We start from the raw sequence: 50,560 nt of genomic DNA on the forward strand, positions 1-50,560 counted from the left end.
CGACGGACCTCGGGACGCTCTTACACCACGTCTGCGCGCGCCACCAAAATTAGATGATGTAATTCCTCATAGGTCCAATAAAATAGGCTCTCTATCGATAATAAATATCGTTAGAGAGCCTATTTGACCTAAAATATATGTGACTATCTTGGCAACAGTACTCATATTTGGCATTTTTTGTCCACGGGGTATAGAACTAACCCCTCAAACAGCCCAAAACGCCTATTTCGATGCACGCTCGGCCGCTTCGATCACGTGTTTGGCGAGGATCGCCGTCGTCACAGCGCCCACGCCGCCCGGCACGGGCGTGATGGCGTTAACGACCGGCTCCGCAGCATCAGAATCGACGTCACCCACCAGCTTGCCAGCGGCCTCGTCCCAATTAATGCCAACATCGATGATCGTCTGGTCCTCGCGAACGGCATCCACGCCAATCGTACGCGCGCGTCCAACGGCGGCAACCACAATGTCGGCAGCACGGCACTCGGCAGCAAGGTCGCGCGTATGCGTATGGCACGTCGTCACAGTCGCATTGCGCGCCGTAAGCATAGCGGCTACGGGACGCCCGATCACCAGCGAGCGCCCGACCACAGCAACCTTAGCTCCATCCAGCTCAACGCCGTAATGATCCAGCAAAGCAAGCACGGCTTCGGCTGTGCAGGGGGCAAAACCCTCGCCGCGCCCCGAAAGCGTGGTGAGCAGCGAAGCCGGCGTCATGGAGTCAACGTCCTTGGCAGGATCGAGCGCTGCGGCAACCGCATCCTCATCAAGGCCGGCGGGCAGCGGGCGGAACATCAGGCAGCCATGAACAGCGGGGTCGGCATTGATGTCCTCGATGGCCGCCAACAGCTCGACCTGAGAAACATCGGCGGGAAGCAAAACGCGGCGAGCTTCAATGCCAACCTTCTCGCAGCGCTTGAGCGCACCGCGCTCGTAGGATAGGTCGTCCTCGCGTTCACCCACACGCACGATAGCCAACGTCGGAACAACGCCTCGCTCGCGCAGGGCTGCGCAGCGAGCAGCAAGTTCCTCAGTCAGCGCGCGGGCGACGGGAGCGCCCTTCAGCAGTTCAGCCATGGCTATCCCCTCTTCCTTGCAGCGTCGGCGGCGCGGCGCGCCAGCGCATCGGCGCGCGGCAACCACGTGTCCAGCAGCTCATCGCACGCGGTCTCGAGCTCCTCGGCGCGCGCCCGGTCCTTCATAGACGTGGTGTTGGCAAAGAGCGTCAAGCTCGCGCCCTGCATAGCGGAACGGCAGAACACGGCGCCGCACGCCACATCGGACAGCAGCTGACGCGAACCCTTGTCGGCCATGTCCTCGAGCAGCGCCAGCGCACGCCCGCAGGCATCCATAATGCGATACGGCGGCATAGCGGCCACATGCAGCGCATCCTGAATCGCGGTCGCTCGAGCCGGATCGTCACGCGGAATACCGTATGCCGCGGACACCTGCCCATAGGCACGAACGTCCTCGGCAACCAACTCGACAAGCTCCTGGGCCAGCTCATCAGCATGGGCAAACGCACGCGTCAGGTCATCCGCACGATCAGCAAGCGCGGGATTGGTCGCACCGTAGCGGGCAACCATTCCGCACAGCGAGGCGCCCAGCGCGCCCACAAAGGCGCTCGCGCTGCCACCGCCGGGAACCGGCTCGCGTGCGGCAAGTGCCTCGGCAAACTCTCGACAGGTTTTATCCATCATCTCTTGGATCATACGCACGCACCTTCAAGACATATACATCGGTCAGGCGGCAACCGCCGACCAACCGCATCGAACACGTAATGGTGCTAAGTCTAGCCCATAAGCACATGGGCGTCAGCACACCTGGCCATCGCGGATTTCTATGACGAACGATAGGCCATGCCAACGCAAACATGGGACACATGGCCCACGTTTCGAGACTCCCGGGCAGCGGCAACTAGGGCATACATATAGGTAAAGAGCCCCATGTTGGGGCAACGCTCATCACGGCACCGGACGACGAATGGAGGAATCACCGCACAGCAAACAAAGTCATCATGTGCACGCGCAACCGCCGCCCCAGCGATCCGCGGCACACGATGTCCCTGGCAGACAAGGAGGACGCCACCATGAAGAAAAAGACCCTATCGATCCTTTCCCTTTGCATCGCCCTCTTTGCCGCATTTGCCCTTGTCGGCTGCGGCGGGAGCGCATCGGGCGGCAGCAGCGCCTCCAAGAGCGAGAGCAAGGAAAAGACCCCCGTCGCCAAGAAGACCGACTTTATCTGGTTTAAGGTCGAGATGCCCGAGGGCGTCGGCGTAAGCGACTCCGCCGGCAAGAATGCCGGCAGGGTCCAGCTCACCTTCCCCGAAGACGAGAACGCCTCGGCCGATCGTTTTATCCCCGTTTGGAAAAAAGCGCTGACTGCCGAGGAATCCCACGCCGACCAGGCGGAAAAGAAGGGGGATACGTTCCAGTGGAAGGATGGCGGGTCCGTCGAGTATAACGGCAGGACGTGGCTCGTCGGAACGTACGAGGACAACAGTGGCATCACAACCCTCCTCTTTACCGACGTTGAGCCGGGAAGCGCCTACGTCCTCATCTCGAACTTCGACCAGCACAAGAAAGAAGCCGAGGCGCTCCTCAACTCCATCGAGTTCCCCGATGACATGGCAGAGGCAGTTTCCGAGGCACGCGAAGTCGAGATTTCGAGCATCGAGATCAAGTAACGGGACACCCGCACGCGCCTACGCGCACCAGCGCGCATGCGCCCATTAAAACAACGGGCGCCCAACCCGGGGGGGGGCCGACAGCATCGGCCCTCCCCTCTTTTGGACCCGCGCATATTGCCACTTGTCGGCGCAATTCCAGCCCTCAGAATGGGACACATGGCCCACCCTAGCGAGCCGTCCACGCGTACAGTAAAGGCAGGTAATCCATGGGCGGTTACAGATCGAGGAGGACACGACCATGAAAAAGAAGGCCTTTGCGATTCTCACCCTCTGCATCAGTCTCTTTGCCGCGGTTGCCCTGGTGGGCTGCGGTGGCAGCGGCGGCGCTACCGGCAGTGGCGGTGGCGGCGGAGCAGAAAAGCCAGCCGTGGATATGAGGACCGACTTCATTTGGTTTAAGGTCGAGGTCCCCGAGGGCGTCGAGATCACCGACGTCGCAGGCGACACTGCCGACAGGGCCCAGTTTAAGTTCACCGAGAGCGAGCACGCCAGCGATCGCTTCATCCCCGTCTTCGATCCTGACAAGAACGCCGACGAGCTGTTCGACTACGAGGCAAAGTGGAATGCCAGCTTTGAGTGGACCGAGAATGACCCCGTCAAGTACAACGGCAAGACTTGGCGCAACGCTTCCTATACACACTCGGGCGGCGTAACGACCGAATACTTCACCGACGTTGACGGCGGCAGTGTGTATGTGCGTATCGACAACGTCGAGGAGCACAAGGACGCCGTCGAGACCATGATGAAGTCTCTGGAATTTGCCGACGACATCGCCGAGGCCAAGACCGAGGCCATGGACGTCAAGCTCGACGATATCGAGATCAAGCGCTAAGCGACTGGCGAGCGCAACGGGAAACACGGTCGCAGTGCAAACAAGCGACGGTACCCCAGCGCTTCGTACCCAGGGAGGGCCGGTAAACCGACCCTCCCTTTCTTATGCCTGTAGCCGACGAACGCGAGGATGCCGGACGCCGGAACCGCCCCAAATGTGGCAACAGTACGAAAACGACAAACACCCCAACACGTCCGCCCACCGATTTATTGCGCCGCGCAGACAATTAAACCAGCATCTTTAAACATCTGGGCAGTATAGTGACCAAAACTATCGCATAACCGCACCCTGCGAATGGAGGAGTCATGGCCGAACATCATGCCATCAGTCGCCGAGCGTTTACGCTGGGCTTAGGTCTTGCGGCACTGTCGCCGCTTGCAAGCCTGCCAGAAACCGCGGCACCGGGCATTCCCCTGCGAGCGGCATTTGCAGACGACACGCCCAAACCGGCGGAGCACCTCGGTAATTTCGTCATTCGCCTTCGCCCCGCGGGCTTTTTTCGCACCGCGAGCGTCAACCAAGACGGCAACGTTCGCGGCAACGTCTGCCACCTGTTTAACGACGGCACGTCCAGCAAGCTCATCCTTGAGAACGTAACGACCAAGAATGACGATACAAACTGGTATGCTATCCGCACCTTGCTCAATTTCGAAGAGCATAAAAAGACGGGCTACAGCATTTGGTCGGTCGACGACGACTCTGACAAAGATGGAAAGGTCATCCACGTATGGGGCGGCGAGTATGACAACAAGCCCAGCCGCGCTTTTGCGTTCGAGCGTCAATCAAACGGAACCTATATCATCCGAGACCGCACGGTCGAGAAAGAAACCGAGAAAAAAGACATTAAGTACCTGGCAATAGAATCGAACGGCGAAGACCAGGACAACAATAAGATCTGCCATAAGAGTAAGAGCATTCCGTGGGAGCTCGAACTTATCGGTTACGACATGAAAAAGAACGATGCCACGGTTAGCAGCCTCGACTGGATCACGTACAGCAGCTACGTCGATGGGCCATGTTGGATGAAATACGTCGACGACAACAAGTTCCTCGACGAGCTGAGCATCCCGGGTACGCACGATTCGGGCACCCGCAGCGTGGACAACGACACTGAGCCCCAATCCTCGCAAGTAAAATGCCAGCAGGATTACATTCCCACGCAGTTGCTCGAAGGCATTCGCTATTTTGATATCCGGCTCGGAAAGGGCGACGACCCCGGTATCGACCACGGGGATTACTACCTGCTCAAAAAAGACGCGTACTTTATGCATCTTTCCGATGTCATAGGCTACTTCAAAACGTTTTTGAACGAAAACCCGACAGAAGCGCTCATCATGCTTGTATCACGAGGCAACGACGAGGCTACCGACGAAAGTGTTACGACGGCTTTCGCCAAGGTTTTGGACGACAACCCCAAACTGTTCTATACGTCGAGCCGAATCCCCACGCTACACGAGGTGCGCGGAAAGATCGTTCTGCTGCGTCGATTTAGGCTCGCCGGCAACAGTGTAAGCGGCCACACGTGGGGCCTCGACCTTACCGAATGGGATGACAAGATCAAGGCTCACTCCGACAGCGCCACTATGTGTCTCGTCCAAGACGCGCGGGGCTTTGAAGCCGCGGGGGAAACAGGCGACAAAGAGCCCTATTGCACCAAGGTATACGCCCAGGACAAGTACAAACTCACGGGAACCGACAAGCTCAGCTGGGTCGATAATGCGCTGAAGGAAACGACCGGGCGCACGCGCAACAAGGTGGACGTCGTGGACGATGACGGGGCCAAGGTGCAAGTCCAGGAGCGTTGCTGGTCTATCAACTACACCAGCTGCACGGGCTTGTCGCACGGAGGCAATCCTTTTACCTCGGCACGAGTAGTCAACGAGCATCTGTACAAGAGCCCGTACATCAACCCCAGCGACAACGAGGAAACAAAGTCAGATTACCTCAAGCACATTGGCATCATCGCATCCGACTTTGTTGATGCGGCGCTGGCCCGGAGCATCTACCAGCGCAATTACGATTACGATACACAGCACAAGCAGACAGCTTCGTACTACCTCCCGAGCCGCATGCGCATGACGTACGGCGACTCGCTGAGCGATGCCTCGCTCCAGGATGGCAAGACCGTTGGCGAGGGCCATTTCCGCCTTGTCGACAGCAGCAACGTACTCAACGTGGCGGCTTCGGGCCATGCGTTTGCCATCGAATATGTGGATGTCGACGCCTTGGGCAACGAGACCGTTACGGAGCTGCGGGGCTCCGTGCCCATCGATATCGATCCACGCGCGCTGACACCCCACTTTGAGGGGCTCGAAGGCCTTAAGGCCGGCGAGGACGTGCGCGCCAAGATCACGGCGCTGCTCGACGGCAAGCTCGAAACCGATGCCTGCACGGCCCAGCTCGAGTTTGTGCACGACGCGAACGGCGCTCCGGGCACGGCAATGGCCGAGGGCGAAACATTTGCCGCAGGGACGTACTGGGTGCGCGCGAAAGGCCTTTTGGGCGACGCAGCACAGAACTACACGCTCGCCAGCGATGGAGCAGCAAGCTTTACCGTAGCGGCCTCGAGCAGTGCAGGCGGCACCGGCAGCGGCACGGGTTCCAACGCAGGCGGCGCCGACAAGAACGGCGGCGGCAACAAGAGCGACCAGGGCAAGAGCTCGGGCGGAAAGCTCGCCGACACGGGCGACAGCTCTGGCGTTGCCGCCGGGCTCGCTGCCGCCGCCGTGGCGACAACGGTCGCCGGCACAGCACTGCTTGCCAATGACCGCGACAATACCGAGGACGTTAACGAATAGGCAAGCCAGTTTTTTGGGCGCATCAACTCAATCGGGGCGCAGAATACCGTTCTGTGCCCCCGATTTTTACCTTGGCCCAAACGCCGCCATAGGCTACATCACCATGTTCAGCGCGTTAACAAACTCCTGGGCCTTCGCACGGCTGCTCAGGCTAAAGACGCAAGCAGTCAACAGCCTGTTACGCAGAAAAACATCGCGGCCTTTGATTCTATTGACGCCCGTAATGTCCTTAAGATAGACAATTTCGGTGTGCTTGCCACCAAAAGCGCCCTTCTTGAGCACCTCAATACGGTTGGGGTAGACCTTAACGTCTTTAAACCTACCCGAACTTTTGTCCTGGAACAGCAAAGTGTTGTTATCCATGCGTGTCACTCCCGCGGGGTTCGCTAAAACTGCCTCTATGGCCACATTTTAGTCACCGCAAGGCTCCCATGCGAAGGTGCCAGACAGCACAGCAATTCGTGTCCGCGCGAGGCTTTAAACTAGATGAGATAAAGATGCATTCCACAAGAGGAAAGTGGGGCGACAGTGATGGGCGAACTGGTAAACCGTGGAGAATCGGCAATCGTGCCCGAAGGTTTTTACAAGCAGGTTTCCTCGATTCTCAACGCCGCTCGCGACAAGGCCTATACCGCCGTTAACTTTGCGATGGTTGAGGCGTATTGGGAGATCGGCAAGAGCATAGTTGATGAGCAGGGCGGAGAGGAGCGCGCCAAGTATGGAGAGGCGCTGCTCAAGGCCCTCGCAATCAGACTTACCAAGGATTTTGGTAAAGGTTTTGAAGCAAGAGAGCTGCGCAAAATGCGTCAGTTCTATCTTGCATTTCCAATTCGGGACTCACTGCGTCCCGAATTGAGCTGGACACATTACCGCAGGTTAATACGCATTCCTGACCCCGAAGCTCGCACCTGGTACATGAACGAATGCGCCGACTCTCGCTGGAGCACGCGCCAGCTCGAACGCCAGATCAACACCATGTTCCGCGAGCACCTACTTGCCAGCAAAGACAAGGAGGCTGTCACCCAAGAAATCCAAAAGAGCGCCCCAGCTCGTCGCCCCGAGGATATCATCCGCGATCCATATGTACTGGAGTTTTTAGGTTTCTCGGACGATACTGCGTTTCGCGAGAGCGATCTAGAGCAGGCGCTCATCACACATCTTCAGAAGTTCCTGCTGGAGCCTGGCCGTGGCTTCGCTTTCGAGGCGCGCCAAAAGCGCATCACCTTTGATGGGCGCCATTTCTATATTGACCTTGTTTTTTACAACTATCTGATGCGCTGCTTCGTGCTCATCGACCTTAAGACCGATGACCTTACGCATCAGGACCTGGGCCAGATGCAAATGTATGTGAACTACTACACGCGTGAGCTCATGAACGAAGGCGACAATCCGCCCATAGGCATCGTGCTCTGCGCGGACAAAAGCGATTCGATCGTTGAGTACACGCTGCCCGAAGACAACGACCAAGTGTTTGCCGCCAAATACCTGCCGTATCTTCCAAGCAAGGAAGAGCTGGCGCGCGAGCTGAGTGCCGAGTACCGCGCCATCAACGAAGCGACTAATGGCGAAGTGCAAGGATAGCAGCACGTTGCGACCGATACCCCCGACGGCGCTCCACATCACCCGGGAAAAGAGGAGCTTTCCATGACACACAGACCGAAAACAACACTGCGCGACTGCATCTATGGGCTTGCCGTCGGTGACGCGCTGGGCGTTCCCTACGAGTTCAGACCTCGTGGCACGTTCGAATGCACCGACATGATCGGCTACGGCACGCACGAGCAGCCCGCCGGCACCTGGAGCGACGACACATCTATGACGCTCGCCACCCGCGACTCCATCAGAGAGCTCGGCCGCATTGACACCGAGGACATGCGCGACAAATTCGTGAGCTGGATTGCCCGTGGCGAGTATACGATCGACGGCGTTTTCGACTACGGCGGCACAACCGCCCGCGCCTTGCACACCGGCAAAGGAGGCTCCGGCGAACGCGACAACGGCAACGGATCGCTCATGCGCATCGCTCCCCTGGCGTTCACCGATGCGACAGACGAAGAGGTCAGCAAAGTCTCGGCGATTACGCACGCCCACAGAACGTCGACCGACGCATGCATCATATTTGTTGAGCTGATGAGGGACGTGATGAACGGCGCGCTCCCCTCGTGGGCGCTGCAGCTAAAAAGCGCGCCCGAGCACGAAATCAGTTCCGGCGGCTTCGTGCGTGACACGCTTAAAGCCGCTACCTGGTGCTTTGTGAACACCAACAGCTACGAAGCCTGCGTGCTTGCCGCCGTCAACCTGGGCGACGACACCGACACCACCGCAGCCGTCGCCGGCGCCCTCGCCGGCACGGTATACGGTATCGAGGGCATCCCGCAGGAGTGGGTCGACACCTTGCGCGGTAAAGAGTTGATTGAGAGCTGCCTGTTTTAGGGCGCCATTCAAGAAATAAGGCAGGAGGCATCATGGAGAGGAAGGTCGCAAATATAGACGAGTTCCAAGTGGACGAAAACGGGATTCCGCTATTTCCAGTAGGACTGAAGGAAGAAGCTAGCCTCTATATCCTCCCCGACGGGCGTTACCTCCCCTGCGGGGTCTACAGGACCGCGGACGGCGGTTCGATCATTTATGAGCCATCCGAACTAAGCTTCTTCGGGCAGATGCTTGCTCAATTCAAAGAGTACTAGAGGTTTGATCGCCCGTTAGATCGACACTGCTCAAAACCAGGGGGCAGGCTATCCTCCACCGCGGCCCGTGAGGTAGAATTATGCCTGCCGCGGAATCCGCCTGCGGGCAACGCTCTAATCTCTGATTGGGGTGAAGCCTATGAACTTGTTTCTTGAAATCCTGCGCCTCTCGATGTATGTAACCGGCATCGTCCGGAACCTCTACTCGATCTGGCGGGAATATAAGCAGTAACGGATAGCGAAGGGAGTCATAGAAAAGGGCCGGTTGCAGCCGACCCTTTAAGACGATAGCACCTGCGTTGCCCGCGTCTCCGAAGTTTGAGTAGCTGAGGAGCGGGTTCCGCGGCACATCCTGATTTTACCCAGTGGCAAGGCTCTTTTACAGCCGTTCCACCGTTTATTTACATCTGCCATCACGGGCGGGATGTTGCGCACTCTCGCGAGCCAACCGGCACCACTCCCCTACTTACCAAAGATCGCAGCGAACAAGCCCTTGCGTTTGGGCTTTTCTTCTCGATAAGAACCCTCGGCGACCGCTGCCACCTGATGCTGCTGCTCGCCGCCTCCACGGCGTACGATCTGGTATAGAAACGGCGATTTAACGTATTTGACCTCGACGGGCGTGGCGTGAACGGTGCTTTCGCCGGACAGATGCAGGCTCGGATTGAGCGGCGCCACAATATGCGTCTCGCGCTTGTCGCTAAACACCACCGCCGCCGCACGGCCCGTCTGGCCGTTCACGGCAATGCGCACCTGCTCGCCATTACGTCCATCCGACGCGGGACGATCGACAAAGTAGACCGGCACCATAACCAGGCCGTCCTTGTGCTTGCGGGCCTTGCGCGCCCAGGTGCGGATGCTCTTTTTATTGAGCCCCAGGAAAGTCTCGGCATCGTTGCCAACAATGTCGAGCGCCAGCTTGTCAATGACCACCTGGTCCTTGGTGGACGCATCGACGGAGACAACGCGGAAGTCGCCTTCCTGCATGGCCGGGTCGAACGACCCAACCTTGGCAAAGTCCCATGGCTCCAGAATGCCCATAAGGCGAACGTCCAGGTAGTTTGCCCTGGGATATGCCCAGTCGAGCACCTCGTAGTACACCAGGGTCTCCTTGCTCAGGCCCTTGCCCGGGAAGGACGCCATCATGCGCAGGTCCGCGAGCGCCATGGGGAAGTAGAAGAGCATCATGTCGTTTTGAATCGCGTCTTCCACATCGTGACCGGCAAAGGCGTCTGGATATCGGCGCACCAGCTCAAGCGCATTGGCGCGCGCCTGCTGCGGCGTTATCTCGCAGGGAATACCCTGCTCGGGCACATATTCCGCACCAACGCCCATGGTCAGGCGCTTGCTAAACGTCCCCGGCTTGAGCAGGTCGGCGACACCGATCTTATTGCCGCAGGACGGGCACTCAAACACGCGCTGGGTCGACTCGCCCTCAAAGGACGCTCCGCAGAAGGGACAGGGGATGCTCACGTGCGTGGCCTCTTGGAACTCCTGGGCCGTGCCGCGGTCTTCCCACAGCAGATGCTCCAGAACCGACTGATTGCGCCAGTGCTCATTAAAGAAATACCAGTCGGGGTCCACCGGGCGCTCGAGCTGCGACACATGCGTGAGCTTAAGCAGCCCATCGACAACCGTCAGTGGCGTATGGCGAATGCCCAGGGCGCTCTTGGGCTCCCCCGCATCGGCCTGCCACGGAACGACCGTGCCGCAATAGGCGCACTCAAAGCTGCGTTTAGCCTGGTGTGAGTACATAGGGCCGCCGCAGTTTTGGCATTTAATGGCAAACATCTCGTCCATGAATACGTCCTCCTTTGCACTGGGGCTGTCGACATTAAGTATGTCGGGCAGGTAAGCACGTGCCCATACCCATGTGGCCCAAAATCGAGCACCCAGGCAGACGAGAAGGCTCGCTCGTTAGCACCGGCAGACTATTGCTGCATTTTCTGAGCATCGGTGCACGGCGCCCCCGCGCGAGCTACACTATCCCCTTAAACATGATTGTGAGGACGACCGCTATGCTATTTGTAAATCGGCTGGTACATACGCTTGTTCCCGGCAGCGAGGGCGAGCCGGTCGATACCTCCCGCCGCACCAACGCGGGCTTCGCCGCAAGCCTCATCTGCATTGGCCTCAACATCACCTTGTGCCTGGCCAAGGGCATCGCGGGCCTGCTCGCTGGCTCCGTCTCCCTCATCGCCGACGCTTTCAACAACCTCTCCGATGCCTCGAGCAACATCGTGAGCCTGCTCGGGTTCCGCCTCGCCAGCCGCCCGGCAGACGAAGGCCACCCCTATGGCCACGGCCGCTACGAGTACCTCGCCGGCTTGTTCGTCGCCGTCCTGGTTTGCGCCGTCGGCATCAACCTGATCCTCGAGTCGGTCACCAAGATCATCAAGCCTTCCCCCACCGCTTACACGCTCGTTTCCCTTGCGGCACTGGCTACATCCATGCTCGTTAAGCTCTGGATGGCCGCATTCAACCGCGCGCTGGGCAACCGTATCGATTCCGAAACACTCATTGCCACAGCACAGGACTCCAAAAACGACGTCATCACCTCGGGCTCGGTCTTGGTGGCGGCGCTTATTTCGCAGACGACCGGCTTTGACCTCGATGGCTGGGCAGGCCTGGGTGTGGGCATCTTCATCTGCATCAGCGGCATGGGCCTAGTGCGCGACGCCATCAGCCCGTTGCTGGGGCAAGCGCCCGACCCCAAGCTCGTCCAGGCAATCCGCGACAAGATCATGTCCTATCCGCAGGTCTTGGGCACACACGACCTGATGGTGCACGACTACGGCCCCGGTCGTCAGTTTGCCAGCGCTCACGTGGAGATGCCCGGCGAGGGCGACGCATTTGAGCACCACGAGATCCTGGACACCATCGAGCACGACATCAAGCGCCAGATGGGCATTGGCATCACGCTGCACTGCGACCCCATCGCGACAACCGGCGATGATTTGCGCGGCTGGGTCAAGCGCGGCGTTATGCAGATCGACCCCGCGCTCTCCATCCACGACCTGCACGAGCACGACGGGTTCGTTTCGTTTGACCTGGTGCGCCCCGACGGCTTTGACATATCCGACGAGGAGCTGCTGGAGCTCGTCACGCGCATCGTGCACGAGCGCCGACCCAATGCCTCATGCGTCGTTACGTTTGACTCGGGCTTTAGCTCGCCCGACCGTCCGGCTGAACAGCTGTAGCCCGCTTAACAGCTAGTTTCCCTGCGCGCCCGAGATGCCGTTTTGCAGTGCATTCCAGGCACCCGTCGCCATGTCGCCCAAGTTCTGCGCGGTGTCGCCCAGGTTTTGTGCCGTATCGCCCAGCTCTTGCGCCTTGTCTCCCAACTCCTGTGCCTTGTTGCTCAAGTCCTCCAGCGTATTGGAACTCGAGCTGTCGGTACCGCTTTGGCCGTCGGGCGAGTTGCCCGAGCTATTCTTGTGCGTGAGTTGAATTTCGAGGTTGCCGCTGTCGTTATAGTAAGCAGAAGTAACGACCCAGTTGGCATCGATGACGGGCGTTGAGCCATCATCAGTCAGGACCACGGCATTCGAAAGATTGGCGCCGCGCGACTTGAGAAGTTTCTTGGCGTTGGACCAGTACTGCCCCGGGATATCGCTCAGATCGACGGTGCTAGACGAGGCGGACTCGGTTTGCTCGGCAGCGGTATCAGCCGTTGAACTCCCTCGCTTGTTGAGCATGCCCGACACAATGGCAAACACAACCGACAGCGCAAAGAAGATCGCCAGCACGATGAGGATCTTCTTGATCACGCTCGACGAACGCGACGGCTTCTTCTCCTCGTCCTCGCCATATTGCGGAATCGACTTGGGGTACTCGCGATACGGCTCGCGCGACTCGTAGCGAGACTGCGCCGTGCGAGGCATATACGTCGTCTGCTGAGGCTGCGGAATGGGATTTTGCGGCAGGTCATCATAGGGATTCGGCGTCGAGGCGGCATAAGAATCCTGCGGCGCGTAATCAAACGGGTCCGGAGCTGCGTTGCCATAGGGGCCTTGCGAAGATACGGCATAAGAATCCCGCGCTGTGTCGCCATAGCCCATAACCCGGGTTGGCTCGGCAGAAGGCTGCGTCGCGGCGGGGTCGGTATAACCGGGGTTGGGAACAACGCGGGTCGCATCGGCGCTATCGCCAGCCTGCGCGGAACCGTAGCCGCCCATCACGGTTGTCTTGTCCTGATCCATGCAACGATTCCTTTCCGTCGCCCGTAAGCATCAAGTTATCCATGCATTCTACCCGCGCAAAAGCCCGTGACGGACAGAGCCCGTCCATATCTACAAGACAAGCGCGGCTAGAAAACAAAAGCCCCGCCGGGCCTTGGTAGGCGCGACGGGGCGGGCAAGCAGCTATGGGCAACAAGCTTAGAACAGGCCGGTGATGTTGCCGTCGTTGTCGACGTCGATGTTCTCAGCCGCGGGGACCTTGGGCAGGCCCGGCATGGTCAGAACACTGCCGGTCAGTGCGACCACAAAGTGGGCACCGGCGGAAACCTTGAGCTCACGCACCGTGATGCGGAAGTTCTCGGGAGCGCCCAGGGCCTTGGCGTTGTCGCTAAAGCTGTACTGCGTCTTGGCCACGCACACCGGCAGGTTGCCAAAGCCGTTCTCGCGCAGCTCGGCGAGCTGGCGCTTGGCGGCCGGCGTAAAGTCAACGCCATCGGCGCGGTAGACCTTGGTGGCAATGGCCTCAAGAGCGTCGGCGACATCGGCGCCGTCCTCATAGGCAAACTTGAGCTCGCTCGGCTGCTCAATCAGACGCATGACCTCATCGGCAAGCTCGAGCGCGCCCTCGCCGCCCTTGGCCCAGACCTCGGAAAGCTTAACGTTGACGCCGAGCTTCTGGCACTCGGACTCGATGAGCGCAAGCTCAGCCTCGGTGTCCGTCGGGAAGCGGTTGATGGCGACCACACAGGGCAGACCATAAACGTTCTGGATGTTGTCGACGTGACGCAGCAGGTTGGGCATGCCGGCCTTGAGTGCCTCGAGGTTCTCCTCGTTGAGGTCGGCCTTGGCGACGCCACCGTTGTACTTCAGCGCACGAGCGGTCGCGACGATCACGACGGCGCTGGGGCGAACGCCCGTCATGCGGCACTTGATGTCGAGGAACTTCTCGGCACCCAGATCGGCACCGAAGCCGGCCTCGGTAATGGCGACATCGCCAAAGCGCATCGCCATACGCGTGGCCATGATGGAGTTGCAGCCGTGGGCAATATTGGCGAAGGGACCGCCGTGGACAAACGCGGGCGTACCCTCGAGCGTCTGCACCAGATTGGGCTTGAGCGCATCCTTGAGCAGGGCCGCCATGGCACCCTGAGCCTTAAGGTCACGGGCGCGAACGGGCTCGCCGGCATAGCTGTAGCCGACAACAATCTCGCCCAGGCGCTCCTTGAGGCCATTGATGCTCGTGGACAGGCACAGGATTGCCATGACCTCGGAGGCAACGGTGATATCGAAGCCGTCCTCGCGCGGCACGCCCTGGGCCTTGCCGCCAATACCGTCGATGACATGGCGCAGCTGACGGTCGTTCATATCGACGACGCGCTTCCAAGTGATGCGTTTAACGTCGATGCCAAGCTGGTTGCCCTGCTGGATGTGGTTATCAAGCATGGCGGCCAGCAGGTTGTTGGCAGCACCGATGGCATGGAAGTCGCCGGTAAAGTGCAGGTTGATATCCTCCATGGGGATCACCTGAGCCCAGCCGCCGCCGGCAGCACCGCCCTTAACACCAAAGACGGGGCCGAGCGAAGGCTCGCGCAGGGCCACGGCACTCTTGACGCCGCGACGACGCAGGCCATCGGCCAGACCGATGGTCGTGGTGGTCTTGCCCTCGCCCGCAGGCGTTGGGTTGATAGCGGTCACGAGGACGAGCTTGGCCTGGTGATCGGTCGGCTCGTTGAGCAGCGAATAGTCGACCTTAGCCTTGTCGAAGCCGTACGGAATAAGGTGCTTAACGTCGACGCCGGCGTTCTTGGCCACCTCGGTAATAGGCAGCGGCGTGACAGAACGTGCGATTTCGATGTCAGTAGGCATGGGCGGTCCTTTCGTTACCGAATGAGAAAAAGACCAATTCAGCATAGCACGGGCGCGCAATAGTAAAACACCCATAACCGATGAACGGCGATATGTTTACCCGATGCCCAGCGATAGCCCAACAGCCCGCCAAAACAAAGCGCCCTAAACGGTAGGTTCAATCCCCAGGTGCTCAAAGGTGCGAAGGGTTGCCTGACGGCCCTGCGGCGTACGAATCATCAACCCGCACTGCAGCAGATACGGCTCATAGACATCCTCGAGCGTGCCCGGGTCCTCGCCCACCGCGCTGGCAAGGGTCGTAAGTCCCACGGCACGACCGGAGAACGTCTTAGCGAGCGTCTCCAAAATGCGAATATCCATCCAGTCCAGACCGAGCTCATCGATCTCGAAGAACTCGAGCGCCTGGCGACAGATATCGAGCTCGATGGGGCCGTTGCCGCGCACCTGTGCGTAATCGCGCACGCGCTTGAGCAGGCGGTTGGCAAGACGTGGCGTGCCGCGCGAACGCGAGCCGATCTCGAGTGCACTGGGATGGTCGATCGTCACGCCCAGGATAGTCGCCGAGCGCGTAACAATCTGCGCGAGTTCCTCGACCGTGTAGTAATCCAGGCGATATGAAATGCCAAAGCGGTCGCGCAACGGGCCGGTCAACATGCCTGAGCGGGTCGTTGCCGCCACCAGCGTAAACTTGGGAATATCCAGGCGAATCGAGCGCGCCGCCGGACCCTTGCCAATCACGATATCGAGGGCAAAGTCCTCCATCGCGGGGTACAGGACCTCCTCGACCGAACGGTTGAGGCGGTGGATCTCGTCGATAAACAGCACATCACCCGGCTGCAAGTTAGTAAGGATGGCTGCCAGGTCGCCGGTGCGCGCGATGGCAGGGCCACTCGTGGTCTTGATCTGAGCGCCCAGCTCGTTGGCGATAACCGTAGCCAGCGTGGTCTTGCCCAGACCCGGAGGGCCCGAGAAGATCACGTGGTCGAGCGTCTCGCCACGGCTCTGCGCCGCTTCGATCAACACGCGCAGGCTCTGCTTGATATGCTCCTGGCCGCAGTAATCGTCCAGGCGCTGGGGGCGCAAAGTGCGATCGACATCGAGGTCCTCGGCCGTCAGCTCCGAGCCCACCATGCGCTCGCCGTGCGCCATGGATGCCGCCGGCGAGTTGCCGGGCGTCGCCCACAGGTCCTGAGAGTCATCGGCTTCCCACATCACGCATCCATTCCGAGTCGCTTAAGCGCCGCGCCGAGCAGATCCTCGACACGCATATCCTGCCCATCATACCCGCTCAGAGCGACATCGGTCTCCTGCGGACTAAAGCCCATGGAAAGGAGCGCCGCACGGGCGTCATCGATCGCCAAGGGAGCGGCGGCGGGGACCGGCATCGCAACCTGCCCCGGGATCACGTCGACCGGCACAAAGCCCTCATCCTTGGCAAAGGTGCTCTTGAGCTCCAAGATGAGGCGCTGGGCGGTCTTTTTACCCACACCGGGTACCTTGGCCATGCCCTTGTCGTCCTCGGCCATCACCAGGGAATACAGCTGTCCCACGGTATAGGTGGAAAGCACGGCAAGCGCCAGGCGCGGACCGACACCCGAGACGGACACGAGCCGATCGAACATCGTGCGCTCGTCCTTGGAGGCAAAACCAAAGAGCGTCATGGCGTCCTCACGCACCTGCATGCGCGTGTAGAGGCGAACCTCGCCGCCAGGCGTCGGCAACGTGGCCGCAGTGCTGCCCGAAATACCGAGCTCAAAGCCCACGCCCGATACATCGACAACGGCCGAGCTCATCGTGGCCTCGACAAGCGTTCCATGGAGCTGGGAGATCATCAGTATCCGGTTCCTCTCTGTTGATAGAACTCGCCGCCGGTAAGCGCCCGGGTGCGGCTGAGGTTAACGTGGCAGATGGCGCAGGCCAGGGCATCGGCGGCATGGTCGGGATGCGGGTCGTGATCGAGCTGCGTGAGCGTACGAACCATATACGCGACCTGCCGTTTGTCCGCGGCGCCGGTGCCCACAACCGCCTGCTTAATCTGCATAGGCGTGTACTCGCCAATCTCGAGCGCGCATTCCGAAAGCGCCACGAGCGCGGCGCCGCGGGCATGCGCCGTAGGGATGGCCGAGCGAACGTTGGCGCCAAAGTAAATGCTCTCGATAGCAGCGGTATCGGGTCGATAGCGTTCGACAACGCCCTTGAGGTCACGGGCGATATGCGACAGGCGCACCGCGAGCGGACTGCCCGCGCTGGTCTCGATACAACCGTAGGCACGGCAGCGAACCTCACCGCGCCGCTCCTCGATAATCCCCCAACCCGTGTGGGCCAAACCGGGGTCGATACCCAAAATGACCAAGCCAGCCTCCCCTCGCCACAAGCACAGCGCAAGACAAGGCCCCGCGCATCATTCACGAACGTCTGTTCTAGAATAACACAACGGGGCCAAGATGCTTAAAGCAAGATAGATTCGGCAGAAGCAACGTGTGCGAGGGAATCCCTCGCACACTGTTTCCGTCTGCCCTAGTTCTGGCTAAAGAACGGGAACTGTCGGGGATCAACCGGCGGCTGCGGCATCGGCGTGCCCTGGGGCCCACCCTGCGGTCCGCCCTGGCCGCCCATCATCTTTTCGATGGCGTCCTGGACCTCGCCCTCAAACTTTTTCATGCCCTCATGCAGGCGACGCTGGCCATCCTCGGAGCGCAGCTCCTCCATCTGCTCGGGCGAAATACCCAACAGGTCACCCAGTATGCCCATCATCTCGCCACGCATGCGTTCGCTTGTATCCTCGTCGGCAAAGCGGTTCACCTCGGCGCGTGCCAGCGCATCGACCGTCATGCGTTCCTTGCCGCTCAGCCCCAGGTCGGACCACGCGAGCATGTACGGCCAGGCGCGCTCGACAAACGAACGGGCCGAGACGATCGGCGCCGTCGGCAGCATGCGGCGAGCCGCCTCTCCCTGGCGCACGAGCATCAGCAGCAGCGAGCAAGCCTCGGGCTTGCCGGCGGCCATTGGGATGTCGTCGAAGGGTCGGTTGCGGTCCACGTGCGACTCAAGCGCACCATCGACCTCGCCCGGCTCGAGCCCACCGAGCAGCTGCGCCGCGCGATCAAGCATGTCGACCGGGCCGTCGAGCGTCGAGAGCGCCCGCGCCAGCACGCGCTCCATGCAATCTTCCACCGCGTTGAGCGTCACGAGCTCCTGCGGCACCACGGCAGACGTGCGGTTGCGCACGCGCGCCACAAACTCGAGGGTCGACAGATACACATCGCCAAAGGGCGCGTAATCGCCCTGGTAGCCACCGCAAAGCGCCGGTGCCGCCAACGCGTACTCGGTCTTGGAAAGCGGGCTCAGAGCCATCGCGCCCAGCTCGAGCGCCGTATCCTCCAACATGAGGCCCAGCGTACGCGAGCGCAGGCGCTCGGCATCGCCCGCCGACACATCGCGGTCGAGTACGCGCGCCGCATCCGGCGCATCGCGCTCAACCGTGCGAATATGCAGGCGCTCGGCAATCGCGCGAACGGCGGCGCAACGGGCGGCCTCGGCCTCCTCCTGTGCCGGCGTAAAGATGCGGTTGCGGTTCAGCACCAGGCCGATCACGTTGCGCGAGCCCAATGCATCGACAGCCAGCGCTGCAAGCAAAGACGACGGCAGATCGCCCTCGAGCGCCACCACGGCGCGCGACGTACCATGGGCACGGGCGTTGTCGCGCACAGCGAGCACCAGCGCCTGCCACAACCACTCCTCGGAACGAAACTCGGGCAGCTCGTGGTCCTCCAAAGCATCGAGCATTACGCCGCGCTGAATCTCCTGAACCAGCAGGCTCTCTTCAAAGCACGGCGCTTGGGCCACCACGCGTCCGCAGTCGTCGAGCACAAACGACCCGCCGGTATACACCGACTCGTCATAGGCACCGACCGGCGCCATGCAGGCAAACCATACGCTGCGCTTGGACGCAATCTTGCGGTAGGCACCGCTGCGAACGGCGGCAATGGCGGCCGTCTCGCGGTCGGTCATATCAAACGCGTTGAACTGAAAATAGGCGATGAGGTCGACGCCGGTCGGCAGCATCTCGAGCTCGCGGTCCAGGTCGAAAATCACGGCGATACGCACGCCGTCCACGTCAAACACCGGCGGGGCCCAACGGGCATCGCCGTTCCCACCGCGCTGCAGGGCAATGCTCGAACGGGCCGGCACCACATGGCCGTCCTTGAGCATCATGTAGTCGAGCAGGGGCTGGCCCTCAAACGAAACCGCCGCGGGCACGATGCAGATCATATCGAGTTCTTGGATACGCCCGGCAACGCCCGTCAGGCTCGTCAGCATGTCGTGCTCAAAGTCGGCAGCGCCCACCAAGCTGCCGGGCAGAGCGCCCATAAAGAGCGGAGCCGGGACGCACAGCACGCGCGCCCCGCGTTCGTGGGCTATACGAGCCTGGTCCTCGATGCGACCGCAAATGCCCTCAATATCACCCAGACGCATATCGATCTGTGCAAGTGCGAGCTTCATGGCTCAGCCCTTTCCGTCGTAAACCATCGTTGTCGTAGTAAAAGCGCCGGCCGCATGATGCAGTCGGCGCTCGCATGTGCATATGCTAGCTATGATACCCCGAGCGGGGGCGCGCTCCTAGAACGTCGCGGACCACAGCCCGTGCAGGTTGCAATAGGCGTAGACGGTACCGGTCTTGGAACCGCCGGCAAAAAACGTCGCGGGCTTCATGCCGGGCTCAAGGTAATGGACCTCCAGACGGCCCTCGGCCTCAAGGGCGATCCACTCGATGTAGTGCTCGGGCACCATAGGATGCTCGACCGAACCCACGCGTGCGCGGATCACGTGACCGTCGCGCTCGCTCTCGACGACTGGCACGTGCTTCTCGTGCGCCGCGTCCTCGGTGTTCGCGGTCAGCTCCGTGCAGCCGGCAGGGGTTGCAACGTCGTTGCCAAGGGCGGCAATGAGCTTGCCGTCGGGGTCCTTAAAGAATTTTGCCATGATGTTCTCCTTTGCTGATGTGCCGGTGTTCTCGATGCTTCTTATGCCCAAAGGCAGACAAACCATCCACGGCATTGCAAATGAACACATAACGAGCGGGACAAGCGGTCGGGCCAGAACGAACCGGCGACCTGGCCCGACCCGGCAGCCCCATCCAGCGCGCAGCTAGCGCCCGTCGCCGCCGAGCAGCGCCAGAACATCCTCGCGGGTAAACAGCGCCGACGAGATGCCGTCGCCGCCGAGCACGCTGTTGACCAGGTCGCGCTTGGACTCCTGCATCTGCATAATGCGTTCCTCGATCGTATCCTTGGCGATGAGCTTGTACACGGTCACGGTATGTTGCTGGCCAATACGATGCGCGCGGTCGGTCGCTTGGTCCTGCGCCGCCACGTTCCACCACGGGTCGTAGTGAATGACCACGTCGGCCGCCGTCAGGTTAAGGCCCACGCCGCCCGCCTTGAGCGAAATCAAAAAGACCGGAACCTCGCCCGCTTGGAACTGCGCGACCATCTTGGCGCGGCTCTCCTTAGACGAAGCGCCCGTGAGCTTAAGGAAGGCGATGTCCTCCTTGGCCAGGCGTTTGCCGATGATATCGAGCATACCCGTAAACTGGCTGAACAACAGGATGCGATGCCCGCCGTCGAGTGCGCCGTGCACGAGTTCCATGCACGTATCGAGCTTGGCGCTCCCCGCCTTGTAATCCTCGTAGTGTAGACGCGGGTCGCAGCAAATCTGGCGCAGCTTGATGAGCTCGGCGAGCACCTTGAGCTTGTCCTTCTTAAACTCCCCAGCCTCGCGGTGCTGCACCTGCTGGGCGATGCGGTCCTGGTTGGCCAGGTAGAGCTTGCGCTGCTCGCCGGCGAGCTGTGCCATGACGGTGTCCTCGATCTTCTCAGGCAGGTCGGCCACCACGTCTTCCTTGACACGGCGCAACACAAACGGCGACACGAGCGCCTGCAGGCGAGCGGCGCTGTCCCCCTCGGCGTGCTCGACCGGGCTTTCGAAGCGTTTGGCAAACGACTCGCGCGTGCCAAGCAAGCCCGGCATCAAAAAGTCGAAGATGCTCCAAAGCTCGGACAAGCGGTTTTCGATGGGCGTACCCGTCAGGGCAAAGCGCACACCGGCCGGCAGGCGCTTGGCGGCGCGCGCCACCTGCGTGAGCGGGTTTTTAATGTACTGGGCCTCGTCGAGCACAACGCGGGCAAAGTCCTGCTCGGCATACTCGTCGATATCGCGCCGCATAAGGTCATACGACGTCACGACCACGTTGTGCTCGGCCACGCCGGCGATCTGCACGCGGCGTTGAGCCTTGGCGCCCACAATGGCGCACACATCGAGCGACGGGGCAAAGCGCTCCAGCTCGGCAGCCCAGTTGTACACGAGTGAGGCCGGGCATACCACGAGCGTGGGCTTGGTGTCCCCCGCCTCCACGCGCGCCAGGATATGTGCGATCATCTGCAGCGTTTTGCCCAGGCCCATATCGTCGGCCAAGATGCCGCCGAGGCCCAGGTGCTCGAGCGAGCCGAGCCACTGGTAGCCGTCGACCTGATAGCCACGCAGTGTGGCCTTGAGCGAAGCGGGCACCGTAAAGTCCATCTTGCCGAGCGTGTCCAGGCGCTCGACGGTGCGACGGAACGCGGCGTCGCAATCGGCCTCGAGCGCAGGCGTGCGCGCAAGCATGCTGTCAACGAAAAGGGTGCTCGACGCGGGAAGCGACACGCCGTCGAGCAGGTCAACAGCATCGACCCCCAGATCCTCGGCAAGGCCAAACGCGGCGCGCGCTCCCTCGTCCAGGCGAACGATGTCGCCCGACGTGAGACGCGCAAACGTCTGGTGGCGCTTGTAGGAGTCCAGATAGATGGCAAGGTCTGCCGCCGAAAGGCCACTCGCGCCCAGTTCGACGTCGAGCAGGTTGCTCTTGACAGTCGCACGCACCGAAAGCTTGGGCGCAGGGCGGACCGAGACCTGGCGCAGGCGGTCGCTGAGCATGACCTCGCCCAGCTCGGACAGGGCGGACAGGCCCTCGGTCAGCAAGTGGAACAGGCTCTCGTCATCGCGCTCCTCAAACGCCAGGCCGCCCTCGTAGAAATCGAAGTACATGGCAGCCGTGTCCATAACGCGAAACTCCGCCAGCGTATCGCGGGGCGGAACGCCGGGGCGTTGCTCTTCGAAAGGACTGCCCGGAGCACCAAGACTAAAGAGATCAGCCGACCAATCGCCGTAGGTAACCGTAATTTTGCAGGTCACAAGACCATCGTCGACGCCGATTGCCATGGCAAAGCTCGCCTCGGGTGCCACAGTATCGAGCGCGGCGGGCGCGGTGAGGTCGGTATAGTCGCGCAAAATGGGCAGCGCCATACGGCAGAACTCACCCACCTGCTCGGCGGCAATATGGGCGGGCGTGCGGCACGGCAGCAAGCGCGACAAAAAAGGTGCGGCATGCTGAGCAAATGCAGCGTCGGTACGGCGCGCGCGGCGCGTGTCAACCAAGTAGGCGGCATCGCCCGACGCAAAGCAGTACATATCGGCGGGCAGGCGCAGGTCATAGCTACCACCAGCCGCCGGCGCGATTTTGGCGGCAAGCAGCGGTGGGCGCTTAGCGGATGCCTCGTCCTCCCCTTGCGGAGACAGCTCAACCGCCACGTCGTAGGTGCGATGCGTCGTCATCCCCCGCGACCAGGCGGGCTCAAAGGAGATGGTCTGGCCGCGCAGCAGGTCCAGCACATATACGATGCTATGCTCGGACAGCGGCAACTGACGCTCGGCAACAAAACCGCTGCGGGCAAAGTCGTACGACGCCGAACGCGAGCTTGCGATGTCATCGAGATAGGCAACTGTCGTCACAACAAGGTTGAGCAGCTTTGCCGATGTTTCGTCAAAGGCCTCAGGTGAATGGACAAACGTGAGCTTCTTGCCATAGGAGAACGTGCCGCCGCGCACGTAGGCATCGGCCATGCCGTCGATGTCCTTGACCACGTAGGAGACCGATCCACAGCGAATGCGGAACTCGAGCGCCCAGCTAAAGCGGTCAGCGAACAGCGGATTGTAGTACGGCACCAACGAGGGCTCCAATGCCGCTTTGGGGGCGTCGGGATCAACGGCACCGGCAAGCTTGCGGCGCATGCTCGCCAGCTCATCCATGCGCGCGTCCGAAAGATCGGAGAGCGCCGCCACAAGGCTCGGGCTCGTGGGGACGGGCGCCGGAAAGGGAAAGTTGGGGTTGACGGCCGGCGCTTTGGGTGCGGTGCGCGCGGGCTGTTTCGACTGCGCCGTAAACGTGCGAACCGGCGTGCGCAAACCTTCGACGGGCTCGGCGCCGCTGGCATCCAAATACGCCAGAGCCGTGGCAATAGCGTGCTTGCACATACCGGGGTAACGATAGGCGGCGGGGCAATCGCAGTCGTAGTCGATCACCTCGTGCTCGTCCATGTCGAGCGCCACGTGCGTCTTGTACAGGTCGCCACGCGAACCGCGCACCGAGCCCTCGACCGTCACGTTTTTGGAGAAGCGCGAGCCGCTGTCCTCGATCGACAGCACGGCGCCGTTGAGCATGAGCGAACGCCCCTTCATAAAGGTGCCGCTCAACGCCGCCTCTTTGCGAAGCGCCTGCACAAACGTCCCCTGCGCCATCACTTCCTCCAATCTCACCCGGGGTAGCTTAGATCACCGTCACGCAGCCCTGGTTACCCACAATGGCCTTGGCCTCGGCCAGCAGCGGAATCGAACGCGCGTTGACCTTGGCAGGTACCTCGGCACGCAGCACGCGCCCGTCCACCTGCTCGATAAAGATCTCCACGCGGTCGCCGCCCGGGTTAGCGGTGAGCACCGTGGCCAGGCGCGCCATATTGCCCTGGCTAAAGCGGCTGTTGGGCACCATGACCTCAAACACCTTGGGCTTGTTGTTCTCCTCGTTGAGCTCGAGCGGCACGATCTCCTGCGCGATGATCTGGTCGCCGCGGTCCGAGCGCTCGAGCTTGCCCTTAATGCGCACAAAGGCATCGGACAGCTGCGCGCCGGTCTCGGGATCGACCTCGCCGTACAGGTACCCCTCGGCCTCTTTATAGGTCTTGGGGAACACGACGACGGTGGCCTCGCCTTCCATGTCCTCGAGCTGCACGATGCCCATGGGGTCACCGTTTTTGGTCACGCGCTTGGACACGCTCGAGACCATGCCGGCCCACCACAGCGCCTTGCCCTCGGGAATCTCCTGGTTGATGGTGCCGCCCGTAGGATTCTGAACTTCGTAGCCGGTATCGATCTGCGAGAACGAGAAGTCGCGCGCCTTGGCTAGTGCATACTCAAACGGGCGCAGCGGGTGGTCCGAGACATAGATGCCCAGAACCTCCTTCTCCTGGCTCAGCTTAAGGTGGCGGTCCCACTCCTGGCCGTCCGGATCGGGCACGCTCACCTCAAAGCCCGAGCCCTCAACGTCGCCAAACATATCGAAGAACGAGGTCTGACCGCTCGCGCGGTCCTTCTGGCGCTTTACCGCGGCGTCGATGATGTTCTCGGGGTTGTTCTTGTCCACAAAGTGCATCATCTGGCGACGCGGATACCCCGTGGAGTCGAAGGCGCCTGCCTTGATCAGCGATTCGATCACACGGCGGTTTGCCTGGCTCGAGTCCACGCGCTCGACAAAGTCGTGCAGCGTCTTAAACGGGCCGCCCGCCTCGCGCTCGGCGATAATCGCCTGCGCCACGCCGGTGCCCACGCCGCGGATGCCGGCCAGACCAAAGCGCACGCCCTCCTTGGTAGCCGTGAACTCGGTACCGGACTCGTTGACATCTGGCGACAGCACGGGGATGCCGTCGTGACGGCATGCCGAGACGTAGTGCACGATCTTGTCGGTCTTGCCCGTATAGGACGTCAGAACGGCCGCCATGTACTCGTGCGGATAGTGCGCCTTGAGCCACGCCGTCTGCATAACCAGAATGGCGTAGCCGGCGGAGTGCGACTTGTTGAAGGCGTAGGATGCGAACTCGAGAACATCGTCCCAAATCTTCTGGGCGACCTCGCGCGTGTAGTTGTTCTTGATAGCGCCGTTCATCCAGTGGTCGTAGGTGGTCTCGTCCGAGCCATCCTCCCAGTGGAGCACCGTCGACGTGAGCAGCTTGATCTTTTTCTTAGCCACGGGCTTACGGATACGTGAGTCCGATTCGCCCTTGGAGAAGCCGCACATCTCGACGGAAATGAGCATAACCTGCTCCTGGTAGACCATGGTGCCGTAGGTTTCGCCCAGGATGTCGTCCAGACGGTCGTCGTAGGAGACGGCCGGCTCCTTGCCGTTCATACGGTTGATGTAGGACGAAACCATGCCGGCGCCCAGCGGGCCCGGGCGGTACAGGGCGATCAATGCTACGACGTGCTTGTACTCGGTGGGCTTCATGTTCTTGATCGTGGCCGTCATACCGGCGGACTCGACCTGGAAGACGCCGGCGGTATGGCCGGAGCCCATGAGCTTAAAGATCTCGGGATCGTCAAAGGGAATCTCTTCCTCTTTGATGTCGATGCCAAAGTTCTTTTTGATGTTGGCCTTGGCCTTGGAGATAACCGTCAGCGTGCGCAGGCCCAGGAAGTCCATCTTGAGCAGGCCCATGTCGGCGACGGTATGGCCCTCGTACTGGGTAATCTCGACGCCGCCCTTGGTATCGAGCTTGGTTGGCACGTGCTCGTTGACGGGGTCACGGCAGATCAGAACGGCGCACGCATGCACGCCCTCGCCACGGGTGAGGCCCTCAATCGAGAGCGCCGTGTCGATGATGCGGCGGGCGTCGTCGTCCTTTTTATAGGCCTCGGCAAAGTCGGGGTTAAACAGATCCTCTTTGCCGGGTTGTTTGTCGAGCACCTGCTTGAGTTTGACCTTGGGGTCGCTCGAGACCATCTTGGACAGGCGCTGGCCCATGTAGACCGGGTAGTCCAGAACGCGCGCGGCGTCGTTGATGGCCTGCTTGGCCTTAATGGTCGAGTAGGTGATGACGTGGGTGACCTTCTCGGGACCGTAGAGCTGGCGAACGTGCTCCACGACCTCGAGGCGCCGCTCATCGTCGAAGTCCATATCGATATCGGGCATCTCGGTACGCTGCGGGGACAGGAACCTCTCGAACATCAGGCCGTTCTCGAGCGGGTCGAACGCGGTGATGTTCATGGCGTAGGCGACGATAGCGCCGGCGGCCGAGCCACGGCCGGGGCCGACGCCGATGCCGTTGTCCTTGGCCCATTGCACGTACTCAGCGACGATCAAAAAGTAGGCGGCAAAGCCCTTGTCGCAGATGACCTTGTATTCGTACTCAAAGCGCTCTTTGATGTTGACGCCACCGATCTCGCGCGTGGCCCAGTCGTCACCGTAGTGCTGGCGCAGGCCCTTCTCGCACTCGCGGCGGAACTGGCTCTCGTGCGTCTCGCCGGGATCGAGCAACGGGAAGCGCGGCAGGATGATGGAGTCCCAGTCGAGCTCGACGTAGCACTTGTCGGCAATCTCGAGCGTGTTGTCGCAGGCCTCGGGGCAATACGGGAACATCGCCCGCATCTCCTCCTCGGTCTTCATGTAAAACTCCGATCCGGTCATGCGCATGCGGTTGGGGTCGTCGACCTTAGCGTTCATGCCAATGCACATGATGACGTCCTGCACGGGCGCGTCCTCGCGGCGCAGGTAGTGGAAGTCGTTGGTGGCGATAACCTTGACGCCCACCTGCTTGGCGATATCGATGAGCGTGCGGTCCATCTGCTCGTCTGTCAGGCCGTTGTCGGTGGTAATGCCGTGTTCCTGGATCTCGATGTAGAAGTCGCCGGGGTCAAAGGTATCGCGGAAGGTCTCGGCCCATTTGATGGCGCCTTCCATGTCGCCGCGGTCGATGTACTTGGGGATGATACCCGCGATGCAGGCGCTCGTGCAGATCATGCCCTTGGCATGGCGGCGCAGGTTGTCGAGCGTCACGCGCGGCTTGTAGTAAAAGCCCTGCACGGCGGCCTCGGAGACCGTCTGCATCAGGTTGACGTAGCCCTCCTGGTCCTTGGCCAGAAGGATCATGTGGTAGAGCTCGGGCTTATGGTCGCGAGCAAGGGTCTCGTCCGGCGTAAAGTAGACCTCGCAGCCAAAGATGGGCTTGATGACCAGAGGCGGCTTGAGCTCGTCGATGTTGCCCTTCTCGTCCCACATGGCCATGTCCTTCACATACTGGGCATGCTCGCGCGGGTTTTCCTCGGGATCGGGCTCCACCAGCTCGTCGCGGCGATCCTTTTCCAAAAAGGCCTTGTCGTGACTCCAGGTTTTGTACTCAGGCGTGTTGTGGTTGACGGCGTCGCAGGCCAGCGCCAGGTCGGGCACGCCATACATGTAGCCGTGGTCGGTAATGGCGACGGCGGGCATGCCCAGCTCTACGGCGCGATTGACCATATCCTGGATACGGGTTGCGCCGTCGAGCATGGAGAAAACGGTGTGGTTGTGCAGATGGACGAATGCCATGTGATGAGCTCCGATGCGGGTTCGTGTTCTGACTGAACGATTTTACCGCACGGCGCGGATAGCACCCGAACCTAGCCAAACCAACACGGGTAGTCAATTTGGGACCTTCAAAAAGGGGAATGAGGGCATCCAGATATATCGAGTATTACTGGAACCCCGGCGATGCGCGGAATGATTTGTGACGAATAGTCATGTCCATCAAGAAGGCTCGACGCTTCGGATAGCTCGTCAATCGATATATCAATTCTTGGAGACCTGTATTCCAACCATTTTTAATGAAACAACGGCGGTAATTGCTATCGCGATTGCACCAATAATACCGAGCGCTATCTGAATGGGATATAACCCCAACACATGTCCAAATATGGAGAAAAACACTGCAGAAAAGAGAGCCCTTACCAGAGACGCGACGGAAAGGATCGTCGCGCGGAGATCGTCCGCTATCGCGTCTTGGATTAAGTTTTCCGAAGTGATGTACACCACTTCTGGGAGAAAACAAAGCACCATGCTAAGGCCAAACAAACACAGCGGATTTGAAGCGAACCACGGAAGAATCATGAAAAGGCCAGCCTCGATTAGCATCGAGCCGAGCATGGTATTTCTTTTCCCGAAACGCAATGAGAATAAATCTGCTGCAATGTAGGCCGTCGCATTTACTGCATAGGATGCACCGAAAAAGATTCCTATTATGGAGACGGGAGCATCAAATGCGTCGAATACCAACTGATTCAAGTTGTAATAACTCCCATAGAATCCATCGAGCATGCTTGCGCCGATTAGAAGAAGCAATACCGCAAAAGCGGATTCTCCAACACGCCAGGTTTCGCGTCTGAACATCTTGGCCGCGTCAAACCTTCCCTTTTCAGAGCTTTCAGAACGGGTCGCTTCCGTCCTCTCAATGGGATACAGAAGGAAAAGCTGCAGGAGATAGAAAACGGAGACACATACGTAGAGGGCGCTCCAAGATACTTGGGCAATGAAAGATCCGAGCACAATCGCCATTCCCGTAGCGATTGATTGCGCGGCAAGCAGCCGAGCGTTGATGGTGAGGAAACGCTCTCCTTGACCGGCATTCCGGGCAATTTCATATAAAAGTGCTTGTTCGGATCCCGATTGAAGGGAGTAGGCGAGTGCCTCAACAAGGGAAAGCACGACAAGAAAGGGACCTGAGAGCAACAGCATGCCAGCCGTATGGAAGAAAAGCAGCAGCACGCCCACTTGAATCGAAAACTTCTTTCCAAAGAAATCGCCTATCAGCCCTGTTGGCAGCTCGAGAACGACCGTTGTAATGTTAAACAGGGCTTGATAAAGCGCGATTTCCGTGACAGACATTCCTTTCTCCGCAAGGAAAAGTAGAAACACTCCCCGATTTAAAACAAATCCCGCGAGAACGAAAAAGGCGGAATAGATGTGCAGTTGCGTAGCGGCATTCTTATTCATTTGGCACTTCCATCAACTACTTTTGTCGGGCCGCTCGCTACTGACTCGAAGCCCGAAGCGTTCACGGTTTCCGATGAAGAGTCACCTTGCCTTTTGCGGACTGGGCGCGCTTCTCGTACTTATAGCCGTTGAGCTTGTTGCGGCTGGGACGCTTGCCCGTGGCGTTCTCGATATCCTGCATGATGGACCCCGCCAGAGCGTCAAAAAGCTCCTCCGGCGTCACCTTAAGCGTTTTGGCGAGCTGCATGATGGCTCCTTATTCGTTTGAACCGTTCGAGCCATTGTACCGCCCCAGGCTCTCCCATGCGTTGCGGTGAAATGCGGACTGTTTGGCGGCTTTTTTGGCCAAAACAGTCCGTATTCCACCGCAAGTTATTGAGGGCTAGAGGCTGTAGGTGACCACCTGAGGCTCGCACGGGTTGGCGAGGTCGACTTGCTCCACGCGGACGAACTTGACGGTCACGGCCTCAAAGCCCGCCTTGTGCAGAACATCAGCGTAGACGCGCGCCTGCAGGGCGTGCTTCTCCTGCAGCTGTTCCGGCGTCTCGTCCGGTGTGCCGCCCGTCTTGTAGTCGATGACCAGCGCGCGTGACGAATCCGCCGGGTTCGTCGCCAAAGCGTCGATGGCGCCCTCGGCATATGCACCATAGCGAGCGATGTCCTCGTCCTCGCAGCCCAGCGAAAAGAACGGCACCTCGGCGCGAACGCACGGCCACGCGAGCAGGTCGGCACGGACCGCCGACCTGAGCCAGCGATTCAGGGCGATGTCAAAACGCTCGCGCTGCTCCGGCGTCAGGTGCCACAGACGCGCCAGTGCATCGGCACGCTCAGCGGGCAGCGCATCGGCACCCATCTCGATCAGCCACTGGCAGGCAGCATGGAAGGCCGAGCCCAGCGCCATGGGATTGCCGGTGGGCTCGACAGCAGCCACGTCCGTATCCGTCATCTCCGAGCCATCCGACTCCGCATCATCGCCAGCCTCGTCCATGGGAACACGCGTCTCGGCGGCACGGTCCTCGGCCTCGGCATGGAGCGCCGCGGCGATCGACGAATAGCTGTACGAATCACGCGCCGGATACGAGCAGGTGCCCATGCGCACGCCCACCGTCTGGGGATACACGAGCTCAAACGAATCGGGCTCGGGGTCGGCAGGACCGGGCACAGTTGAGTGCGCAGCATTATCAGCGACATCGACATCGCCGCGAACAAGCCTGCCCTCGGCATCCAGTGAAGCGTTGGCCTCAAACGCCTGCTCGCCAAACGTAAAGTCCGCCAGCGAGATAAGCTCGTAGTCGCCCGGCTTGGAGTTGTCGAACACCAGGCGGTCGGCATCGAGCTGCGGCATGTCCAGGCCGTCCGTCGGCAGAATACGGCGCAGCACGTCGTAAGTCAGATCGGTCTCGACGTCGAAGGTCGGCGCGCACAGCTTGCCGCGGCTCACGCCGGCATCCATCGCCAAGATCACCAGCTCACGCGCTCGCGTCATGGCGACATAGAGCAAACGAGCCCGCTCCTCGAGCGAAAGCTGCAGGTCGTCGTTGCGCAGGCGAGCAAATGCCTCGGCGGGAGAACCCGTCGCACAGACGTCCTCCATGAGCTCCGGCGGCAGCCACAGCGACGTACCCTTGCCCTTAAACGCATGCTCAAACTGCTTTTTGACGTCGTCGCCCTTCACGAACGTGCCGTCCGCGAGTTTAACGCCGTCGAAGCGTGCCGGCAGCGCCACGACCTGCGCTCCGCCCTCGACACGCCCCATCTGAGCCGCACCGGACGATTTGCGCACGCCAAAACACTCGGCAACCGCCACGACCGGATACTCCAGACCCTTGGACGCATGCACCGTCATGATGCGCACCGCGCCGTCGCCCTCCTCGTTGAGCGCGCCCGGGGCCTCCTTGCCCGCCAAGAAGCGGTCGAAGGCGAGCGCGATGGAGCGCGGAGAATTGCCGAGCTCGGCCTCTGCCTCGGCCACGGCGTCGAGCGCCTTGAGCACGTTGGCGGCGATGGCCTTGCCCTCGGGGCCACGCTGCGCCAGACGCACGAACCAGCCGGAGGCATTGACCACGTCGCGCGCGATCGCCGCGAACGAATCGCGTCCCACGCGACGAAGCGCGTAGCGCAGCACCTCGCGGGCGCGCGTTACGAGCGGCAAGCCCTGCAAACCCGGCACATCGGAATCGCTCATGATGCCCGCATCGATGTTGCGACGCGACGTCTCGCCCGTTTGCTCGTCGAGTTTGGTCGCCAGCGCCAGGAACTCCTGGGCGCCGAGTGCAAACATCGGCGAGGCCAGCAGTGGCATAAAACCCTGCGCCGTATCGGCCGGATTGGCAAGCGCGCACACCAGGGCGCGCACCGTCTGCACCTCGGCAGCTTGGGCAAAGACTGAGCCGCCCGCGATGACGCAGTCGAGCCCCTGGTCGCGAAACGCCTGTGCGTAGACATCGGCATTGGTCATGCGCCCCAGCAGCAGTACCATGCTGCCCTGGGGCTGTTTTTTATCGGCAAGCGCGCGGAAACGTTCGGCAATCGCACGAGCTTTCGCCTGCGTTCGCTCCTGTGTGCTGCCACCGGCAACGAAGACCGCCTGGCGGCGCGATGCCTTTGCCTTGAGCTTGTCCTTGCGTTTGTCGCTCGGTTCAAGATCCAAGAACCCCTGCATCAAACCACCGGTGTCGCCGTCAAAGACGCGTGCCACATAGCGCAGCACCTCGTCGTGGCTGCGGAAGTTGCGCACAAGTTTGACGAGCTCGCCGGCAGAGGCATCGGACGTGGCGACCGTCTCGGACGCCGTCGTCGAACCCACCTTGCGCTCCTGGCGACGGAATACCTCGACCTCGGCGCCACGGAAGCGGTAGATCGACTGCTGCGCATCGCCTACGGTGCACAGCGCGCGCTCCCCCGCGCCCGTCAGATAGCGAATCAAATCGACCTGCATCTGGTCGGTATCCTGGAACTCGTCGATCATGACCATCTTAAAGCGGCCCTCGTAGGCGGCTCGGATGGCGGGGTAATCGCGCAGCGCCTCGTATGCCATGCGCAACAGATCGTTATTGTCGAGCGCGGACTGGTCGGCCTTGAGCGCACGGTACTCCGCCTCTACGGCACGGGCAAGCCCCACCAGCGCACCGAGCGCCGGACCGCCGCAGGCAAGCACGATATTGATAAACGCATCGGCCGCCTCGGCCTTGAGTAGCTCCACCTGCTCCTTAGGAAACGCTTTGCTCGCCCGAGGCATGCCGCACGACATCATGAGTCGCGCCGCATCCTCCATAGTTTTGCCGCTCGCCTCAAACGCGTCGATGGCGTCGAGCGCCGTCTGCGCTTTCTCGGTCGCAGCCTTGCTTGCACCCAACGCCGCACGATAGGCATCGGCAAGCGCCGAGGTGTCGGTTTGGCCACGCGCAACGCGCACATCGTCCATGCCGCCCGGCAGCTGGCTCGATAGCTCCAGCAGGTCGCGCACCAGGCCTTTGATGGTGGTACCGGCGCCAAACGTCCCGCCCTCGCCCGCCATGGGATACCAAGCGTAGAGGGCCTTAAGCGAAGCGGCGAGCTCGGGCGCGGCATCGGGCGCCGTCGCGCGCCCCAGCACATGCTCAACAGCCTGATCCATAAGCTCATCGGTATCGGTGAGCACCGTGAACTCAGGATCGATGCCCAGCTCCAACGCGTGCGCGCGCAGGATACGCGAGCACATGCCGTGGATGGTCGAGATCCAAGCGTCGTCGACCGTCAGGGCCTCCTCGTCCATGCCCTCTTCGATAAGCGCACGGCGCACACGGTCGCGAATCTCGGCCGCGGCATCTTTGGTAAAGGTAATGGCGAGCACCTGGTCCAGATGCTCGACAAACGGACCGGATTCGGGCGAGAGCGCATAGACAATGCGGCGCGTGAGGGTAAAGGTCTTGCCCGAGCCGGCACCCGCCGAGACAAACAGCGGGCGGTCGAGCGTTTTGACGACTTGCAGCTGTTGCGGCATCAAAGTCGAAAGATCCATGGTCTACACGTCCCTCCTTACAAACGTTCCTTCGTGGTTATACGAGCAGCGCGCATGCGCGGCCTGCGCCGACGTCGGATCGACAGCGGCGACGTCGCCCGCCTCGAGCTCGCGCAGGCGCTCGGCAATGCCGGTCTCCACGCGGTCGAGCAGCGCATCGAAGTCCATGTTGCCGCCCTCGCCGGGAAAGCCCTTCTTAAGGCCCGAGATGCGACCGTCGCCGCGCTCTTCCTCGAGCAGCTCGGCACTTGCGGCGCCGCGCAGCGCGGGCTTGCCGCCCTTGGTGGAAAAGTAGAGCGCTGCGCGGGTATCTAGGCCCAGCGCCCGACGCATGGCCTGCGCGTAGATGAGTGTCTGGGTATGGGGCGGCAGCCAGCGCGGGTCGTCGATTGGGGCCTCGCCCGACTCCTCGTCGCGCACCGTGGGGTCGGCGAGCTTAAACTCCTCGACACCCGAACGATGCTTGTAGTCGATTACCACGGCGCGATTCTCGGCATCCACATCCACGCGGTCGATGCGCCCGCCGAGTGGCCAACCGGCATACTCGACCTGGAGCTCATTGAACGCAAACTCCAGGTAGCGCGGCGCGAAGGGTGCCAGCGCCTCGGACTCGTAGGCGAGCACGCCTTCCAACTGCGGCAAAATCTCGGCCACCTGACGCTCCTCCACCGGGGAGAGCGGCACCAGCGGGCCCTCGGTACCGCGCTTGCCGGCGTGCTCGGCCAGGGTCTCGTCAAAGACCTCGCGCAGCAGCTCCTTCGCGCGCGGCAGATTCATGGGCGTCACGCGCTCCATGCCCTCCTGCGGAAGACGCGCATGCAAGTGCTCCAGCACGTCATGGACAAAGTTGCCCTTCTCCATGTTGCCAAAGCCCGCATCGACGGATTGGGGCTTGACGCGATACGACACGAACCAGCACAGCGGGCAGGTGGAGTAGGCCTCGATCTGCGAGGCGGACGTCAGGCGCGGCACGAGCGGCGCGTCCTCGTCCTCGCCGTCGCGACGACGCAGGACCAAATACGGCACGGCCTCGGCACTCAGATGCTGAGGGGCTTCACAGGTCACGCGCTCGCGCTTGAGACCTTCGCCTGCCGCGGGATCGAAGTCCCTTACGATATCACCCTCACCCACGCACTTCGCCTTGTCGGCGTCAGCGGCCTTAGCGTTGTCAGCGGTCTTGTCGGCGTCAGCGGCCTTAGCAGCGTCAGCGGCCTCGGCGTGCGCCCGCAGCTCGGTCCACACGGCGGCTGGATAGCACTCGCGCGCCTGACGATCGTGGGTCACACGGGCGAGCGTAACCGGACCACGCGACACTTGCATCGCGCGGCCAAAGCGTGCGCGCAGCAAGGCCGCAGGCTCAAGCGTCACGCCCTCGCGACCGAGGCTCGCCGTCAGCGTGGCCAGCGGGCCCTCCTCGTGTGAGAGCGGATAGCTGTCCAGATCGACATCGGCAAACAGCACGGCATCGTAGCTGCCGGGGCGCAGAGCCGCCGCATCGGCAAGCGAAGCAAAACGAACCTGGGCACGTGGCGCACGGTCAACCTCGTAGGTCTCGTAATCGTAGGCGGTGCTACGTTTGTCCACCTTGGTGCGAATGCCATCGAGCACGGGCACGGTCGCAGCCTGCGACACATCGAGCGCGCGGGCGCCATTCATAAGGATGTCGATGGCGTGGCGCAGCAGGGCCACCTCCGCCTGGCGACGGGCTTGGCCATCCAAGCTGCCCAGCGAGCGATCGGGCAACCCCTCGGCAACGGCAAGCATGGCCTTGAGCGCCGTCACGGGCTTGTCACGCCACAGCGCCTGGAACACGTCCGAGACCACGCACGGCACGTTCTTAAACCAGTTCTCGTCGCTCGCCGCCTTGCGCGCGCCCCTCACCTGGCCTTGGACGCTCTGCAGCAGGCTCTTAACGCCCGCGGTAGTCTTGCTGCGCGAGAGACGCATATTCTTATCGAAGGTACGGGCATTGACGGCATCAGCGCCCGAAAGCGGACTGTAAATCCAGTCGGTAAGCTCCGGCGCGGGCCACCACTCAGTCTTAGAAGCTGCCCCTTCGTCGGCGGCCTTCATACGCTCGATCAGGTTGGCGAGCGCCGTGAACTGCCTGCCCGCAATGGATTGAGAAAACGCCGTGAACTCAACTGTCTCGGCAGCGATATGACGGGCCGCCAGACGAGAGGCGAGCTCACCGAACAGCTGGGGTGCCCGGGCAGAAACAACGAGCACGCGCACGGGGTCGGCGGGCGTTGCAGTAGCTTTATCGTCCTTGGACTCCTTGTGCGTTTTCACCAACGTATCGATGGCGTCCGCATAAGCATGGGCACGGGCATGGGGGCCGGCGACCTCAATAAAGGCAGGCCGAGCGGCGGTCCCGCAAGCGGCATCAGACGCGACGGCGTCCTCCCTCAGCGGCGCGGCCTCGAACAGCACACCGCGGGCATCAAATGCCGCGGCAAGCTCCTCGCGCATCGCCGCCTGCTCGCAGGCAAGCAGTACGACGACCTCTCCCCCATTGTTCGCCACGGCAGACAGCAGCTCGAGCAGGCCGTGCGTAAACGACGTGATACCGCGCACGCATACGGCGCGGGTGCACGCCGGCAGGTTATCGGCCAGGGCATCGGCCATAATGTCAGCCGCCTCGCAGGGCTCGACCATATCTCGACGGTCCAAACCACCCGCGTAGGCACGCAAAAGCTCGAACACACGAGCCTCGGCATCGCTTTTTGGCTCAGGCTGGCAATTGTTGCCACGGCATCGCTCGGCCGTCGTCCCCGCAACGCCCGGCAACACGTCGCGGGCCATGCGCGCAAGCATGCGCACTGTGCCCTGGCTGTGCGAAAGCGGCTGCAGGTCGGCATCGTCGAGACGCGTGACCATGTCCGAGAACAGCATCTGACGCTGCAGGTTGTCGACGAAACCGCGCCCGTCGCCCAAAAGCTCCCAAAGCGAGCGAAGCCACGATGTAGGCGTTTTGTAGTCAATACCCAGCGAAATCCCGGCTTCCGCCGCATCATGGCGGCACAGGTCGAGCTCGGCAAACGTTGGCGCCAGAAGCACGGCACGTCCATGGCGGGCAATAAGGTCGGCAAGCAACGCCGACTCGGCATCGCTCAAATCCGTGCCGGCATTGGTGGTATAGATTCGAACAGGCATGGTCCTCCGCTCAAACTGTTCGCAATAATCAATGTATCCATCCTACCCGCCCACGCGGACAGATTTGCCCCACGCCAACAGATTTGATCCCTTGGGGACGGAGGAAAACGGATCACCGAAGGGGTCAGTCTAACCCGGTGATCCGTTTTCCTCCGTCCTTAAGGGATCAAAAAACCGCCCCCGGAGGAGCGGTTTTGCACAATTCGTTTTTGGCGCGGCCTACTCGCCATCCTCCAGCTTAATGAGGATTTTGCGGTAGCCACCGTACTCGCCGTTGAGCGCCTTGGACACACGGCTCACCGTGGTGGACGAAGCGCCGGTACGCGCCTGAACCTCGACATAGGGCTCGCCCTCGTCCAGATAACGCGCGACCTGCAGACGCTGCGATAGATCGCAAATCTCGCGCGGCGTGCAGATATCGGTCAAAAACGCTTGGATATCTTTCTCGTCGTCCAAAAGGCTAAATGCGTGGACCAGCTGCTTGACATCAGGCTTGTCAAACATGTTCTCGATATTCATCGATCACCGCCAAACCCGCCAAAAGGCATCGAAGTTGATACTGACATCGGGCATCGTTCGCCCGTTCTATGCAATAGGGCAACGCCTGTGGCTTTTGCCCGTAGCAGTTTAGCACACCACCAAACTAAAGCGACAAAACTCTCTGCCAGCGGCGCGTTTTCTAGGACGAACGCCGTTTTGAAACCGAATGCGCACGCAAGCTCCACGAATATCTGAGACAATGGGCGCCCAAACAGAGCCGTGCCCGAGCATCTGTCCGAGTTGCAAAGGCATGTGCCTCTCACGCTCCCTCACCACGCCATGCGCAAGAAAGGATTCACACCATGCGCTTTATGCTCAACTGGCTTTTGACCTCAATCGCCATCGCGATCGCAACGTTTCTCGTCCCCGGCATTCAGCCCTTCGGCATGGCCGACGCCTGGGTCTGCTTTGCCTTCGTGGGACTGTTCCTCAACATCGTCGACTCGCTCGTTAAGCCGTTCCTGACGGTCATCTCGCTGCCACTCACTATTATCACACTTGGTATTTTTCAGCTTGTGGTCAACAGCTTTATGCTCGAGCTGGCCAGCTACCTGTCGGTCAATCTGCTGGGCGCGGGTATCTCCATCGCCAGCTTTGGATCGGCGTTTATGGGCAGCATCCTGGTATCCATCATGCGCAGCATTCTCGACAGCATCGCCAGGAACTAAAGCGACCGGATACGGACCGCCACAACACGCCAAAACGAAGGCCGTCCATCGCAACGATGGGCGGCCTTGTCATTTGCCAAGCCTCAGAGGGCAGGAAAATCTACCATTTCTGCCCCGTCCCCCAATAGCAGGTGGGGCTAGATGACGTAGTCGTAGCCCTCGTTGGGGGCAACGAGCGTATCGAGTGTCACGCCGTCGAGGTAGTCGTTGATGAGCTTGTCCAGGTTCTTCCACACGTCGAGCGTGGGGCACTCGTCAGAGCGCGAACAACCCTTGCAGTCGCCATCCAGGCAGGCGACCGGCGCCAGGCTGCCCTCGGTCAGGCGCAGGATCTCGCCCACCGTGTACTGCTCGGGCGGGCGCGTGAGCACGTAGCCGCCGCCCTTGCCGCGCATGCCCGAGAGCATATTGGCGCGCACGAGCGTAGCCAAAATGTTCTCCAAATATTTCTCCGAAATCCCCTGACGCGCGGCGATCTCTTTGAGGGGAATGCGGCCTGCCGCCTGGTGCTCGGCCAGGTCGACCATAACGCGCAGGGCATATCTGCCCTTTGTGGAAACCAACATATATATTGCTGCCTTTCGGTCTTTTAGTCCGTTGAAATTCTAGCCGAAAAATTGGCTTTGAAAATACCCGTTCCGGTCAAGATGGTTAATCAGCTTGCAATAAACTCCTATTTCCTATTGCATTACTAGGCTTTAGTGTCTAGTATGCTTCCCAACAGCTAAACGAACAACCTATAAGGTTTATGGGTTTACCTGCTAGACACACTGTAAAACCACACGGTATCCAGTCATTTGAACACTTTGGAGGTTCACCATGAGCAATGTTTACACGTCCATTGATCAGCTTATCGGCCACACTCCGCTTCTGGAGCTCACTCACTTTGAGACCGATGAGGACCTCAAGGCCCGCGTGCTCGTCAAGCTGGAATACTTCAACCCCGCCGGCTCCGTCAAAGACCGCGTCGCCAAGAACATGATCGACGAGGCCGAGAAGGCCGGCAAGCTCGTGCGCGGCGGCGACTACACCATCATCGAGCCCACGAGCGGCAACACCGGCGTCGGCATCGCCTCGGTGGCGGCCGCCCGCGGCTACAAGGTGATCATCACCATGCCCGAGACCATGTCCGTCGAGCGCCGCAAGCTTATGCAGGCATATGGCGCACAGCTCGTGCTCACCGACGGCTCCAAGGGCATGAAGGGCGCCATCGCCAAGGCCGAGGAGCTGCAGAAGGAGACGCCCAACAGCATTATCGCCGGCCAGTTCGTGAACCCCGCCAACCCCGCTATCCACAAGGCCACGACCGGCCCCGAAATCTGGGATGACACCGACGGCAAGGTCGACATCTTCGTCGCCGGCGTTGGCACGGGCGGCACCGTGACCGGCGTGGGCGAGTTCCTCAAGGAGCAGAACCCCCAGATCAAGGTCGTCGCCGTCGAGCCCGCCACCTCCCCGGTGCTCTCCAAGGGTCAGGCCGGCCCGCACAAGATCCAGGGTATCGGCGCCGGCTTTGTGCCCGACGTCCTCGACACCCAGGTCTATGACGAGATCATCCCCGTCGAGAACGACGACGCCTTTGCCACCGGCCGCGCCGTGGGCCACAAGGAGGGCGTGCTCGTGGGCATTTCGTCCGGCGCCGCCGTGTGGGCCGCACTGCAGCTGGCCAAGCGCCCCGAGAACGAGGGCAAGACCATCGTGGCGCTGCTCGCCGACACCGGCGAGCGCTACCTGTCCACGGCGCTCTTCCAGGACTAAGGGCCCGTCACTTGTCGATAGGCCCAAGGCAAGCCGGCCTATCCTCTCTTCTGGCCGCCTGAGCCCATCTCGTTAGGATGTCCCACGAGACGTCCGAACTTGCTACAATGTCTGCGGCGCGGAACCAGCCTCCCGCGCCGCTTTTCTTTTTTGGCCATATGCCACCAAGGAGAACCTCCCCATGCACAACAAGCGCGTGCTCGTCGCCATGAGCGGCGGCGTCGATTCCAGCGTGACCGCGTATCTGCTCAAAAGTCAGGGCTACGAATGTGTCGGCGCTACCATGCGCCTCACCTGCCCCGCACCCGACCCCACCACGGGCATGAGTAAGGTCGACCGCGACATCGCCGATGCAAAGGCCGTCGCCGAGCGCCTGGGGATCCCCCATCACGTGCTCGACCTGCAGCAGACGTTCGACCACAGCGTTATCGAGCGCTTTGTGAACGCCTACCAGGAGGGGCTGACGCCCAATCCGTGCATTATCTGCAACCGCCACATTAAGTTTGGCGCGCTGCTCGATACGGCGCTGGACATGGGCTGCGACTACATCGCAACGGGACATTACGCCAAAACAAGCCAGGCGGCAGACGGCACCTGGCAGCTGCATCGCGGCGAGGACCCCAAAAAGGACCAGAGCTACTTTTTGTATTCGCTTACGCAGGAGCGCCTGGCGCGCACGATTTTTCCGCTGGCAGGCTTGGACAAAGAGTGCGACGTGCGCCGCATTGCCGCCGAACAGGGCTTTGTTAACGCCAAGAAGGCCGAAAGCGAGGATATCTGCTTTATTCCAGACGGTGACTACGCGGGCTATATCGAGCGCCGCTGCGGACATCCCGCTGCACCGGGCGACATTGTGTGGCGCGACGGCAGCGTGGTCGGGCGCCACAACGGCGCGCTGCGCTACACCATCGGCCAGCGCAAGGGCCTGGGCGTCGCAATGGCGCATCCCGTGTATGTGACAGGTGTCGACGCCGCCAACAACACCGTGCATCTGGGCGAGGCCGAGGACCTGACCGCCGCTGCCCTCACGGCCAACGACTGGATCTGGAGTGCGCCGGACTCCCGCATGGAGGCGGAGCTCGACGCCGGCGGCATTCGCGTAGGCGCCAAGTACCGCTACCGTCAGAAAGACCAGGCAGCGACCCTTACGCGTGACGAAGACGGGCAAATGCTGCTAACTTTTGACGAGCCGCAACGAGCCATCGCCCCCGGCCAAGCCGTTGTAGTCTACCGCGGCGACATCGTCCTGGGCGGCGGCACGGTGACCGGCGCCATCCAGTAGCCACGGGATTATCGCCGCACGTGTCGAAGCACTTCAACAGCAGCATTCACCTCGATAACGCGACGCTCCAGGCCGCGGCGAATGGACTCGAGCCGGCCCTCCGCCGTGGCCCACTTGCTCCGCGATAGAATCTTTATCGCTTCTTCAACAAATCCGTTGAGCCGCGATGAATCGAACCAATCAAGTGAGTCTGCAAGCGCCAGTTGGACGGAGGGGTCGGGTCCAAACGGCTTGGCGGCAAACCCAAACTCCCCGGCTACGAGCACAGCGGTTGGCACGTTATACCACAGGCAGTTGCCGCTATCGAACAGCGGAGCAGGTTTTATCTCCAGGGTGTCGACATTACGGATGATGCCGAAGTTTCGCCAATGGCGGTCGCTGTTGGCCAAAAGGGCATCGCAGACAATCATCTGCGACATAGACCTTCTCACAGCGGCCTCATCGGCACCATGCTTGCCGAGGTAGCAACAGTACCGGTCGTACGTCGAGTTTCCCCGCTGGCTACCAAGTACGCCCTTAACGTAAACAGCCGGAACGTATTCCTCGCGGCCGTCAAGAAAGTCGTCGCACAGACACACAGGGCCATCGAATATGCGCTCAACCGTGTAAGGAACAAACTCCCCCTTGGAAAGCAAGCGACGATGTAGAGCCGTTGCAACCGCCTCGTTAAAGGGACGCTGATCGTCCATCCCGCACCCTTTAGCCAAAACGCGAATGCCGTTTCGGATCATCCACGATTTAGGGAGCTCGCCCTCGGACGTGTTATCCGGATTTTTTAGACCGATGCCTTCCAGCCAACCCGAACGCTCTTCGGGCGCCGATCGCTCAAATTCGTTCTCAAAGTAATTGATGCTTTGCCATTTGAGTTCGGCGCAATCGGCCGGCCGCAGCCAATAACAATCCGAAAGCGATAAGCCCAGGCACCGAACCGGAACCTCGATGCCACTGGCAATTCCCAGTTCACGATAGCGCGAGACGAGTCCAGGGCGGACGTCAGGCACCGACCGATGGCTCCACCACACGTTGAGCTCCCGTTTATTCACCGTAGGAGAAGAGCTCGAGCATGTGCCAAACGGCATTCGTTGCGCATCGAGGACCTCGGCGATTTCGAAGGGAAATTCACGCGTCGGATCAAATGAGACATGCGCGACCTCATGGTCGGCCGACATCAGCGTAAACTTGCGTCCCACATCAGCCGCAGGACGGCGTCCTCGCTTGCGGACCTTTTGGTAGGCGGTCGCAGAATTGTACTCGACCATCTTCCGGCCGCCCACAATATCGCACACAAGCGTCCCCGATGCGGCAAGTTGCGATATGCGGGCTTTCGTAACGCCCAACAGGCGGGCGGCATCACCCATAGATAAGTACTCAGACGTATCCATACACCGCATCACCTCGTTAAGTAATTTACACGTTTAGTTAATAGATTACATACATCATAATACTAAACAGCCCAAAGCGAAAAAAGGCCCGAAAAACGGGCCTTAGTGATTGGTCAGCCGAGTCGCAAGCTGCTCCCCTAGCGCTGCACGTAGGCGCGGACGAGCTCGTAGGTGTTGCGCACGCCGTCAATGTGGCTGCGCTCGTAGTTGTGGCTCGCGTACACGCCGGGGCCGATCAGGCCGTGACGGATGTCGTAACCGGCCGAAAGCGTGGCCTCGACGTCGGAACCGTAATGCGGGTACACGTCGATGGCGTAATCGAGCTCCAGCTCGCGCGCGATATTAGACAGCGTGGTTACCAGGTCGTAGTTGTACGGACCACCCGAATCCTTGGCGCAAATCGAAACCATGCGCTCGGTGCAGCCCAGGTCGTCGCCCACGCAGCCCATGTCCACGCTGATCATCTCGCGCGTGTCGGCCGGCACGAAGGCACCGCCGTGGCCGACCTCTTCGTACACGGTAAAGAGCAGCGATACCTTGCGCGAGAGTGTCACCTCGCCAGCGGCGACGGCACGCGCCAGGCCCAGCAGAATCGACGCGGACAGCTTGTCGTCAAGGAAGCGACTCTTGATGTAGCCGCTCTCCGTCACCGTGGTACGCGGATCCATAGCGATGATATCGCCCGTCTGAATACCCAGCTCGAGCACATCGTCCTTGCTATCGACGTTCTCGTCGAGCAAGATCTCCATGTTCTTCTCGATGGTCTTGACCGGTTCATCGGCCACATGCGCCGAAGGCTCGGTGTTGAGAACCACACCCGTGTAGACATTGCCATCGCGCGTGTAGACGGTGCAGTTCTCGCCATCGGCCGTAGGCCACTGATGCCCGCCGAGCGTCGTGGGACGCAGGCGACCATTGTCCTTGATGGAGCGCACCATGGCGCCCAGGGTATCGACATGACTCGCCAACACGAGCGGTTCGCCCTCGCCGCCAAGCTCAACCAACACGTTGCCCTTATTGGAACGCTCGGGCCCAAAGCCCATATCGCGCAGGGTCTCCATTAGATAATCAGTCGCCGCGCGGGTATAGCCCGTAGGCGAAGCAATCGAGGTAAGCGCCTTCAACTGGTCAGTAATATAGGAGAGCGTAGAATCCATCTTGGACACCAAAGTCACCCTTTCATATCGAATTAAACCCACAGCAACGATACCACCGCGAACCATCTTTTTACCTAGCGAGATGGCCCATCGAGCTCTTCAGAACTGCGCCCGCCACGATAAGCAGATACAAGGCGCCATCCAACAATGCGCCCCTCACATCCCGCCTTTCCGGCACCCCGGCATCTGAGAAAAGAACGCAGGCGATCCCGGGCTTCCCTCCGGGCGCATTCCGCAGGACGTAAAAGACCCCGCCGCGCAACGCGCGCAGCGGGGCCTTTTACATGTCCGAGGACGCGCCCGGAGGGAAGCCCGGGACCGCCGACGGGAGTAATTTACTCAGCCGGGCAAATCTTCTTGAAGAGCTCGATGACGTCGTCGAGCGTCGCCTCGCGCGGGTTACCCGGGAAGCAGGCGTCGGCCATGGCGTCCTTGGCCAGGACCTCAATCTCGTCGGCCTTCATGGCCTCGCAGACGTGCGGGATGTTCACGTCGGCAGAGAGCTGCTTAACGGCGGCGATGGCGGCGTCGGCGGCCTCGTCGGTGCTCATGCCCGTGGTGTCAACGCCCATGGCGACGGCAACCTTGGCCAGGCGCTCGGCGCAAACCGGCTTGTTGAACTCCATGGCGATCGGCAGCAGCATGGCGCAAGCGACGCCGTGCGGGGTGTCGTAGTGAGCGGACAGGGTGTGAGCCATGGCGTGGTCGATACCCAGGCCAACGTTGGAGAAGCCCATGCCGGCGACATACTGACCAAGAGCCATGCCCTCACGGCCGGAGCCGGGCTGGCCGGACTTGGCCTCGGCAACGGAGTCGCGCAGGTTCTCGCTGATCAGCTTAATGGCCTCAAAGTGGAACATATCGGAAAGCTCCCAAGCGCCCTTGGTGGTGTAGCCCTCGATGGCGTGGGTCAGAGCGTCCATGCCGGTGGAAGCGGTCAGGCCGGCAGGCATGGAAGCCATCATGTCGGGGTCGACGACGGCGACCTCAGGGGCGTCGTTGGTGTCGACGCACACGAACTTGCGGACCTTCTCGGGGTCGGTGATAACGTAGTTGATGGTCACCTCGGCGGCGGTACCGGCGGTCGTCGGCACGGCGATGGTGAACACGGCGTGGTTCTTGGTGGGAGCAACGCCCTCGAGGCTACGGACATCGGCGAACTCGGGGTTGTTGATGATGATGCCAATGGCCTTGGCGGTGTCCATGGAGGAGCCGCCACCGATGGTCACGATAGCGTCAGCCTCGGCGGCCTTGAAGGCCTCGACGCCGTCCTTGACGTTCTGGATGGTGGGGTTGGGCTTAATCTCGGAGTAGAGGCTCCAAGCGATGCCGGCGGCGTCGAGCTCGTCGGTCACCTTGGCGGTAACGCCAAACTTGACCAGGTCGGGATCGGAGCAGACGAAGATCTTCTTGTAGCCGCGACGCTGGAGCTCGCCGGGGATCTCCTTGATGGCGCCGGAACCATGATAAGAAATGGTGTTAAGAACGAAACGATTAGCCATTGATAGCCTCCCATCGTGTGCGGGGCGCCCATTACGCCCCACGCTATGAGTCCCATCCTAACGCTTTTGAAACAAAAAATGCATGAGAACGTCAAAAGTGTTAAAGCGTTTCAACATAATAACGGAGCCCCAGTCCTTCCCTCCCGACAGCAGCGAAGGCTGGATTATAGGAGCAATCGCCCAAAGAATACGACCAACTCAGCCTATAAATTGTTTCTGTTTTAGCAATATATGTTTGACAATACGTTTATAAAAGGATACTTTATAGTAATTAATATGCATGCAGCAAATAGTGTCATTCATTTTGTTAGAAATTGCCCATGCGGTTATTGCAGCTGCATGTACTGCAACATACAGCGTAATTCTCCGCACGAAGCAGAAGACGGTTCCAATTCGATCGAGGCGATGACGCGTGATGGCTACTGGTCCTAAATCGAGCAAGACGGCTACAAACGAATATCGAATCTCAATTGAAGGTAACCCTTATCCGCATGCTCTGGCTCTCGTCAACCCAGCGGGAGACAACCTCAACATCAAAAGACATGGGTTCACGGGTCCACTAGGACAGCTATTGAGTCTTAAATACACCGTTTATGACGATGCAAATGAAAAGCTCTTTACTGTCGTCGACGGTGGTTTTAGTAACATGCCCAGGGTTGCGCTCATCATCGAACACAAGGAAGTTGCGGTGTTCGATTATGGCCTAAACAGACTTGAGATGAAGTGCGTAACGAACATACCGAATTACACAATAAAAGGTAACTTCCTATTTGGAGATTACGATATATTCAGTCAACGGGAAGTGAAGCTATCTTCAGTTAACGTCCTTCAATGTGATAAACAATCGTGCTTTAACATACAGGTTTTGGATAAAGCCGAATTAGCCGCCGCAATTGGAATACCCACAGCCATTGCCCTTCTGAGGGCTCGGATTGAAGAGCATCTCGAATAAATTGCAAAAAGCAGTTCGTAACAACATTCAGGAGCTAGATAGTTTTTTCTGGCTCCTGAAGCTGTACTACATAGAGATGAAAAATAATGCGGCAAAGGGGCTGTCCCTTTGCCGCATTCGGTTACTTTCGGCAGCCCTCTTTCCAAGCCTCGGCCGCAACCTTCCAGCGAAAACGCAAGTCGCGCTCGCGGTCGATAAACATGATGGCAAACGCGACAAACAGCAGCACGCTCGCCACGACGATGGCGTGCAGGCCCATGCGCTCAATACACCAGTTGCCCAACACAGCGCCAAACACAAAGGTAAAGATCACGCCAAAGTACAGCAGGCCGTTTTCCAAAAAGCCACGCTTATGGGTAATGATGTAGTCGTCCACGTTTTGCAAGGCATTACGGAGGTTGCCGATACACATGGTCGTGGCGATGCCGTGTCCATGAATCTTGCGGAAACTCTCGACCTGCATACCGCAGGCAAACGAAGTAAGGCAGTTGGCGAGCAGGTTGAAATCGCCGCCCGGGATAAAGCTCACGCCCAGCAAGATAACAGCTTCAAAAAACACCGTCACCTGGCGCCAGTGAATCACGCTGCCAAAACGCTCGTGTACCAGGTCGGCAAGCATAATGCCCACGGCAAACGACACCACGGGGAAGAAATAGCGTCCCGCGAGCGCCCAATTACCCTCCGAGATGCTCACGCCCACCAACAAGATGTTGCCTGTCTGCGCGTTGGCGAAAACATGATCGCGCCCAATGTACGAATACACGTCCATAAAGCCACCGGCGAGCGCCAGAATGATGCCCAGCTCGATGGACTCCGATATCTGCTTGGCACGCTGCATCGTCGTGCGGCCTCCTTGTTGACGACCCTCTCGTGCGTTGGCGGAGATATGGCCGCCGTTCATACTGTAACCCATTGACAACATGGCGTGCGCGCGAGACGGGCTCCCCAACGCGCAGATACACAGTCTGGAAACAAACGGCGGGCGCGGCGCCACACCCGCATCGACACGCCGATCCGCCAGCCCATGTACTCCACCAGTCTTTTTAGCCCCGTCCCAAAAAGACTGGTTACAATTACGTGCAGCATACAAACACCGGGAGGGATCGTGGCAAATAAGCCTCAGCACGCTCAGAACAACCAGCGCAGTCAGCAGGGCAAACAGGGCCAGCAGCAAAAGCGCGGCAGCAAGGCGCAGGGTGGGCACACCACTCATGCTCCAGCAGCGCCCTCACGCCCCTGGCGACCGGGCCGCGACAAGTTCCTCCCCGTCAGCCGCGCCGACATGGATGCGCGTGGCTGGGACCAGTGCGACTTCGTCTATATCTGCGGCGACGCCTATGTGGATCACCCCAGCTTTGGCATGGCCATCATCAGCCGCGTGCTCGACGCGCACGGCTACAAAGTGGGCATCATCTGCCAGCCCGACTGGACCGACCCCGCCAGCATCACGGTGCTCGGCGAGCCGCGCCTGGGCTTTCTCGTGAGTGCCGGCAACATGGACTCCATGGTCAACCACTATTCGGTGACCAAGCACCGCCGCCACACCGACGCCTATACCCCTGGTGGCGAGGAGGGGCGCCGTCCCAATCGTGCCGTCACGGTCTACGGCAACCTCATCCGCCAGACGTTTAAGGACGTCCCCATCATCATCGGCGGCATCGAGGCGAGCCTGCGCCGTCTGGCCCACTACGACTACTGGCAGGACAAGCTCAAGCGCTCGGTACTGCTCGACTCGGGCGCCGACATCCTCATCTACGGCATGGGCGAGCACGCGATTGTCGAGATCGCCGACGCGCTCGACGCGGGACTGCCCGTCGACCAGATCACCTATATCAACGGCACCGTCTACCGCACGGGTTCGCTCGACGAGGTCTACGACTACGACCTGCTGCCCAGCTGGGACGACCTTGCCGCCGACAAGCTCAACTACGCGCGCAGCTTTAACGTGCAGCAGCAGAATATGGACCCCATCACCGGGCATCGCCTGGTAGAACCCTACCCCAACAGCGTCTATGTGGTGCAGAACCCGCCGAGCGCCACCCTCACCACCGAGGAGATGGACGAGGTCGCCGAACTCCCCTACGCACGCGATTGGCACCCCGACTACGACGCCACGGGCGGCGTGCCGGCCTTTGCCGAGATCAAGTTTTCCATCAGCTCTAACCGCGGCTGCTTTGGCGAGTGCTCGTTTTGCGCGCTCACCTTCCACCAGGGCCGCGTGCTGCAGATGCGCAGCCACGACTCGATCATGCGCGAGGCCGAGCTGCTCACGCGCGACCCCGAGTTTAAGGGCTACATCAACGACGTGGGCGGACCGACGGCCAACTTTAGCCGTCCCGCCTGCGACAAACAGCTCAAGCACGGCGCGTGCAAGAACAAGCGCTGTCTGTGGCCGAGCGTATGCAAGAACATGGTGGTCGATGAGAGCGGCTACACGCAGCTGCTGCGCGACCTGCGCCAGCTGCCAGGCGTCAAGAAGGTCTTCGTGCGCAGCGGCATCCGTTTTGACTACACCATGGCCGATACCTCGGACGAGTTTTTGCGCGAGCTTTTGGAACACCATGTCTCGGGCCAGCTGCGCGTAGCACCCGAGCATGTGAGCGACGCCGTGCTCTCCGTAATGGGCAAGCCGAGCCGCGCCGTCTACGACGCGTTCTGTCGCAAATTTGAGCGCTTGAACCGTGAATACGGACTCAAGCAGTACGTGGTTCCGTACCTGATCTCGAGCCACCCCGGCTCGACGATGAAGGAAGCGGTGGAGCTTGCCGAGGCTGTGCGCGACATGGGCTACATGCCCGAGCAGGTACAGGACTTCTACCCCACCCCGTCCACGATGAGCACCTGCATGTACTACACCGGCGTTGACCCGCGCACCATGCAGTCGATCTATGTGGCGCGCGACCCGCACGAGAAGGCTATGCAGCGCGCGCTCATCCAATATCGCAAGCCCGAGAACTACAAGCTCGTGCGCGAGGCACTGGAAAAGGCTGGCCGTCGCGATCTGATCGGCTACACCAAGCATTGCCTGATTCGCCCCGTGCCGCCACGCCCGGGCGAGACCTCTGCCGGCGGCGGGCATGGCACCGGCAAGAAGGGCGGCAAGGCCCACGGTAGCGCCGGCAAGGGCCCCAAGGGCAGCAAGGGGCACGGCGGCATGTCGCGTGCGCAGAACACCGCCGGCCGCAACCGTGCAGCTCAGGGGCGTCAGGGCGCCAACGGAGGCGGACGCCGCAATTAGGGCAGCGGTGCTGTCGCTATGCCCATCTCGCATGCGTGGCGCAGTGAGCGCATCGCCTCCACGAGGATGATGCCGGCGATGGTGACCGTGATTACCACGTCGAACGGCGTGTTCACAAACCAGAGCAACGTCATGAGATACGACCCGGCATTAAAGGCAAAGTGCAGCAGGATCGTGTAGCGGAGCTTCCCGGTCGTCACGAGCACCCAGCCAAAAATGAGGCCGGCAGCGCCCGCATAGCAGCCCTGCACCCAGTTCATGTGCATAAAACCGAAGATCGCCGCCTGCAGCACGACCGCCGCGGCGATACCCCACGTGCTCGGGGCCGCCCAGGGCACCATGGCGCCGTCCTGCGCACCCGCACGACGCCGGCGCTTCCAAAGTGGGCGGCACTGCGGATTAAACGCTCGGAGCGAAAACTCAAAAATGATACCGCGCACCAGCAGCTCCTCGCAAAACGGAGCGCCGAGCACCGTGGTCAGGACGGCCAGATAGCTCGTGTCACCCATGCCCGTCTCCTCGACAAGTTCGCTGTAGTCGGCCGCGGCCTCGAGCAACAGCGACAGCACGGCGTCGGTCACGTAGCCAACGACCACCTGCAGGGCAAGGCCAATCACGATAACGCAGACGATGCGCTTCCACGCCCCACGCGCTCCCCCGCCGAGCGGATGCGCGCTTTGCCGGCGTGCCATAAACGAACGCGGCCACAGATAACGCCACCACAGCAGCGCCATTAAAAACGATGCCATCTGCGCGGCAGCCTGAAGCAATTGAATATCGAGGTCGTCAATCGAAAAGCCCATGAACACCGATGCGACGCCCAGAGCGGAGAACAAAACCACGCTCAGGGCGATATCGGCAGCGACGACGCCAAAACAGGCAAGCGCCCAAATCATCGCATTGAGCATGCCAACCTCCTCCCGACAGCTAGTCATTTAAGAACGTCCCCAACGACTAGTCATTGGGGACGTTCTTCAACGACTAGTTGTTGGGGACAGTCTTTGCCAAAGGCCCCGTTGGGCGAGATGTCGAACGGGAAGGTGCCGCAGCGATTGAACGCGGCGATAAACATGCGGATGGCGTTGGACGGCGTGGTGCCCACGAGCTGGGTTGCCGCCGCGAAGGCCGCCTTTTCCTCGGGCAAGACCTTCGCGACAACCGGGGTCATGTGTTCTGCCATGACGCTTCCTTTTTGAAACGACGGTGGTGCGGATAGATGCGGGCCACGCGGCTGGGCGACGGGCTGTGAAGGCAACCCGATTGGCCCGCATCCGGAGTTTGTTTCTGCGGCGTTGGTATTACTTGGTATTCCTAAGTATTACCCCGCAGATAGAATACCACACCCGACCCCATGGGGACGGAGAAAAACGGATCATTTTGTTGCTAAGTTAGTATTTAGAGCGTGATGATGTCCGAGATATTGAGGGCCCGAGCGTCAGCGGCATCGTGTGTGGCGAGTAGGAGCATGCGACCGTCGAGCAGATCGAGCACGACCTCGGCCGTCGCATCGCGCGCGACGACATCCAGGCCGGTAAAGGGCTCGTCCAGAATCACCGCGCCGCCCGGGCACAGCAGTGCTCGGGCAATCTCGACGCGACGACGCTGCCCACCCGAGAGCTCGGCCACGCGAGCATGCAAATCGACCCCCGGCACCAACAGGCGCAGCAGGGCCGCGGCACCCGAGGCGTCCACGCGCGCGTCGGCGCACACCAGCACGTTTTCCAAAGCCGAAACGTCCTCAACCAAGCGCACGTCCTGAAACACCATGGAGCACGGCGCGCACTCCCCCGCAGCCAGCGCAAGCAACGTCGACTTGCCCACACCCGAGGCGCCCATCACGCAGGCGCGCCCACCGGCGGGCACACGGAGTGTCAGTCCGTCGAGCGCCGGAGCCCAGGGCACCCGCTCGCCCACGGCGAGCGCAAGCTCCGCCGCAGCGCCGCCCCCGGCAGCCCCCGCACGCCCGCGAGCGCCGCGCCCATGC

The 50,560-nt window shown here is 60.8% G+C and carries 38 protein-coding genes; 12 read left to right on the forward strand and 26 right to left on the reverse strand.

Annotated elements, in window-relative coordinates; all coding sequences use genetic code 11:
• Positions 1-222: 222 nt before the first annotated feature.
• Together DWW12_RS06985 and DWW12_RS06990 are read right to left on the reverse strand one after the other, a co-directional pair.
• Positions 223-1,077, reverse strand: a complete 855-nt coding sequence (locus DWW12_RS06985) for a bifunctional 5,10-methylenetetrahydrofolate dehydrogenase/5,10-methenyltetrahydrofolate cyclohydrolase (RefSeq protein ID WP_117855573.1) — start codon at positions 1,075-1,077, stop codon at positions 223-225.
• Between the two features lie 2 nt (positions 1,078-1,079).
• Positions 1,080-1,712, reverse strand: a complete 633-nt coding sequence (locus tag DWW12_RS06990) for a cyclodeaminase/cyclohydrolase family protein (protein ID WP_117855574.1) — start codon at positions 1,710-1,712, stop codon at positions 1,080-1,082.
• A 377-nt stretch (positions 1,713-2,089) separates the two neighbouring features.
• On the opposite strand from DWW12_RS06990, the gene DWW12_RS06995 reads away from it, so the two are divergent.
• From DWW12_RS06995 to DWW12_RS07005, 3 genes are all read left to right on the forward strand, one after another.
• A complete protein-coding gene (locus DWW12_RS06995; protein ID WP_147345476.1) occupies positions 2,090-2,689 on the forward strand; it encodes a hypothetical protein in 600 nt (199 codons plus the stop codon).
• A 241-nt stretch (positions 2,690-2,930) separates the two neighbouring features.
• On the forward strand, positions 2,931-3,524 hold the full coding sequence (locus DWW12_RS07000) for a hypothetical protein (protein WP_117855576.1): 594 nt from the start codon (positions 2,931-2,933) through the stop codon (positions 3,522-3,524).
• Between the two features lie 305 nt (positions 3,525-3,829).
• Positions 3,830-6,322, forward strand: coding sequence for a phosphatidylinositol-specific phospholipase C (locus tag DWW12_RS07005; RefSeq protein WP_117855577.1), 2,493 nt, complete (start codon positions 3,830-3,832; stop codon positions 6,320-6,322).
• Between the two features lie 93 nt (positions 6,323-6,415).
• On the opposite strand, the gene DWW12_RS07010 is transcribed toward DWW12_RS07005, so the two are convergent.
• Positions 6,416-6,685 (reverse strand): hypothetical protein, encoded by a 270-nt coding sequence (locus DWW12_RS07010; RefSeq protein WP_117855578.1) that lies wholly within the window; start codon positions 6,683-6,685, stop codon positions 6,416-6,418.
• Positions 6,686-6,853: 168 nt separating this feature from the next.
• Here DWW12_RS07010 and DWW12_RS07015 point away from each other — a divergent pair, with 168 nt between their 5' ends.
• From DWW12_RS07015 to DWW12_RS07025, 3 genes are all read left to right on the forward strand, one after another.
• Positions 6,854-7,903, forward strand: coding sequence for a YhcG family protein (locus tag DWW12_RS07015; RefSeq protein WP_117855579.1), 1,050 nt, complete (start codon positions 6,854-6,856; stop codon positions 7,901-7,903).
• A 63-nt stretch (positions 7,904-7,966) separates the two neighbouring features.
• Positions 7,967-8,755, forward strand: coding sequence for an ADP-ribosylglycohydrolase family protein (locus DWW12_RS07020; protein ID WP_117855580.1), 789 nt, complete (start codon positions 7,967-7,969; stop codon positions 8,753-8,755).
• 32 nt (positions 8,756-8,787) lie between these two features.
• Positions 8,788-9,009, forward strand: a complete 222-nt coding sequence (locus DWW12_RS07025; protein WP_117758753.1) for a hypothetical protein — start codon at positions 8,788-8,790, stop codon at positions 9,007-9,009.
• Between the two features lie 462 nt (positions 9,010-9,471).
• Here DWW12_RS07025 and DWW12_RS09940 read toward each other — a convergent pair whose 3' ends face one another.
• A complete protein-coding gene (locus tag DWW12_RS09940; protein WP_199570741.1) occupies positions 9,472-10,809 on the reverse strand; it encodes a hypothetical protein in 1,338 nt (445 codons plus the stop codon).
• Positions 10,810-11,027: 218 nt separating this feature from the next.
• On the opposite strand from DWW12_RS09940, the gene DWW12_RS07035 reads away from it, so the two are divergent.
• Positions 11,028-12,209 carry a cation diffusion facilitator family transporter gene (locus DWW12_RS07035; RefSeq protein ID WP_089572153.1) on the forward strand — a complete coding sequence of 394 codons (1,182 nt, stop codon included), beginning with the start codon at positions 11,028-11,030 and terminating at the stop codon, positions 12,207-12,209.
• A 12-nt stretch (positions 12,210-12,221) separates the two neighbouring features.
• Here DWW12_RS07035 and DWW12_RS07040 read toward each other — a convergent pair whose 3' ends face one another.
• From DWW12_RS07040 to DWW12_RS07105, 14 genes are all read right to left on the reverse strand, one after another.
• Positions 12,222-13,211 (reverse strand): hypothetical protein, encoded by a 990-nt coding sequence (locus tag DWW12_RS07040; protein ID WP_089572154.1) that lies wholly within the window; start codon positions 13,209-13,211, stop codon positions 12,222-12,224.
• Between the two features lie 177 nt (positions 13,212-13,388).
• Positions 13,389-15,056 (reverse strand): formate--tetrahydrofolate ligase, encoded by a 1,668-nt coding sequence (locus tag DWW12_RS07045; RefSeq protein ID WP_117855581.1) that lies wholly within the window; start codon positions 15,054-15,056, stop codon positions 13,389-13,391.
• A 144-nt stretch (positions 15,057-15,200) separates the two neighbouring features.
• A complete protein-coding gene (gene ruvB, locus DWW12_RS07050; protein WP_022095140.1) occupies positions 15,201-16,268 on the reverse strand; it encodes a Holliday junction branch migration DNA helicase RuvB in 1,068 nt (355 codons plus the stop codon).
• Positions 16,268-16,888 carry a Holliday junction branch migration protein RuvA gene (gene ruvA, locus DWW12_RS07055; RefSeq protein ID WP_117855582.1) on the reverse strand — a complete coding sequence of 207 codons (621 nt, stop codon included), beginning with the start codon at positions 16,886-16,888 and terminating at the stop codon, positions 16,268-16,270. The genes ruvB and ruvA overlap by 1 nt, the downstream gene beginning before the upstream one ends.
• Positions 16,888-17,409 carry a crossover junction endodeoxyribonuclease RuvC gene (gene ruvC / locus DWW12_RS07060; RefSeq protein ID WP_035137351.1) on the reverse strand — a complete coding sequence of 174 codons (522 nt, stop codon included), beginning with the start codon at positions 17,407-17,409 and terminating at the stop codon, positions 16,888-16,890. The genes ruvA and ruvC overlap by 1 nt, the downstream gene beginning before the upstream one ends.
• A gap of 164 nt (positions 17,410-17,573) precedes the next feature.
• Positions 17,574-19,559, reverse strand: coding sequence for a hypothetical protein (locus tag DWW12_RS07065; RefSeq protein WP_117855583.1), 1,986 nt, complete (start codon positions 19,557-19,559; stop codon positions 17,574-17,576).
• Positions 19,560-19,676: 117 nt separating this feature from the next.
• Positions 19,677-20,039: a desulfoferrodoxin family protein gene (locus DWW12_RS07070; RefSeq protein ID WP_117786690.1), complete on the reverse strand. Its 363-nt coding sequence runs from the start codon at positions 20,037-20,039 to the stop codon at positions 19,677-19,679.
• A gap of 165 nt (positions 20,040-20,204) precedes the next feature.
• Positions 20,205-23,669, reverse strand: coding sequence for an SNF2-related protein (locus DWW12_RS07075; RefSeq protein WP_117855584.1), 3,465 nt, complete (start codon positions 23,667-23,669; stop codon positions 20,205-20,207).
• A 28-nt stretch (positions 23,670-23,697) separates the two neighbouring features.
• Positions 23,698-27,501 carry a DNA polymerase III subunit alpha gene (gene dnaE, locus DWW12_RS07080; RefSeq protein ID WP_117855585.1) on the reverse strand — a complete coding sequence of 1,268 codons (3,804 nt, stop codon included), beginning with the start codon at positions 27,499-27,501 and terminating at the stop codon, positions 23,698-23,700.
• A 240-nt stretch (positions 27,502-27,741) separates the two neighbouring features.
• Positions 27,742-28,941 (reverse strand): MFS transporter, encoded by a 1,200-nt coding sequence (locus DWW12_RS07085; RefSeq protein ID WP_117855586.1) that lies wholly within the window; start codon positions 28,939-28,941, stop codon positions 27,742-27,744.
• Positions 28,942-29,002: 61 nt separating this feature from the next.
• Positions 29,003-29,188 carry a DUF3284 domain-containing protein gene (locus DWW12_RS07090; RefSeq protein WP_117655584.1) on the reverse strand — a complete coding sequence of 62 codons (186 nt, stop codon included), beginning with the start codon at positions 29,186-29,188 and terminating at the stop codon, positions 29,003-29,005.
• Positions 29,189-29,323: 135 nt separating this feature from the next.
• A complete protein-coding gene (locus DWW12_RS07095) occupies positions 29,324-32,941 on the reverse strand; it encodes a UvrD-helicase domain-containing protein (protein WP_117855587.1) in 3,618 nt (1,205 codons plus the stop codon).
• Between the two features lie 3 nt (positions 32,942-32,944).
• The gene (locus tag DWW12_RS07100) at positions 32,945-36,097 is read right to left on the reverse strand and encodes a PD-(D/E)XK nuclease family protein (protein ID WP_117855588.1); all 3,153 of its coding nucleotides are present in this window, start codon (positions 36,095-36,097) and stop codon (positions 32,945-32,947) included.
• A 219-nt stretch (positions 36,098-36,316) separates the two neighbouring features.
• Positions 36,317-36,616 (reverse strand): YerC/YecD family TrpR-related protein, encoded by a 300-nt coding sequence (locus DWW12_RS07105; RefSeq protein WP_022094855.1) that lies wholly within the window; start codon positions 36,614-36,616, stop codon positions 36,317-36,319.
• A gap of 323 nt (positions 36,617-36,939) precedes the next feature.
• Here DWW12_RS07105 and DWW12_RS07110 point away from each other — a divergent pair, with 323 nt between their 5' ends.
• Positions 36,940-37,305, forward strand: coding sequence for a phage holin family protein (locus DWW12_RS07110; RefSeq protein WP_117583967.1), 366 nt, complete (start codon positions 36,940-36,942; stop codon positions 37,303-37,305).
• A gap of 137 nt (positions 37,306-37,442) precedes the next feature.
• On the opposite strand, the gene DWW12_RS07115 is transcribed toward DWW12_RS07110, so the two are convergent.
• The gene (locus tag DWW12_RS07115) at positions 37,443-37,871 is read right to left on the reverse strand and encodes an Rrf2 family transcriptional regulator (protein ID WP_117583966.1); all 429 of its coding nucleotides are present in this window, start codon (positions 37,869-37,871) and stop codon (positions 37,443-37,445) included.
• Positions 37,872-38,124: 253 nt separating this feature from the next.
• Between DWW12_RS07115 and cysK the strand changes: the two genes are divergently transcribed.
• Together cysK and mnmA are read left to right on the forward strand one after the other, a co-directional pair.
• The gene (cysK, locus tag DWW12_RS07120) at positions 38,125-39,063 is read left to right on the forward strand and encodes a cysteine synthase A (RefSeq protein WP_117855589.1); all 939 of its coding nucleotides are present in this window, start codon (positions 38,125-38,127) and stop codon (positions 39,061-39,063) included.
• A 181-nt stretch (positions 39,064-39,244) separates the two neighbouring features.
• Complete coding sequence (mnmA, locus tag DWW12_RS07125; protein ID WP_199570743.1) at positions 39,245-40,345, forward strand: tRNA 2-thiouridine(34) synthase MnmA; 1,101 nt, start codon at positions 39,245-39,247, stop codon at positions 40,343-40,345.
• Between the two features lie 8 nt (positions 40,346-40,353).
• On the opposite strand, the gene DWW12_RS07130 is transcribed toward mnmA, so the two are convergent.
• From DWW12_RS07130 to fucO, 3 genes are all read right to left on the reverse strand, one after another.
• A complete protein-coding gene (locus tag DWW12_RS07130) occupies positions 40,354-41,727 on the reverse strand; it encodes a DNA-binding protein (RefSeq protein ID WP_117855590.1) in 1,374 nt (457 codons plus the stop codon).
• Positions 41,728-41,864: 137 nt separating this feature from the next.
• A complete protein-coding gene (locus tag DWW12_RS07135) occupies positions 41,865-42,884 on the reverse strand; it encodes a M42 family metallopeptidase (RefSeq protein WP_117855595.1) in 1,020 nt (339 codons plus the stop codon).
• A gap of 335 nt (positions 42,885-43,219) precedes the next feature.
• Positions 43,220-44,386 (reverse strand): lactaldehyde reductase, encoded by a 1,167-nt coding sequence (gene fucO, locus DWW12_RS07145; protein ID WP_117634860.1) that lies wholly within the window; start codon positions 44,384-44,386, stop codon positions 43,220-43,222.
• Between the two features lie 415 nt (positions 44,387-44,801).
• Here fucO and DWW12_RS07150 point away from each other — a divergent pair, with 415 nt between their 5' ends.
• Positions 44,802-45,338, forward strand: coding sequence for a hypothetical protein (locus DWW12_RS07150; RefSeq protein WP_117639794.1), 537 nt, complete (start codon positions 44,802-44,804; stop codon positions 45,336-45,338).
• Between the two features lie 121 nt (positions 45,339-45,459).
• Here the strand turns inward: DWW12_RS07150 and DWW12_RS07155 are convergent, their stop codons facing one another.
• Positions 45,460-46,176 carry a YoaK family protein gene (locus DWW12_RS07155; RefSeq protein ID WP_089572184.1) on the reverse strand — a complete coding sequence of 239 codons (717 nt, stop codon included), beginning with the start codon at positions 46,174-46,176 and terminating at the stop codon, positions 45,460-45,462.
• Between the two features lie 267 nt (positions 46,177-46,443).
• Between DWW12_RS07155 and DWW12_RS07160 the strand changes: the two genes are divergently transcribed.
• On the forward strand, positions 46,444-48,576 hold the full coding sequence (locus DWW12_RS07160; RefSeq protein ID WP_233544257.1) for a YgiQ family radical SAM protein: 2,133 nt from the start codon (positions 46,444-46,446) through the stop codon (positions 48,574-48,576).
• Here DWW12_RS07160 and DWW12_RS07165 read toward each other — a convergent pair.
• The 3 genes from DWW12_RS07165 to DWW12_RS07175 form a co-directional block, all read right to left on the reverse strand.
• Entirely contained in the window at positions 48,573-49,484 is a 912-nt protein-coding gene (locus tag DWW12_RS07165) for a CPBP family intramembrane glutamic endopeptidase (RefSeq protein WP_158564424.1), read from the reverse strand. The two genes, DWW12_RS07160 and DWW12_RS07165, sit on opposite strands and share 4 nt — an antisense overlap.
• Before the next feature lie 50 nt (positions 49,485-49,534).
• The gene (locus tag DWW12_RS07170) at positions 49,535-49,756 is read right to left on the reverse strand and encodes a hypothetical protein (protein ID WP_117757910.1); all 222 of its coding nucleotides are present in this window, start codon (positions 49,754-49,756) and stop codon (positions 49,535-49,537) included.
• Positions 49,757-49,971: 215 nt separating this feature from the next.
• The coding region (locus DWW12_RS07175) for an ATP-binding cassette domain-containing protein (protein ID WP_117855593.1) at positions 49,972-50,560 on the reverse strand (589 nt) is incomplete at its 5' end.

The sequence above is a fragment of the Collinsella sp. AF14-35 genome (assembly GCF_003464565.1).
Classification (GTDB): Bacteria; Actinomycetota; Coriobacteriia; order Coriobacteriales; family Coriobacteriaceae; genus Collinsella.

Coding starts and splice junctions, on each gene's coding strand:
- DWW12_RS07035 (WP_089572153.1), top strand. CDS start 11,028: ATGCTATTTGTAAATCGGCTGGTACATACGCTTGTTCCCGGCAGCGAG.
- DWW12_RS07100 (WP_117855588.1), bottom strand. CDS start 36,097: ATGCCTGTTCGAATCTATACCACCAATGCCGGCACGGATTTGAGCGAT.
- DWW12_RS07045 (WP_117855581.1), bottom strand. CDS start 15,056: ATGCCTACTGACATCGAAATCGCACGTTCTGTCACGCCGCTGCCTATT.
- DWW12_RS07010 (WP_117855578.1), bottom strand. CDS start 6,685: ATGGATAACAACACTTTGCTGTTCCAGGACAAAAGTTCGGGTAGGTTT.
- DWW12_RS06985 (WP_117855573.1), bottom strand. CDS start 1,077: ATGGCTGAACTGCTGAAGGGCGCTCCCGTCGCCCGCGCGCTGACTGAG.
- DWW12_RS07150 (WP_117639794.1), top strand. CDS start 44,802: ATGGCTACTGGTCCTAAATCGAGCAAGACGGCTACAAACGAATATCGA.
- DWW12_RS06995 (WP_147345476.1), top strand. CDS start 2,090: ATGAAGAAAAAGACCCTATCGATCCTTTCCCTTTGCATCGCCCTCTTT.
- DWW12_RS07015 (WP_117855579.1), top strand. CDS start 6,854: ATGGGCGAACTGGTAAACCGTGGAGAATCGGCAATCGTGCCCGAAGGT.
- DWW12_RS09940 (WP_199570741.1), bottom strand. CDS start 10,809: ATGGACGAGATGTTTGCCATTAAATGCCAAAACTGCGGCGGCCCTATG.
- DWW12_RS07005 (WP_117855577.1), top strand. CDS start 3,830: ATGGCCGAACATCATGCCATCAGTCGCCGAGCGTTTACGCTGGGCTTA.
- DWW12_RS07070 (WP_117786690.1), bottom strand. CDS start 20,039: ATGGCAAAATTCTTTAAGGACCCCGACGGCAAGCTCATTGCCGCCCTT.
- mnmA (WP_199570743.1), top strand. CDS start 39,245: ATGCACAACAAGCGCGTGCTCGTCGCCATGAGCGGCGGCGTCGATTCC.
- cysK (WP_117855589.1), top strand. CDS start 38,125: ATGAGCAATGTTTACACGTCCATTGATCAGCTTATCGGCCACACTCCG.
- DWW12_RS07130 (WP_117855590.1), bottom strand. CDS start 41,727: ATGGATACGTCTGAGTACTTATCTATGGGTGATGCCGCCCGCCTGTTG.
- DWW12_RS07000 (WP_117855576.1), top strand. CDS start 2,931: ATGAAAAAGAAGGCCTTTGCGATTCTCACCCTCTGCATCAGTCTCTTT.
- DWW12_RS07135 (WP_117855595.1), bottom strand. CDS start 42,884: ATGGATTCTACGCTCTCCTATATTACTGACCAGTTGAAGGCGCTTACC.
- ruvA (WP_117855582.1), bottom strand. CDS start 16,888: ATGATCTCCCAGCTCCATGGAACGCTTGTCGAGGCCACGATGAGCTCG.
- DWW12_RS07115 (WP_117583966.1), bottom strand. CDS start 37,871: ATGTTGGTTTCCACAAAGGGCAGATATGCCCTGCGCGTTATGGTCGAC.
- DWW12_RS07025 (WP_117758753.1), top strand. CDS start 8,788: ATGGAGAGGAAGGTCGCAAATATAGACGAGTTCCAAGTGGACGAAAAC.
- DWW12_RS07065 (WP_117855583.1), bottom strand. CDS start 19,559: ATGAAGCTCGCACTTGCACAGATCGATATGCGTCTGGGTGATATTGAG.
- DWW12_RS07095 (WP_117855587.1), bottom strand. CDS start 32,941: ATGGATCTTTCGACTTTGATGCCGCAACAGCTGCAAGTCGTCAAAACG.
- DWW12_RS07170 (WP_117757910.1), bottom strand. CDS start 49,756: ATGGCAGAACACATGACCCCGGTTGTCGCGAAGGTCTTGCCCGAGGAA.
- DWW12_RS06990 (WP_117855574.1), bottom strand. CDS start 1,712: ATGATCCAAGAGATGATGGATAAAACCTGTCGAGAGTTTGCCGAGGCA.
- DWW12_RS07040 (WP_089572154.1), bottom strand. CDS start 13,211: ATGGATCAGGACAAGACAACCGTGATGGGCGGCTACGGTTCCGCGCAG.
- DWW12_RS07105 (WP_022094855.1), bottom strand. CDS start 36,616: ATGAATATCGAGAACATGTTTGACAAGCCTGATGTCAAGCAGCTGGTC.
- fucO (WP_117634860.1), bottom strand. CDS start 44,386: ATGGCTAATCGTTTCGTTCTTAACACCATTTCTTATCATGGTTCCGGC.
- DWW12_RS07110 (WP_117583967.1), top strand. CDS start 36,940: ATGCGCTTTATGCTCAACTGGCTTTTGACCTCAATCGCCATCGCGATC.
- ruvB (WP_022095140.1), bottom strand. CDS start 16,268: ATGTGGGAAGCCGATGACTCTCAGGACCTGTGGGCGACGCCCGGCAAC.
- DWW12_RS07165 (WP_158564424.1), bottom strand. CDS start 49,484: ATGCTCAATGCGATGATTTGGGCGCTTGCCTGTTTTGGCGTCGTCGCT.
- DWW12_RS07075 (WP_117855584.1), bottom strand. CDS start 23,669: ATGGCGCAGGGGACGTTTGTGCAGGCGCTTCGCAAAGAGGCGGCGTTG.
- DWW12_RS07155 (WP_089572184.1), bottom strand. CDS start 46,176: ATGCAGCGTGCCAAGCAGATATCGGAGTCCATCGAGCTGGGCATCATT.
- DWW12_RS07020 (WP_117855580.1), top strand. CDS start 7,967: ATGACACACAGACCGAAAACAACACTGCGCGACTGCATCTATGGGCTT.
- dnaE (WP_117855585.1), bottom strand. CDS start 27,501: ATGGCATTCGTCCATCTGCACAACCACACCGTTTTCTCCATGCTCGAC.
- DWW12_RS07090 (WP_117655584.1), bottom strand. CDS start 29,188: ATGCAGCTCGCCAAAACGCTTAAGGTGACGCCGGAGGAGCTTTTTGAC.
- DWW12_RS07085 (WP_117855586.1), bottom strand. CDS start 28,941: ATGAATAAGAATGCCGCTACGCAACTGCACATCTATTCCGCCTTTTTC.